At 73.3% G+C, this 54,315-nt stretch carries 50 protein-coding genes, 1 pseudogene and 1 riboswitch (1 of these 52 cut by a window edge); of the genes and pseudogenes, 33 read left to right on the top strand and 18 right to left on the bottom strand.

Annotated features, from left to right (window positions below; translation table 11 throughout):
• Together AC1DWH_RS13640 and AC1DWH_RS13635 are read left to right on the top strand one after the other, a co-directional pair.
• The coding region (locus tag AC1DWH_RS13640) for an HNH endonuclease signature motif containing protein (RefSeq protein WP_477094125.1) at positions 1 to 936 on the top strand (936 nt) is incomplete at its 5' end.
• Positions 937 to 1,071: 135 nt separating this feature from the next.
• Complete coding sequence (locus tag AC1DWH_RS13635) at positions 1,072 to 1,533, top strand: HIT family protein (protein WP_477094124.1); 462 nt, start codon at positions 1,072 to 1,074, stop codon at positions 1,531 to 1,533.
• Here the strand turns inward: AC1DWH_RS13635 and AC1DWH_RS13630 are convergent.
• Complete coding sequence (locus AC1DWH_RS13630) at positions 1,530 to 3,053, bottom strand: helix-turn-helix domain-containing protein (protein WP_477094130.1); 1,524 nt, start codon at positions 3,051 to 3,053, stop codon at positions 1,530 to 1,532. The two genes, AC1DWH_RS13635 and AC1DWH_RS13630, sit on opposite strands and share 4 nt — an antisense overlap.
• 167 nt (positions 3,054 to 3,220) lie before the next feature.
• Entirely contained in the window at positions 3,221 to 3,940 is a 720-nt protein-coding gene (locus AC1DWH_RS13625; protein ID WP_477094123.1) for an exonuclease domain-containing protein, read from the bottom strand.
• A gap of 143 nt (positions 3,941 to 4,083) precedes the next feature.
• Here AC1DWH_RS13625 and AC1DWH_RS13620 point away from each other — a divergent pair, with 143 nt between their 5' ends.
• The 8 genes from AC1DWH_RS13620 to AC1DWH_RS13585 all read left to right on the top strand — a co-directional run bounded on the left by AC1DWH_RS13620 (position 4,084) and on the right by AC1DWH_RS13585 (position 12,841).
• Entirely contained in the window at positions 4,084 to 5,208 is a 1,125-nt protein-coding gene (locus AC1DWH_RS13620) for a GuaB3 family IMP dehydrogenase-related protein (RefSeq protein ID WP_477094122.1), read from the top strand.
• A 228-nt stretch (positions 5,209 to 5,436) separates the two neighbouring features.
• Positions 5,437 to 6,198 carry a DeoR/GlpR family DNA-binding transcription regulator gene (locus AC1DWH_RS13615; protein ID WP_456845684.1) on the top strand — a complete coding sequence of 254 codons (762 nt, stop codon included), beginning with the start codon at positions 5,437 to 5,439 and terminating at the stop codon, positions 6,196 to 6,198.
• Positions 6,195 to 7,142, top strand: coding sequence for a 1-phosphofructokinase (pfkB, locus tag AC1DWH_RS13610; protein ID WP_477094121.1), 948 nt, complete (start codon positions 6,195 to 6,197; stop codon positions 7,140 to 7,142). Before AC1DWH_RS13615 ends, pfkB begins: the two co-directional genes overlap by 4 nt.
• A 1-nt stretch (position 7,143) precedes the next feature.
• Entirely contained in the window at positions 7,144 to 7,599 is a 456-nt protein-coding gene (locus tag AC1DWH_RS13605) for a PTS sugar transporter subunit IIA (RefSeq protein ID WP_456845682.1), read from the top strand.
• Positions 7,596 to 9,107, top strand: a complete 1,512-nt coding sequence (locus AC1DWH_RS13600; RefSeq protein ID WP_477094120.1) for a PTS fructose transporter subunit IIC — start codon at positions 7,596 to 7,598, stop codon at positions 9,105 to 9,107. The genes AC1DWH_RS13605 and AC1DWH_RS13600 overlap by 4 nt, the downstream gene beginning before the upstream one ends.
• A 47-nt stretch (positions 9,108 to 9,154) precedes the next feature.
• Positions 9,155 to 9,433 carry an HPr family phosphocarrier protein gene (locus tag AC1DWH_RS13595; protein WP_477094119.1) on the top strand — a complete coding sequence of 93 codons (279 nt, stop codon included), beginning with the start codon at positions 9,155 to 9,157 and terminating at the stop codon, positions 9,431 to 9,433.
• Positions 9,430 to 11,145: a phosphoenolpyruvate--protein phosphotransferase gene (ptsP, locus tag AC1DWH_RS13590; protein WP_477094118.1), complete on the top strand. Its 1,716-nt coding sequence runs from the start codon at positions 9,430 to 9,432 to the stop codon at positions 11,143 to 11,145. The genes AC1DWH_RS13595 and ptsP overlap by 4 nt, the downstream gene beginning before the upstream one ends.
• 64 nt (positions 11,146 to 11,209) lie before the next feature.
• Positions 11,210 to 12,841, top strand: a complete 1,632-nt coding sequence (locus AC1DWH_RS13585; RefSeq protein WP_477094117.1) for a succinic semialdehyde dehydrogenase — start codon at positions 11,210 to 11,212, stop codon at positions 12,839 to 12,841.
• A 4-nt stretch (positions 12,842 to 12,845) separates the two neighbouring features.
• Here the strand turns inward: AC1DWH_RS13585 and AC1DWH_RS13580 are convergent, their stop codons facing one another.
• The 3 genes from AC1DWH_RS13580 to AC1DWH_RS13570 all read right to left on the bottom strand — a co-directional run bounded on the left by AC1DWH_RS13580 (position 12,846) and on the right by AC1DWH_RS13570 (position 18,760).
• Positions 12,846 to 14,141, bottom strand: a complete 1,296-nt coding sequence (locus AC1DWH_RS13580; protein WP_456845677.1) for an acetate/propionate family kinase — start codon at positions 14,139 to 14,141, stop codon at positions 12,846 to 12,848.
• Entirely contained in the window at positions 14,138 to 16,210 is a 2,073-nt protein-coding gene (gene pta / locus AC1DWH_RS13575) for a phosphate acetyltransferase (RefSeq protein ID WP_477094116.1), read from the bottom strand. Before pta ends, AC1DWH_RS13580 begins: the two co-directional genes overlap by 4 nt.
• Before the next feature lie 72 nt (positions 16,211 to 16,282).
• Positions 16,283 to 18,760 (bottom strand): phosphoketolase family protein, encoded by a 2,478-nt coding sequence (locus tag AC1DWH_RS13570; RefSeq protein WP_477094115.1) that lies wholly within the window; start codon positions 18,758 to 18,760, stop codon positions 16,283 to 16,285.
• A gap of 281 nt (positions 18,761 to 19,041) precedes the next feature.
• Here AC1DWH_RS13570 and AC1DWH_RS13565 point away from each other — a divergent pair, with 281 nt between their 5' ends.
• The gene (locus tag AC1DWH_RS13565; RefSeq protein ID WP_477094114.1) at positions 19,042 to 20,034 is read left to right on the top strand and encodes an SURF1 family protein; all 993 of its coding nucleotides are present in this window, start codon (positions 19,042 to 19,044) and stop codon (positions 20,032 to 20,034) included.
• Positions 20,035 to 20,103: 69 nt separating this feature from the next.
• Here the strand turns inward: AC1DWH_RS13565 and arfB are convergent, their stop codons facing one another.
• Genes arfB through AC1DWH_RS13550 form a run of 3 tightly spaced genes read right to left on the bottom strand, consistent with a single transcriptional unit; the run spans position 20,104 to position 24,099 of the window.
• Positions 20,104 to 20,532, bottom strand: a complete 429-nt coding sequence (arfB, locus tag AC1DWH_RS13560; protein WP_477094113.1) for an alternative ribosome rescue aminoacyl-tRNA hydrolase ArfB — start codon at positions 20,530 to 20,532, stop codon at positions 20,104 to 20,106.
• Between the two features lies 1 nt (position 20,533).
• On the bottom strand, positions 20,534 to 22,267 hold the full coding sequence (locus AC1DWH_RS13555) for an ABC transporter ATP-binding protein (RefSeq protein ID WP_477094112.1): 1,734 nt from the start codon (positions 22,265 to 22,267) through the stop codon (positions 20,534 to 20,536).
• Positions 22,264 to 24,099 carry an ABC transporter ATP-binding protein gene (locus tag AC1DWH_RS13550; RefSeq protein WP_477094111.1) on the bottom strand — a complete coding sequence of 612 codons (1,836 nt, stop codon included), beginning with the start codon at positions 24,097 to 24,099 and terminating at the stop codon, positions 22,264 to 22,266. The genes AC1DWH_RS13555 and AC1DWH_RS13550 overlap by 4 nt, the downstream gene beginning before the upstream one ends.
• A 134-nt stretch (positions 24,100 to 24,233) precedes the next feature.
• Here AC1DWH_RS13550 and guaA point away from each other — a divergent pair, with 134 nt between their 5' ends.
• From guaA to AC1DWH_RS13530, 4 genes are all read left to right on the top strand, one after another.
• Positions 24,234 to 25,814 (top strand): glutamine-hydrolyzing GMP synthase, encoded by a 1,581-nt coding sequence (guaA, locus tag AC1DWH_RS13545; RefSeq protein ID WP_477094110.1) that lies wholly within the window; start codon positions 24,234 to 24,236, stop codon positions 25,812 to 25,814.
• A 32-nt stretch (positions 25,815 to 25,846) separates the two neighbouring features.
• On the top strand, positions 25,847 to 26,239 hold the full coding sequence (locus AC1DWH_RS13540) for a DUF3817 domain-containing protein (RefSeq protein ID WP_456846638.1): 393 nt from the start codon (positions 25,847 to 25,849) through the stop codon (positions 26,237 to 26,239).
• A 51-nt stretch (positions 26,240 to 26,290) separates the two neighbouring features.
• On the top strand, positions 26,291 to 27,442 hold the full coding sequence (locus AC1DWH_RS13535; protein ID WP_477094109.1) for a glycosyltransferase family 4 protein: 1,152 nt from the start codon (positions 26,291 to 26,293) through the stop codon (positions 27,440 to 27,442).
• Between the two features lie 118 nt (positions 27,443 to 27,560).
• The gene (locus AC1DWH_RS13530) at positions 27,561 to 28,121 is read left to right on the top strand and encodes an aromatic ring-opening dioxygenase LigA (protein ID WP_477094108.1); all 561 of its coding nucleotides are present in this window, start codon (positions 27,561 to 27,563) and stop codon (positions 28,119 to 28,121) included.
• A 62-nt stretch (positions 28,122 to 28,183) separates the two neighbouring features.
• Here the strand turns inward: AC1DWH_RS13530 and AC1DWH_RS13525 are convergent, their stop codons facing one another.
• On the bottom strand, positions 28,184 to 28,855 hold the full coding sequence (locus AC1DWH_RS13525; RefSeq protein ID WP_477094107.1) for a hypothetical protein: 672 nt from the start codon (positions 28,853 to 28,855) through the stop codon (positions 28,184 to 28,186).
• A complete protein-coding gene (locus AC1DWH_RS13520) occupies positions 28,855 to 30,288 on the bottom strand; it encodes a PspC domain-containing protein (protein WP_477094106.1) in 1,434 nt (477 codons plus the stop codon). Before AC1DWH_RS13520 ends, AC1DWH_RS13525 begins: the two co-directional genes overlap by 1 nt.
• 136 nt (positions 30,289 to 30,424) lie before the next feature.
• On the opposite strand from AC1DWH_RS13520, the gene AC1DWH_RS13515 reads away from it, so the two are divergent.
• The 6 genes from AC1DWH_RS13515 (at position 30,425) to AC1DWH_RS13490 (ending at position 34,643) form a co-directional block, all read left to right on the top strand.
• Positions 30,425 to 31,729 carry a PspC domain-containing protein gene (locus AC1DWH_RS13515; RefSeq protein ID WP_477094105.1) on the top strand — a complete coding sequence of 435 codons (1,305 nt, stop codon included), beginning with the start codon at positions 30,425 to 30,427 and terminating at the stop codon, positions 31,727 to 31,729.
• Positions 31,726 to 32,382 carry a LuxR C-terminal-related transcriptional regulator gene (locus tag AC1DWH_RS13510; protein WP_477094104.1) on the top strand — a complete coding sequence of 219 codons (657 nt, stop codon included), beginning with the start codon at positions 31,726 to 31,728 and terminating at the stop codon, positions 32,380 to 32,382. The genes AC1DWH_RS13515 and AC1DWH_RS13510 overlap by 4 nt, the downstream gene beginning before the upstream one ends.
• The gene (locus AC1DWH_RS13505) at positions 32,379 to 32,801 is read left to right on the top strand and encodes an NUDIX hydrolase (protein ID WP_456846631.1); all 423 of its coding nucleotides are present in this window, start codon (positions 32,379 to 32,381) and stop codon (positions 32,799 to 32,801) included. The genes AC1DWH_RS13510 and AC1DWH_RS13505 overlap by 4 nt, the downstream gene beginning before the upstream one ends.
• Positions 32,802 to 32,825: 24 nt before the next feature.
• Positions 32,826 to 33,368 carry a DapH/DapD/GlmU-related protein gene (locus AC1DWH_RS13500; RefSeq protein WP_477094103.1) on the top strand — a complete coding sequence of 181 codons (543 nt, stop codon included), beginning with the start codon at positions 32,826 to 32,828 and terminating at the stop codon, positions 33,366 to 33,368.
• A 67-nt stretch (positions 33,369 to 33,435) separates the two neighbouring features.
• The gene (gene fabG / locus AC1DWH_RS13495; RefSeq protein ID WP_477094102.1) at positions 33,436 to 34,191 is read left to right on the top strand and encodes a 3-oxoacyl-ACP reductase FabG; all 756 of its coding nucleotides are present in this window, start codon (positions 33,436 to 33,438) and stop codon (positions 34,189 to 34,191) included.
• Positions 34,188 to 34,643: a MaoC family dehydratase gene (locus AC1DWH_RS13490; protein WP_477094101.1), complete on the top strand. Its 456-nt coding sequence runs from the start codon at positions 34,188 to 34,190 to the stop codon at positions 34,641 to 34,643. The genes fabG and AC1DWH_RS13490 overlap by 4 nt, the downstream gene beginning before the upstream one ends.
• A gap of 15 nt (positions 34,644 to 34,658) precedes the next feature.
• On the opposite strand, the gene AC1DWH_RS13485 is transcribed toward AC1DWH_RS13490, so the two are convergent.
• A complete protein-coding gene (locus tag AC1DWH_RS13485) occupies positions 34,659 to 35,876 on the bottom strand; it encodes an acyl-CoA dehydrogenase family protein (RefSeq protein WP_477094100.1) in 1,218 nt (405 codons plus the stop codon).
• A 101-nt stretch (positions 35,877 to 35,977) separates the two neighbouring features.
• Between AC1DWH_RS13485 and AC1DWH_RS13480 the strand changes: the two genes are divergently transcribed.
• The 4 genes and pseudogenes from AC1DWH_RS13480 to AC1DWH_RS13465 all read left to right on the top strand — a co-directional run bounded on the left by AC1DWH_RS13480 (position 35,978) and on the right by AC1DWH_RS13465 (position 40,552).
• Positions 35,978 to 36,628 (top strand): QsdR family transcriptional regulator, encoded by a 651-nt coding sequence (locus AC1DWH_RS13480; RefSeq protein ID WP_477094099.1) that lies wholly within the window; start codon positions 35,978 to 35,980, stop codon positions 36,626 to 36,628.
• Between the two features lie 92 nt (positions 36,629 to 36,720).
• Positions 36,721 to 37,761 (top strand): phosphotransferase family protein, encoded by a 1,041-nt coding sequence (locus AC1DWH_RS13475; RefSeq protein WP_477094098.1) that lies wholly within the window; start codon positions 36,721 to 36,723, stop codon positions 37,759 to 37,761.
• Complete coding sequence (locus tag AC1DWH_RS13470; RefSeq protein ID WP_477094097.1) at positions 37,761 to 38,963, top strand: acyl-CoA dehydrogenase family protein; 1,203 nt, start codon at positions 37,761 to 37,763, stop codon at positions 38,961 to 38,963. Before AC1DWH_RS13475 ends, AC1DWH_RS13470 begins: the two co-directional genes overlap by 1 nt.
• Positions 38,964 to 38,969: 6 nt before the next feature.
• A pseudogene (locus AC1DWH_RS13465) lies at positions 38,970 to 40,552 on the top strand (AMP-binding protein).
• 13 nt (positions 40,553 to 40,565) lie between these two features.
• Here the strand turns inward: AC1DWH_RS13465 and AC1DWH_RS13460 are convergent.
• The 3 genes from AC1DWH_RS13460 to AC1DWH_RS13450 are packed head-to-tail and all read right to left on the bottom strand — an operon-like array spanning position 40,566 to position 42,675.
• Positions 40,566 to 41,303 carry an SDR family NAD(P)-dependent oxidoreductase gene (locus tag AC1DWH_RS13460; protein WP_477094096.1) on the bottom strand — a complete coding sequence of 246 codons (738 nt, stop codon included), beginning with the start codon at positions 41,301 to 41,303 and terminating at the stop codon, positions 40,566 to 40,568.
• A 20-nt stretch (positions 41,304 to 41,323) separates the two neighbouring features.
• Positions 41,324 to 41,902, bottom strand: coding sequence for a TetR/AcrR family transcriptional regulator (locus AC1DWH_RS13455; RefSeq protein ID WP_456847357.1), 579 nt, complete (start codon positions 41,900 to 41,902; stop codon positions 41,324 to 41,326).
• Positions 41,903 to 41,916: 14 nt separating this feature from the next.
• Positions 41,917 to 42,675, bottom strand: coding sequence for an SDR family oxidoreductase (locus tag AC1DWH_RS13450; RefSeq protein WP_477094095.1), 759 nt, complete (start codon positions 42,673 to 42,675; stop codon positions 41,917 to 41,919).
• Between the two features lie 88 nt (positions 42,676 to 42,763).
• On the opposite strand from AC1DWH_RS13450, the gene AC1DWH_RS13445 reads away from it, so the two are divergent.
• From AC1DWH_RS13445 to pcrA, 3 genes are all read left to right on the top strand, one after another.
• Positions 42,764 to 43,111, top strand: a complete 348-nt coding sequence (locus AC1DWH_RS13445) for a hypothetical protein (protein WP_477094094.1) — start codon at positions 42,764 to 42,766, stop codon at positions 43,109 to 43,111.
• Positions 43,112 to 43,127: 16 nt separating this feature from the next.
• Positions 43,128 to 43,610, top strand: coding sequence for a DUF456 domain-containing protein (locus tag AC1DWH_RS13440; protein WP_456847354.1), 483 nt, complete (start codon positions 43,128 to 43,130; stop codon positions 43,608 to 43,610).
• A 71-nt stretch (positions 43,611 to 43,681) separates the two neighbouring features.
• Entirely contained in the window at positions 43,682 to 46,123 is a 2,442-nt protein-coding gene (pcrA, locus tag AC1DWH_RS13435; RefSeq protein ID WP_477094093.1) for a DNA helicase PcrA, read from the top strand.
• 121 nt (positions 46,124 to 46,244) lie between these two features.
• Here pcrA and AC1DWH_RS13430 read toward each other — a convergent pair whose 3' ends face one another.
• From AC1DWH_RS13430 to AC1DWH_RS13420, 3 genes are all read right to left on the bottom strand, one after another.
• Positions 46,245 to 46,796 carry a Clp protease N-terminal domain-containing protein gene (locus AC1DWH_RS13430; protein ID WP_477094092.1) on the bottom strand — a complete coding sequence of 184 codons (552 nt, stop codon included), beginning with the start codon at positions 46,794 to 46,796 and terminating at the stop codon, positions 46,245 to 46,247.
• A complete protein-coding gene (locus tag AC1DWH_RS13425; RefSeq protein WP_456847650.1) occupies positions 46,796 to 47,008 on the bottom strand; it encodes an RNA polymerase subunit sigma-70 in 213 nt (70 codons plus the stop codon). Before AC1DWH_RS13425 ends, AC1DWH_RS13430 begins: the two co-directional genes overlap by 1 nt.
• A gap of 201 nt (positions 47,009 to 47,209) precedes the next feature.
• On the bottom strand, positions 47,210 to 47,902 hold the full coding sequence (locus tag AC1DWH_RS13420) for an AAA family ATPase (RefSeq protein WP_477094091.1): 693 nt from the start codon (positions 47,900 to 47,902) through the stop codon (positions 47,210 to 47,212).
• A gap of 237 nt (positions 47,903 to 48,139) precedes the next feature.
• On the opposite strand from AC1DWH_RS13420, the gene sucC reads away from it, so the two are divergent.
• From sucC to AC1DWH_RS13405, 3 genes are all read left to right on the top strand, one after another.
• On the top strand, positions 48,140 to 49,321 hold the full coding sequence (sucC, locus tag AC1DWH_RS13415) for an ADP-forming succinate--CoA ligase subunit beta (RefSeq protein WP_456847543.1): 1,182 nt from the start codon (positions 48,140 to 48,142) through the stop codon (positions 49,319 to 49,321).
• 31 nt (positions 49,322 to 49,352) lie between these two features.
• A complete protein-coding gene (sucD, locus tag AC1DWH_RS13410; RefSeq protein ID WP_477094090.1) occupies positions 49,353 to 50,228 on the top strand; it encodes a succinate--CoA ligase subunit alpha in 876 nt (291 codons plus the stop codon).
• A 109-nt stretch (positions 50,229 to 50,337) separates the two neighbouring features.
• Positions 50,338 to 51,675: a cell division protein PerM gene (locus AC1DWH_RS13405; protein WP_477094089.1), complete on the top strand. Its 1,338-nt coding sequence runs from the start codon at positions 50,338 to 50,340 to the stop codon at positions 51,673 to 51,675.
• Here the strand turns inward: AC1DWH_RS13405 and AC1DWH_RS13400 are convergent.
• Entirely contained in the window at positions 51,672 to 52,214 is a 543-nt protein-coding gene (locus AC1DWH_RS13400; protein WP_477094088.1) for a hypothetical protein, read from the bottom strand. The two genes, AC1DWH_RS13405 and AC1DWH_RS13400, sit on opposite strands and share 4 nt — an antisense overlap.
• Before the next feature lie 69 nt (positions 52,215 to 52,283).
• On the opposite strand from AC1DWH_RS13400, the gene purN reads away from it, so the two are divergent.
• Both purN and purH read left to right on the top strand, forming a co-directional pair.
• Positions 52,284 to 52,931: a phosphoribosylglycinamide formyltransferase gene (gene purN / locus AC1DWH_RS13395; protein WP_456847154.1), complete on the top strand. Its 648-nt coding sequence runs from the start codon at positions 52,284 to 52,286 to the stop codon at positions 52,929 to 52,931.
• A gap of 14 nt (positions 52,932 to 52,945) precedes the next feature.
• Positions 52,946 to 53,033: riboswitch (ZMP/ZTP riboswitch) on the top strand.
• Positions 53,034 to 53,071: 38 nt separating this feature from the next.
• Positions 53,072 to 54,315 carry the 5' portion of a bifunctional phosphoribosylaminoimidazolecarboxamide formyltransferase/IMP cyclohydrolase gene (purH, locus tag AC1DWH_RS13390; protein WP_477094087.1) on the top strand. The gene runs 349 nt beyond the window's last position, so the window shows 1,244 of its 1,593 coding nt (coding positions 1-1,244); it begins with the start codon at positions 53,072 to 53,074; the stop codon falls past the right edge of the window.

The raw sequence follows: 54,315 nt of genomic DNA, 5'->3' as shown, positions 1-54,315 counted from the left end.
GAGCTGGCCCGGGTGCTGCCGGCCGCCCAGTTCCGGGTGCTGACCCGCCGCTGGGCCGCGCACGCCGACCCCGGCGCCGACGAACGCGGCTACGTCGAAGCCTCCGACCGGGAGTTCTTGACCCTGGCCCAGACGATGGACGGGTGCCACCTGCGCGGGTTCCTGACCGCCGAGCACGGGCACGCCCTGCAAGCCGCCCTGGACGCGATGACCACCAAGTCCGCCGACCAGGCCGGTCACCCCGCGAGCCGGCGCCGGGCGGGGGCGTTGCTGAACCTGACCCGCCTGGTTCTGGACCGCGACCTGACCGGCACGACCGGCACCCACCGCCCGCACATCACCGCCGTGGTCGACCTGGACACCCTGCACCGCGCCCTGAACCGCGCCCCCGGCACCCGGGCGGGCGACGACCAGTCGCCAACCGGATCGCCACCAGCCGGAGACATCGGGTCACCGCCACCACCAGCCCGCACCGCACCACCGCGCCCGATCGGACCGGGCGCGGACCTGGAGCGGTTCGCGGTCGCCGAGCTGGTCGGCACCGGACCCATCCCGGACACCGTGCTCGCCCGACTCGCGTGCGACTCCGCGATCACCCGGGTCGTGTTCGGACCGACCTCCCAGGTCCTGAACGTCGGACGCACCGAACGCACCTACACCGGGCCCAAACGCCGCGCCATCATCGCCCGCGACCACCACTGCCAATACCCCGGCTGCGACGCCCCACCCGCCATGTCCGAGATCCACCACACCCAGCACTGGCACCGCGACAACGGCACCACCGACGTCCGCACCGGCTGCCTGCTGTGCTGGCACCACCACGAGATCGTCCACGACCGCGGCATCGAGATCACCCACCACCCCACCGGCCCATGGCACTTCACCGACCGCCACGGCCAACCACTCCACCAAGCCACCCAAGACCGAGGCGGGTAGACAGGTCCGGCCCTACTCGGGCCCCCGTCCGTCGTGGATGCCGTGTGGGGGCTGGTCGCCGGCTGGGCAGGGCCGTCGGCGGTCTTCGCGCATTCGCTGCTGCGGCCGTCCCGCGTGTCTGCGAGCATCCGCAGGGTGAGCGAGTCGATCAGCTGCGTGTTCTGCCGGATCGTGAGCGGCGAGCTGGCAGCCAGCCGCGTGGCGGAGTCGCCGACCACGCTCGCCTTCATGGACGTCGACCCCGTGACGCCGGGTCATGTCCTGGTGATCCCGAAGGCGCACCTGCCCGCTCTGGCAGACCTGCCGGACGCGGTCGCCACAGAGATGCTCGCCGTGGCCAGGAGCGTCGCCGCGGCGCTACGGCACAGCCAGCTCCGCAGCGACGGGATCAACCTCTTCTACGCCGACGGCGAGGCGGCCTTCCAAGAGGTCTTCCACGCGCACCTGCACGTCTTTCCGCGCTGGCAAGGCGACGGGTTCACGATCGGCGCCCGGTGGGGATCGAACCCCGCGCGAGCAGAGCTCGACGTGAACGCGAACGTCATCAGGGCCGCGATGGCGGAGGTGCCCGGGGACCCGAACGGCGCGGCGCGCTAGTCGCGGAACGTCTCGATCTGGGCGCCCAGCTCCACGAGGCGGTCCTGCAGCTGCTCGTAGCCGCGGGCGATGATGTCGACGTCGCGCAGGACGGACGTGCCCTTGGCGGCCAGCATCGCGAGCAGGATGACGACCGCGGGGCGCAGGGCCGGCGGGCACGAGACCTCGGCCCCCGACCAGTGGGTGGGGCCGGTGACCTGCAGGCGGTGGGCGTCGAGAAGCCGGACGTCGGCGCCGAGGCGGGTGAGGTCGGTGAGGTGGATGGCCCGCCCCTCGTACACCCAGTCGTGGATCAGCGTGGTGCCCTCGGCGCAGGCCGCGATCGCCGCGAAGAACGGCAGGTTGTCGATGTTCAGCCCCGGGAACGGCATGGGGTGGATCTTGTCGATCGGCGCGCGCAGGTCGCTCGGGTGCACGGTGACGTCGACGAGCCGGGTGCGGCCGTTGGCGGCGGCGTACTCGTCGGAGAGCGTGTAGCGCAGCCCCATCTCGGCCAGCGTCGCCAGCTCGATCTCCATGAACTCGATCGGCACGCGGCCGACCGTGATCTCCGAGCCGGTCACGATCCCCGCGGTGAGCAGGCTCATCGCCTCGACCGGGTCCTCGGAGACGGCGTACTCGACGTCGGCGTCGATCTCGGCGACGCCGTGGACCCGCAGGGTCGTGGTGCCGATGCCGTCGATCCGGACGCCGAGCAGCTCCAGGTAGAAGCACAGGTCCTGGACCATGTAGTTGGGGCTGGCGTTGCGGATGGTGGTGACGCCCTCGCGCCGGGCGGCCGCCATGATGACGTTCTCGGTGACGGTGTCGCCGCGCTCGGTGAGCACCACCGCGAGGTCCCTGGCGCCGCCGCGGCTGACCAGGCCGTGGTAGTCGCCGGCGGTCGCGGTGACCTCGAGCCCGAACGGGCGCAGGCCGATGAGGTGCGGCTCGACGGTCCGCGTCCCCAGGTCGCAGCCGCCCGCATACGGCAGCCGGAACTCGTCCTCGAGGCCCAGCAGCGGGCCGAGGAACATGATGATCGACCGCGTGCGGCGCGCCGCGTCGACGTCGATCGCGTCGAGCTGCAGGTGCTCGGGCACCACGATCTCCAGGTCGCGGCCGTCCGTGGACCAGACGGCGCGGACGCCGACCGAGCGCAGGACCTCGACGATCCGGTCGACCTCGACGATCCGGGCGACGTTGCGCAGCCGGGTGGTGCCGCGGTTGAGCAGGGACGCGCACAGCAGCGCGACAGCGCCGTTCTTGCTGGTGTTGACGTCGATCCGGCCGCTCAGGGTCTGGCCGCCCTGCACGCGCAGGTGGGTCCGCTGCGGTCCGCCGAGCGTCACGATGGGGGAGTCCAGCGCCGCGCCGATCCGGGTGAGCATCTCGAGGCTGACGTTCTGGGCGCCCTGCTCGATGCGGTGGATCGCCGACTGGCTGGTGGCCAAGCGCTCCGCCAGCTGGGCCTGCGTCAGCCCGCGGTGCTGCCGGGCTGAGCGGACGAGGGAGCCGACGTGCGCGAGCTGGTCCTCCATGACGATCGGGAGGGAACCAGTGCTGGTCGGGACCGGGGTGGTCGTCGTGGTCATGGGGATGACGCTAACTCATGGATGAGATATCGCCACTGTGATCCGCGCCATCGAATCGGTCAGACCCGGCGCGACGGCCTCTCGGCGAACTCAGCCGCGATATGACGAGGCTCTCACCAGAGCGTGCCGACGGGCTCCCGAGTGGGCCAGACGTCGGACGCGCCCGGGCCGTCGAAGCCCTGCTCAGCGCGCCAGGCGTTGAACCCCTCGGCCCACGCCTGGTACGCGGTCGACTGGTACTCGTGCAGCGTGTCCAGGTCGAGCGAGGCCAGGTGCGGGAAGCGCCCGACGATGCGCTCGAGCACGTCGAGGGTGGCGACGACGTCGACGTCGGCGGTGTGCAGGTTGCCCGACTCCACCACGTGGTAGTAGCCGCACAGGTCGACGAGCTTGCGCTTGCCGCGGCGGAACTGGTCCTCGGCGCGGTCGAGCACGAGCGGGTCGATCACCGGACGGGCGTCGCTGCACAGGCGGTCGGGCAGGGTCTTGAGGCGGTGGCGCCGCAGCTCCGCGTCGAGCAGGCAGAGGTCGAACGCCGCGTTGTAGGCGACGACGGGCACACCGCCGCGGAAGGCCTCCGCCAGCTCGGTCGCGATCTCCTCGAGCGCCTCGCGCGGCGGGCGGCCGTGCTCCCGGGCGTGGTCGGTGCTCACGCCGTGGATGGCGGCGGCGGCCTCGGGGATCTCGACGCCGGGGTTGATGAGCCAGCTGCGGACGTGCGTGCCCGCCTCGTCGCGACGCACGAGCGCGGCGGTGACGATGCGGTCGTTGTCGACGTCGACACCCGTGGTCTCGGTGTCGAAGCCGAGCAGTGGCCCGTCTGTCCAGCTCATCGTGTCCCGCTCTCGTCCTTCGGTCCTGTCGTGCGTGGCCAGGATGACATCGGGCACTGACACGGGCGGGGAGGGCAGCCCGCGTGCCGCAGATCGGACACCCGCTGCGTCGGCGCAGGACCTGGCCCCGGTAGCCTGGTCCGGTGAGCAACGAGATCGAGATCGGCCGCGGCAAGCGCGGACGTCGGGCCTACTCCTTCGACGACGTCGCGGTCGTCCCGTCGAGGCGGACCCGCGACCCCGAGGAGGTCTCGGTCGGCTGGCAGATCGACGCCTACCACTTCGACCTGCCGATCATCGCGGCGCCGATGGACTCGGTGATGAGCCCGGCCACCGCCGTCGCGCTCGGGCAGGCCGGCGGGCTCGGGGTGCTCGACCTCGAGGGGCTGTGGACGCGCTACGAGGACCCGGTGCCGCTGCTCGCGGAGATCGCGACCTTCGACAGCGCGCGCGCCACGGCCCGGATGCAGGAGATCTACGAGGCTCCCATCCAGCCCGAGCTGATCACGGCCCGCCTCAAGGAGATCCGCGCCGCCGGCGTCACGGTGGCCGGCGCGCTCTCGCCGCAGCGCACCAACGAGTTCTGGCGCACGGTCGTCGACGCCGGTGTCGACCTTTTCGTCATCCGCGGCACGACGGTGTCCGCCGAGCACGTCTCGGGACGCGCCGAGCCCCTCAACCTCAAGCGGTTCATCTACGAGCTGGACGTCCCCGTGATCGTCGGCGGGGCCTCGACCTACACCGCGGCACTGCACCTCATGCGCACGGGCGCGGCGGGCGTGCTCGTCGGGTTCGGCGGCGGCGCCGCGCACACCACGCGCCTCTCGCTCGGCATCCACGCGCCGATGGCCTCGGCCGTGGCCGACGTCGCGGCGGCACGGCGGGACTACCTCGACGAGTCCGGCGGGCGGTACGTGCACGTCATCGCCGACGGGGGTGTCGGGCGGTCCGGCGACCTGGTGAAGGCGGTCGCGTGCGGCGCGGACGCGGTCATGCTCGGCGCGGCGCTGGCGCGGGCCACCGAGGCCCCCGGCCGCGGCTGGCACTGGGGCCCCGAGGCGCACCACCCGCAGCTGCCCCGCGGGGAGCGCGTCGAGGTGGGCACCGCCGGCTCGCTCGAGCAGATCCTGTTCGGCCCGGGCCACACCGCCGACGGCACCCTCAACCTCATCGGCGCCCTCAAGCGCGCGATGGCCACCACGGGCTACTCGGACCTCAAGGAGTTCCAGCGCGTCGAGGTCGTCGTCAGCCCGTACCAGCCGCACTGACCCGCACCACCACCGATGCCCGGAGGCGCCCTCAAATGGGCGCACCCGGGCGTCTTTGCGTGTCCGTTTGTCGATGAATATCGCGGCCCCGACCAGCCGCGATGTCCATATCAACATCTGTTTGGCGCCGAATTTGTCCGAATGGCTTGACATCGCCGAGTGGCGAGGAGCACTCTGGAGCCACTGGACGCCGACGACAGGGTCGGCGCAGCGGACGACGGAGTCGATGTGTACGCACCGGAGCGGCACCAACAGATCCTCGCCACGGCACGCGCCGACGGCAGGGTCGACGTCAACCGGTTGGCCGAGGAGCTGGACGTCACTCCCGAGACCATCCGTCGGGACCTCACGGTCCTCGAGCGCCACGGCCTCGTGCGCCGGGTGCACGGGGGAGCCATCCCCGTCGAGCGGCTGGGCTTCGAGCCCGGCATCGCCGACCGCGAGGCGAAGTTCGCGGGGGAGAAGGAGCGGATCGCCAAGGCGGCGCTCGACGAGCTCCCCGACGGCGGCGCGGTCATCCTCGACGCCGGCACCACGACGGTCCGCCTCGCCGAGCTGATCCCGCTCGACCGTGAGCTCACCGTGGTCACCCACGCCCTGCCCGTCGCGATGGTGCTCGCCATGCGGCCCGGCATCACCCTGCACCTCGTCGGCGGCACCGTCCGCGGCCGGACGCTGGCGGCGGTGGGCACGTGGGCCGAGCGGGAGCTGGCCGACATCCACGCGGACGTCGCGTTCCTGGGCACCAACGGACTGAGCGTCGAGCACGGCCTGACCACCCCCGACCTGGCGGAGGCCGCGGTGAAGCGGGCGCTGGTCGCCAACGCCCGCCGGACGGTCGTCCTCACCGACCACTCGAAGATCGGCCGCGTCGAGTTCGCCCACGTGGTCCCGCTCAGCGCGATCGACACCGTGATCACGGACAGCGGCGCGGAGCCCGAGCTCGTCGACGAGCTCGAGACCGCCGGCCCCCGGGTGGTGACCGCATGATCGTCACCCTGACCCCCAACCCGAGCCTGGACCGGGCGCTCGAGCTCGACCGGCTCGAGCTGGGCGAGGTCAACCGCGCCGACCGCGCCCACGTCCACCCCGGCGGCAAGGGCATCAACGTCTCCCGCGTGCTGGTGCGTCACGGCATCGAGTCCGTCGCCGTGCTGCCCACGGGCGGCGCGGACGGCCGCCGGCTGGTCGAGCTGCTCGACGAGCACGACGTCCCCGCGGTGGCGGTGCCGGTCCACGGCGACACCCGCACCAACCTCACGCTGGTCGAGCGCGGCGGCGCCACCACCAAGGTCAACGCCCCCGGCCCGAAGCTGACGCCCGACGAGGTCGACGCGCTGCTGGCCGCCGTCGAGGTGCAGCTGGCGACGCGCCCGCGGGCCCTGGTCGGCGCCGGGAGCCTGCCGCTCGGCGCGGGCGAGACGTTCTTCGTCCAGCTGGCCGGCCTCGCCGCCCGGTACGCCGTGCCGTTCGCGCTCGACACCTCGGGCGTACCGCTGGCCCGGGCGGTCCGCTCCGGCGGGCTGACGCTGGTCAAGCCCAACGACGAGGAGCTCGCCGAGCTGGTCGGTCGGGAGCTGATCACCGTCGGCGACGTCGTCGACGCCTCGCACGAGGTCCTCGCCGCCGGCAACCGGGCCGTCCTGGTCAGCCTCGGGGCGCACGGGGCGATGCTCGTCGTCGCCGACGACGTCTGGTGGGCCGGCGGCATGCCCGTCGTCCCCCTGTCCACGGTCGGCGCCGGCGACTCGACGCTTGCCGGCTTCCTCGCCGCCGACGGATCCGGCGGCGACCGCCTCCGGACCGCGGTCGCCTTCGGTCGGGCGGCCGTGCTGCTCCCCGGCACCGCCGTGCCCGATCCCACCGACATCGACCTGGACGCCGTCCGGGTCGTGCACAAGCCCGATCCCCGACTCGCACTGAAGGAGCTGTGACGTGAGCACCCCTCTGATCACCCCGGACCTGGTCGCCGTCGACCTGGTCGCCACGGACCGCGACGACGCGACCCGCCAGCTGATCGACCTCCTGTTCGCGGCCGGCCGCGTGACCGACGCCGCCGGGTTCCACGCCGACGTGCGGGCCCGCGAGGCGCAGATGGCCACGGGCATGCCCGGAGGGATCGGCCTGCCGCACGCCCGGTCGAGCTTCGTCACCGCCCCCAGCCTGGCGGTCGGCAAGGTCGCCGCCGGGGTCGACTTCGGTGCCCCCGACGGTCCCGCGACCCTGATCTTCCTCATCGCCGCCCCCACCGAGGGGGACGGCGACCACCTCAAGATCCTCGCGGCGCTCGCCCGCCGCCTGGTCCACGAGTCCTTCCGCACCTCGCTCAAGGACGCAGGCGACGCAGCAACGGTCGCCGACATCGTCACCCGAGAGGTCGTCCCCTCATGAAGTTCGTCGCCGTCTCCAGCTGCCCGACGGGCATCGCGCACACGTACATGGCCGCCGAGGCCCTCGAGCAGTCCGGCAAGGCCGCCGGGCACGAGGTCCACGTCGAGACCCAGGGCGCCGCGGGCTCCACCCCGCTCGACCCGGCGATCATCGCCGCGGCCGACGGCGTCATCTACGCCGCCGACCTCGAGGTCAAGGACAAGCAGCGCTTCGCCGGCAAGCCGTTCGTCGACGTCGGCGTGAAGAAGGCGGTGCACGACGCCCCCGGCGTCATCGCCGCGGCGGTCGCCGCGGTCGAGGCGGGGGTCCCCGCGGGTGCCCCTGCCGCACCGACGGGCCTCGCGACGAAGGTCGACAGGAACGCGGGCGTCGGCACGAGGATCCGCCAGTGGTTGATGACGGGTGTCTCGTACATGATCCCGTTCGTCGCCGCCGGCGGGATCCTGATCGCGCTGGGCTTCATGGTCGCCCAGTTCGCGGGGGGCAGTGACGGCGTCGTCGCCGTGACAGCCGTCCCGCTGACGCACCTGCTGAACGACTTCTCCGTCACCAGCGGCATGGACTGGGCCGCGCTCCTGTTCCAGATCGGGGCGCTCGCGTTCGGCTTCCTCGTGCCGATCCTGTCCGGATTCATCGCGTACGCCATCGCCGACCGGCCCGGGCTCGTCCCCGGCATCGTCGGTGGTGCGGTGTCCGTGGCCGTCGGCGCCGGCTTCCTGGGTGGCCTGGTCACCGGCTTCCTGGCCGGGTTCCTGGCGCTGTGGATCAGCCGCTGGAAGGTGCCGAAGGGCGTGCGCGGCGTGATGCCGGTGGTGGTCATCCCGCTGCTGTCGACCTTCGTCGTCGGGCTCATCATGATCGTGCTCATCGGGCAGCCGATCGCGAGCCTGATGAACGGGCTGAGCAGCTGGCTGAACGGGCTGTCGGGCTCCAACCTCGTCCTGCTCGGCGCCCTGCTCGGCGCGATGATGGGCTTCGACCTCGGCGGTCCGATCAACAAGGTCGCCTACACGTTCGCGGTGACGGGACTGGCCACCCAGGGCCTGGCCACCGACGCGGTGCAGTACCGGATCATGGCCACGGTCATGGCGGCCGGCATGGTCGCACCCCTGGCCATGGCGCTGGCGACGTTCGTCCGCAAGCAGCTGTTCACGCACGCCGAGCGGGAGAACGGCAAGGCGGCCGTGCTCCTCGGCCTCTCCTTCATCTCGGAGGGCGCGATCCCGTTCGCCGCCGCCGACCCGTGGCGCGTGATCGTCTCCTCGCTCGTCGGCTCCAGCGTGACCGGTGCCCTCGTCATGTCGGTCGGCTCCGCCCAGCGTGCTCCCCACGGTGGCATCTGGGTGCTGCCGCTCATCTCGAGCCCCCTCGGGTTCCTCATGGCGGTCGCGGTCGGCACCGTCATCTCCGCGGGGCTGGTGATCGCCCTCAAGAGCGCCCGCACCAACGAGTTCGTCCAGGCCGAGCAGGAGGCGGACGCCCAGGCGCTCGTCGCCGCCGCAGCCTGACCCGTCCCTCGCCCGGCATCGTCGCCGGCCCCAGATCGGAGATCGTCATGCCTTCTCGCACCGTCGTCGTCGCCTCCCGCGTCGGCCTGCACGCCCGCCCCGCGATGCTCTTCACCCAGGCCGTCGCCGAGACCGGGCTGCCGGTCACCATCGCCCGCCCGGGCGGCGAGCCGGTCGACGCCGGCAGCATCCTGTTCGTCATGTCGCTCGGAGTCCCCAGCGGCGAGGAGGTCACGCTCTCCGCCGAGGGGGACGGCGCCGACGCGGCGCTCGACGGCCTGGTCGACCTGCTGGCCACCGACCTGGACGCGGAGGAGGCGTCATGACCGCCCCCGCAGTCGGCGCCCCGCACGTGCTCCAGGGCGTCGGCGTCGGGCGACGGGCGATCGTCGGACCCGTCGCGCAGGTGCGGCCCGCGCCCCACGTCGAGCCCGACGCGCCCCTGCTGGTCGACGGCGTCCCGGCCGACACCGCGACCGCGCACGCCGTGGTCGAGTCCGCCTTCACCGAGGTGGCCGTGGCGCTTCGGGAGCAGTCGGCGCGGTCCACGGGCACGGTGAAGGACGTCCTCGCGGCGACGGCGCAGATGGCCGACGACAAGGCGCTGCGCAGCGGCGTCCTCACGCGCATCGATGCGGGCGAGCCGGTGGTCAGCGCGATCGACGGCGTCGTCGAGATGTTCGCGACGATGTTCCAGCAGGCCGGCGGCTACCTCGCCGAGCGGGTCACCGACCTGCGCTCGGTGCGGGACCGCGTCGTGGCGAAGGCGATGGGGCTGCCGGCGCCCGGGGTGCCGTCCCTGGACCGGCCCTCGGTGGTCGTCGCGAAGGACCTGGCGCCGGCCGACACCGCCGCGCTGGACCTGGCCAACGTGCTCGCGATCGTCACGGAGCTGGGCGGCCCGACCGGCCACACCGCGATCATCGCCGGGCAGCTGGGACTGCCGTGCATCGTGCGCGTGGCCGGCGCGACCGGTCTGGCCGACGGGACCGTCGTGGCGGTCGACGCGGGGGACGGCACCCTGACCGTCGACCCGGACGACGAGCTGCGCGCCGAGCTCGACCGTCGGGCCGCCGTGGAGACGGCGCTGGAGTCGGACACCGACCCCGGCGGCACCGCGGACGGGCACGCGGTGGCGCTGCTGGCCAACATCGGGACGGCGGAGGATGCCGCGCGCGTCTCCGGCGGCGCGGTCGAGGGCGTCGGCCTGTTCCGCACCGAGGTGCTGTTCCTGGAGAGCACCACGGCCCCGACGCACGACGCGCAGGCGGCGGTCTACGCGAAGGTGCTGCGCTCGTTCGGCGACCGCAAGGTCGTGGTCCGCACGCTCGACGCAGGCGCCGACAAGCCCTTGGCCTTCGCCACCCAGCCGGACGAGGAGAACCCCGCCCTGGGCGTCCGTGGGTACCGGCTCGTGCGCACCCACCCCGAGCTGCTCGACACCCAGCTCGGCGCGCTGGCCACGGCGCAGGCCGAGACCGGGACGACGCCGTGGGTCATGGCGCCGATGATCGCGACCGCCGCGGAGGCCCGCGCGTTCGCGACCCGGGCGCGCGACGCCGGCGTCGCCACCGTGGGCGTGATGATCGAGGTGCCCGCGGCGGCCCTGCGCGCCGACGAGATCCTCGCCGAGGTCGACTTCGTCTCCCTGGGCACCAACGACCTGGCCCAGTACACGATGGCCACCGACCGCCTCCGTGGCGAGCTGGCGGACCTGCTGGACCCGTGGCAGCCCGCCGTGCTCGACCTGGTCGACGCCACGGCGCAGGCCGGCCGGCGGGCGCGCAAGCCCGTCGGGGTGTGCGGCGAGTCGGCGTCGGACCCCGTGCTCGCGCTGGTGCTCGTGGGGCTCGGGGTGACCAGCCTGTCGATGTCGGCGGGTGCCGTCCCCGCGGTCCGGTACGCGCTGCGGCACCACACGACCGCGGAGTGCGCGACCATGGCGGCCGCCGCGCTCGCGGCTCCGTCGGCGGCCGAGGGGCGGGCGGCGGTCATCGGCCTGCTGCACGCGGACGTGGCCCAGACCCTGGGCGTGTAGGCGCGACTCGCGCGGGGGCCGCGGCGGCCGGTTTTCCCCAGCCGCCGCGCGTACCCTCGCCTCTATGGCGCACGACCCGGGACACACAGAGCTGCACGACCCCGAGACCGACCCGCTCGCGACGTACGTGCTCGAGCCGGACGACGTCCGCCCGCTGCTGAGGCGCGTCGTCGCGTCGCCCGGCGCGGCCGTGTTCACGTCGCACGCGCCGTTCACGGGCGGGCCGATCGCCGCGATCCCGCTGTCCACGCCGGACGACGTCGCGCGCGCCGCCAAGGTGGCCCGGGCCGCCCAGCGGCTGTGGGCCGCGCGTCCTCTGCGGGACCGGACCGCCGTCCTGTCCCGCGTGCACGACCTCGTGCTCGAGCGCCAGAGCGACGTGCTCGACCTCATCCAGATCGAGGCCGGCAAGGCGCGGGTCTCGGCGTTCGAGGAGGTCTGCGACATCGCCAACGTGTCGCGGCACTACGCCGTGCGCGCCGGCCGCTACCTCGCCGCCCGCCGGGTCCCGAGCCTGATCCCCGGCCTGACGACCACGCGCGTGCTGCGGCACCCCGTCGGCGTCGTCGGGATCATCGCGCCCTGGAACTTCCCGCTGACCCTCACGATCGGCGACGTCCTGCCCGCGCTGGTCGCCGGCAACGCCGTCATCCTGCGGCCCGACCCGCAGACCGCGCTCACGTCGCTGTGGGCCGCGGAGCTGCTGGAGGAGGCCGGGCTCCCCGACGGGCTGCTCCAGGTCGTCGTGGGCGACGGTCCGACGGTCGGCGCCGCGGTCATCGAGCACGTCGACCACGTCAGCTTCACCGGGTCGACCCGCACGGGCCGGATCGTGGCCGCGCAGGCGGGGCAGCGGCTGGTGCCGGCCACCCTCGAGCTGGGCGGCAAGAACCCGATGTACGTGGCCGAGGACGTCGACGTCGAGGTCGCCGCCGAGGGCGCGGTGCGGGCGTGCTTCGTCGGCACCGGCCAGGTCTGCGTGAGCATCGAGCGGATCTACGTGCACGAGGACGTGGCCGAGGCATTCACCGCGGCCTTCGTCCGGCGCACGCGCGCACTGCGGCTCGGGTCCGGTCTCGACTACCGGTCCGACGTCGGCTCGCTGACGTCGGCGTCGCAGCTGGCCACCGTGGTCGAGCACGTCGAGGACGCCGTCGGGCACGGCGCGACCGTGCTGGCGGGCGGGGTGCACCGCAGCGACCTGGGCCCCTGGTTCTACGAGCCCACGATCCTGACGGACGTCCCGAACGAGGCGCGGCTGGCCCGCGAGGAGACGTTCGGCCCGGTGGTGGCCATCTACCGGGTGGCCTCCGACGACGAGGCGATCGCCGCCATGAACGACACCGAGTTCGGGCTCAACGCCAGCGTGTGGACCGCGGACACCCGCCGCGGCGCGGCGCTCGCGGCGCGTGTGCGGTCCGGGTCCGTGAACGTCAACGAGGGCTACGTCGCGACGTGGGGTGCCGTCGGCGCCCCGCAGGGCGGGGTCGGCGCGTCGGGCATCGGCAGCCGGCACGGGCGCGAGGGCCTGTGGGAGACCACCCGGTTGCAGACGGTGGCCGTCCAGCACGGCGTGCACGGCATCCTCGGCGGGCCGGGCGTCGGCCTGCACCGGCTCTTCGACCTGGGGACCGAGACGTGGCCGCGGGTCTACACCGGGGCGCTGCGGGCGATGAAGGCGTTCCGCCTGCCGTAGCCCGTCAGGCGTGGCCCGCCGCGGCCGGCGCCGGGTCCGACTCGTCGCTGGTGCCCTCGAACCCGGCTGCCTCGATCGTGGCGACCGCCTGGCGCGCGATCGCGAGCTCCTCGTTGGTCGGCACGACCATGACGAGGGTGCTGGTCCAGTCTGGGGAGATGATCGTCGGCTCCTTCTTGCGCCCCGCGTTGCGCTCCGGGTCGACCGCGATCCCCAGGGCCTCGAGCCCCTCGAGCGCGCGGGCGCGGACGATGTCGTCGTTCTCGCCGACGCCGGCGGTGAACGTGATGACGTCGACCCGGCCCAGGACCGCGTGGTACGCGCCGATGTACTTGCGCAGCCGGTGCAGGTACACGTCGAGCGCCAGCGTGGCGCCCTCGTCGCCGGCCTCGACGAGCTTGTGCAGCTCGCGGAAGTCGTTCTCGCCCGAGAGGCCCTTGAGCCCCGAGCGGCGGTTCAGCAGGTCGTCGACGTCGTCGACCGACAGCCCCGCGTTGCGCTGCAGGTGGATCAGCACGGCCGCGTCGATGTCGCCGGACCGGGTGCCCATGACCAGTCCCTCCAGCGGCGTCATGCCCATCGACGTCTCGACGGCGACGCCCCCGCGGACGGCCGACGCCGAGGCGCCGTTGCCCAGGTGCAGCACGATCTGGTTCAGCTCCTCGGGCCGCCGGCCCAGCACGCGCGCGACCTTGCCGGACACGTACTGGTGCGACGTCCCGTGGAACCCGTACCGCCGGACCCCGTACGCCTCGGCGACCTCCCGGTCGATCGCGTACGTCGCGGCGGCGTCGGGCAGGGTGCGGAAGAACGCGGTGTCGAAGACGACGACGTGCGGCACGTCGGGCAGGAGCTCGCGCGCCACCTGGATGCCCGTGAGGTTGGGCGGGTTGTGCAGCGGAGCCAGCGGCGACAGCGCGTCGATCTGCGCGATGACGGCGTCGTCCACGATCACGGGCGCGCCGAACACCGAGCCGCCGTGCACGACCCGGTGGCCGACGGCGACCACGTGCGCCTGCGTGAGGTCGGGCCCGACCTCGTCGAAGAGCGCCAGCACCGCCCGCAGGCCCGCGCCGTGGTCGGCGACCGGGTCGGAGCGCTCGGTCGTGCTGCCGCCGTAGGTGTGCCGGACCGAGCCCTCGTCCTCGCCGATCCGCTCGACGATGCCGGACGCGATCGCCTCGCCGGCGACCGGGTCGACCAGCTGGTACTTGATGGACGACGAGCCCGAGTTCACGACGAGCACGCTGCCGTGCGCGCCGAGCACGTCGGCCCCGGTGTGCGGGCTGGTGGGGTTCACGAGGGCTCCTCCGCTTGCGCCTGGATGGCCGTGATCGCGACCGTGTTGACGATGTCCTGCACCAGCGCGCCGCGCGACAGGTCGTTGACCGGCTTGCGCAGGCCCTGCAGGACGGGGCCGATGGCGACGGCGCCGGCGGAGCGCTGCACGGCCTTGTAGGTGTTGTTGCCGGTGTTGAGGTCGGGGAACACGAACACGGTCGCCCGCCCGGCCACCGCCGAGTCCGGCATCTTTGTCTTGGCCACGGAGGCGTCGACGGCGGCGTCGTACTGGATGGGGCCTTCCACGGACAGGTCGGGTCGGCGCTCGCGGACCAGCGCGGTCGCGGCCCGGACCTTCTCCACGTCGGCGCCCGAGCCGGACTCGCCCGTGGAGTAGGACAGCATCGCGATCCGCGGCTCGATGCCGAACTGCGCCGCGGTGCCGGCCGACGAGATCGCGATGTCCGCCAGCTGCTCGGCCGTCGGGTCCGGGATCACCGCACAGTCGGCGTAGACCAGCACCCGGTCCTCGAGGCACATGAGGAACGCGCTCGACACGCTGGAGACGCCGGGCGCCGTCTTGATGATCTCGAACGACGGCTTGATGGTGTGCGCGGTGGTGTGTGCCGCCCCGGAGACCATGCCGTCGGCCAGCCCGAGCTGGACCATCATCGTGCCGAAGTACGAGACCGACGTGACGATCTCCCGCGCCCGTTCGACGGTCATGCCCTTGTGCTTGCGCATCTCGGTGTACTCGACGGCGAAGCGCTCGAGCAGGTCGTTGGCGTGCGGGTCGATGATCGACGCGGCGTCCAGGTCCAGGCCCAGCTCGGTCGCACGGGCCCGGATGGCCGGCTCCTCGCCCAGGATCGTGATGTCGGCGACGCCGCGCTGCAGCAGGGTCGACGCCGCGCGCAGGATCCGGTCGTCGCCGCCCTCGGGCAGCACCACGTGCTTGCGGTCGGCGCGCGCCCGGTCCAGCAGCGCGAACTCGAACATGAGCGGCGTGACCACCTCGGGCCGCTCGACGTCCAGCGCGGCCAGCACCGCCGCGCCGTCGACGTGCTGCTCGAACAGCGACAGCGCGGTGTCGACCTTGCGCTGCGAGTCCGCGGTCAGGCTCCCGTGCGTGTCCGCCGCCGCGCTCGCGGACCGGAACGTGCCCAGCTCGGTGCTGATGATGGGCAGCCTGCTGCCCAGGCCCTCGACCAGCCGCGCGATCAGGGGAGCCGGCCGGAAGCCGCCGTTGAGGATGATCCCCGCGAGCGACGGGAAGCCCTCGGCCTGGTGCGCGACCAGCAGCCCGAGCAGCACGTCCGAGCGGTCGCCGGGGGTGATGACGACCGCGCCGTCGGCGAGCCGGCCCAGCAGGTGCTCCACGGACATCGCCCCGACCAGCACGTCGAGGACCTCGCGCGACAGCAACGACTCGTCGCCCGCGATGAGCGTGCCGTGCACGGCGTCGGTCAGCTGCCGGACCGTCGGCGCGGTGAGCAGCGGGTTCTCGGGGACGGCCCACGCGGGCAGCCCGGTCCCGGCCCGGAGGGCGTCCCGGACGCCGCTCACCGTGCCGGGCGCGCACCGGTTGGCGACGACCGCGATCACCTGGGCGTGGTTCGCCGTCATCTCGGTGACCACGACGTCCGCCACCTGCGCGACGACCGCGGGCTTGCGATGGCCCCCGTTGATCACCAGCACCACGGGTGCGCCCAGGTTGGCCGCGATCCGGGCGTTGTACGCCAGCTCCGTCGGGCCCGCCACGTCGGTGTAGTCGGTGCCGACGACCACGACCGCGTCGCAGCGCCGCTCGACGTGGTGGTACCGCGACACGATCTGCGCGAGCGCCTGCTCGGGGTCGTCGAGGACCTGCTGGTACGTCACCCCGACGCACTCGTCGTAGGTCAGGTCGACGCCGTCGTGCTGCAGCAGCAGCTCGAGGACGTAGTCGCGCACGTCCGTCGAGCGGGCGACCGGACGGAACACCCCCACCCGCTTGACGGTGCGAGCGAGGAGGTCGACCAGCCCGAGCGCGATCATGGACTTGCCGGAGTCCCCCTCGGGGGAGGTCACGTAGATGCTGCGGGCCACGGTGGGCTTCTCCTGAACGATGGACGGTCGAACGGTGCCGTGGGGCGACGTCGCCCCACGGCCTGCGTCCTGCTACTCGTTGTCGCCGCCCGTCGCGATCGTGGCGGCCACCTGCCCCTCGTCCGCAGCGTCCTGCGCGTCGGGCCACACCCAGTCGCGGACCTCGGGCAGGTCGTCGCCGTGCGCACGCGTGTACTCGCGGGCCCGCAGCCGCTCGTCGACCATCTTCTGCCGCAGGTTGGCCTGGGCCGTGCGCAGGTGCGGCACGTTGTCGATGACGTCGATGACGAGGTGGAAGCGGTCGAGGTCGTTGAGCATGACCATGTCGAACGGCGTCGTCGTCGTGCCCTCCTCCTTGTACCCGCGCACGTGGATGTTGTTGTGGCCGTGCCGGCGGTAGGTGAGCCGGTGGATCAGCCACGGGTACCCGTGGTAGGCGAAGATCACCGGCTTGTCCTCGGTGAAGAGCCCGTCGAACTGCGCGTCCGACAGCCCGTGCGGGTGCTCCCGCGCGTCCTGCAGCCGCATGAGGTCGACCACGTTGATCACGCGCACCTTGAGGTCCGGCAGCTCGCGCCGCAGGATGTCCGCCGCCGCCAGGACCTCGAGCGTGGGCACGTCTCCCGCGCAGCCCAGGACGACGTCGGGCTTGTCGCCCGGCACCTCCGTGCCCGCCCAGTCCCAGATGCCCAGGCCGCGCGTGCAGTGCGCGATCGCCTGGTCCATGGTCAGGAAGTTGGGCGCCGGCTGCTTGCCCGCGACGACGACGTTGACGTACTGCCGGCTGCGCAGGCAGTGGTCGTACGTCGACAGGAGCGTGTTGGCGTCCGGCGGCAGGTACACCCGGATGACGTCGGCCTTCTTGTTGACCACGTGGTCGATGAACCCGGGGTCCTGGTGGCTGAACCCGTTGTGGTCCTGGCGCCAGACGTGGCTGGACAGCAGGTAGTTCAGGCTCGCGATGGGCCGGCGCCACGGGATGTCGTTGGTGACCTTCAGCCACTTGGCGTGCTGGTTGAACATCGAGTCGATGATGTGGATGAACGCCTCGTAGCAGTTGAACAGCCCGTGGCGGCCGGTCAGCAGGTACCCCTCGAGCCAGCCCTGGCACTGGTGCTCGCTGAGCATCTCGAGCACCCGGCCCGCGCGGGCCAGGTGCTCGTCGACCTCGGGCCCGAAGAAGTCCGCGTTCCACTGCTTGTCCGTCACCGCGAACACCGACTGCAGCCGGTTCGACGCCGTCTCGTCCGGCCCGAAGATCCGGAAGTTGTCGGGGTTGAGCCGGATCACGTCGGTCAGCCAGTCGCCCAGCACGCGCGGGGCCTCGCTGATCGAGCCGGCTGGCACCGGGACGTCGACCGCGTACTTGCGGAAGTCCGGCAGGCGCAGGTCCTTGAGCAGCGCGCCGCCGTTCGCGTTCGGGTTGTCGCTCATCCGCAGGTGACCCGCGGGCGCGAGCTCCCGGATGTCGTCGTGCAGGCGGCCGCCGTCGTCGAACAGCTCGTTGACCCGGTACGACTCCAGCCACTGGCGCAGCACGTCGAGGTGCTCCGGGGTGTCCCGCGCGTTGGCCAGCGGCACCTGGTGGGCGCGCCACGAGCCCGTGGTCTTCTTGCCGTCGATGTAGTCGGGCCCGGTCCAGCCCTTGGGGGTGCGGAACACGATCATGGGCCACTGCGGTCGCTGCTCGTTGCCCGCGTGGGCGCTGCGCTTGATCTCCGCGATCTCGTCGAGCACCTCGTCCAGCAGCGTCGCGAAGCGGCGGTGGATGTCCTCGTGCGTCTCGTCGTCGAAGCCCGCGACGAACATGTGCGGCTTGTGCCCGTAGCCCACCATGAGCGACTCGAGCTCGTGGTCGCTGATGCGCGCCAGCACGGTGGGGTTCGCGATCTTGTAGCCGTTGAGGTGCAGGATCGGCAGGACGACCCCGTCATTCTCCGGGTTGACGAACTTGTTGGAGTGCCAGCTGGTGGCCAGCGGGCCGGTCTCGGCCTCGCCGTCGCCGACGACCGTCGCGACCAGCAGGTCCGGGTTGTCGAACGCCGCGCCGTACGCGTGGCTGAGGGCGTAGCCCAGCTCCCCGCCCTCGTGGATCGACCCCGGCGTCTCGGGGGCCACGTGGCTGGGGATGCCGCCGGGGAACGAGAACTGCCGGAAGAGCCGGTGGATGCCCTCGGCGTCCTCGGTGATGTCCGAGTAGTACTCGGAGTACGTGCCGTCGAGGTAGGCGCTGGCGACCAGTCCCGGACCGCCGTGGCCGGGGCCGGTCACGTAGATCGTCGACTGCTCGCGCTCCTTGATCGCGCGGTTGAGGTGCGCGTAGAGGAAGTTGAGGCCCGGCGTGGTGCCCCAGTGGCCGAGCAGGCGCGGCTTCACGTGGTCGCGGGTCAGCGGCTCACGCAGCAGCGGGTTGTCCAGCAGGTAGATCTGGCCGACGGAGAGGTAGTTCGCGGCCCGCCACCACTGGTCGATCCGGGCCAGGGTCTCGGAGTCGATCGCCTCCCCGCTCCCGGTCCGCCACGTGCTGCTTGCCGACGTCGTCGTGGTCATGCGCGCTCCCCAGTCGTCCTCCCGGCGGTCTCCGCCGGTCCGGTGCCAGCCTTGCGTCGGGCTCTCGTGCCGCCGGGGGACCTTGGTCCTCCGGCCCGTGCACGGGCCTGTTGTCATACAACCGCACTCCGACGTCGGGTGCAGCATTCTGTGGGAGAACGCACGCGGAACGTCCGATGACGCTGCCCGGGGACGGGTGTGCAGGTCAGCGGGGCTGTGCGCGGCTCCGCGGGCGGTTCTGCCCGTTCCGGCCGGGGGTGCGCTGCGGGGTACCGTGAGGCGTGACCGAGCAGAGCCCCGCAGCCGTCGCGCGCGAGCGCGCCGCGGGGTCCGGTGCCCGCCCGGAGCCGGGCGCGCCGGCCACCTCCGCTCCCGCCGGTTCTGCCGCCGGCCCGGCCCCCGCGTCGCCACCGGCTCCTGCCCCCGAGCCGGCCGCCGCTGCGCCGACCCGGCCGGCGCCCGCCTGGGAGCAGGCGACCCGTCGACCCCCGACGACGATGCTCCGAGCGGCCGTCCGACCGCGCATGGTCCTGCTCCTGGTCCTCCTGCTCGCCGCGGCGGCCCTCTGCGCCCGCCTGGGCGTGTGGCAGCTGGACCGCGCGCAGGTGCACGGCGCGGCCGCGGCGGCCCGGCACACCGCCGAGCTTGTCGCCGCACCCGCCGTCCCGCTCGCGGACACCCTGGCGCCGCAGACGTCGTTCACCGGCGACCTGGTCGGCCGCAAGGTCGCCGTGACCGGCGCCTACGACGCCGCCGGCCAGCTGCTGGTGACCGGGCGCGCGCACGACGGCGAGACCGGGTTCCTCGTCCTCACGCCGCTGCGGACCAACGACGGCGCCGTGCTGCCCGTGGTCCGTGGCTGGGTGGCGACGCCCGCCGACGCCGACCAGCCGCCCGCCGGGAGCGTCGACGTCACCGGCTACCTGCAGGCGTCCGAGGAGGCCGCGGACGGCATCGCCGACGGGCGCACCGACGGCATCAGCTCCGCCGAGCTGCTCAACTCCTGGGGCGGCCCGATCTACACCGGGTACCTCGTCGTCGCGTCGTCCGACCCCGCGCAGGCGTCGACCGTGCTGCTCCTCGACCCCCCGACCAAGCCCGGGTCCGGCCTGAACATCCAGAACCTCGCGTACGCCGCGCAGTGGTGGATCTTCGGCGCCTTCGCGGTGCTGCTGTGGCTGCGGCTGGTCCGCGACGAGGCCCGGGGCTCGGGAGCGGAGCCGGAACCGGAACCGGAACCGGAGCCCGGCGTGGGCGGCGCTGCGCCGGCCTGACGGCAGCGGTTGGGGGGAGCAACGCGCGCCCGGTGCTCCCGGCACGGCTCGCCCCGGGTGGGCGTCGGTTCAGCCCATCGGTGGTCGGCGGCGCAGCTCCTTGACCGCGCGGCGCTTCTGCTCGCCCTGCACCCGGCGCACCTGCGACCCGCGGCTCGGGCGCGTGGCTCGTCGGGTCGGGCCCGGGGGAGCGAGCGCGTCGTCGAGCAGGGCGTGCACCCGGGTCAGCGCGGCCTCGCGGTTGCGCAGCTGCGACCGGTACTCCTGGGCGCTCACGGTCAGCAGCTCACCGCGCAGCCGGGAGGCCAGCCGGGCGAGCACGCGGTCCTGCTGGGTCGGGCTGGTCCACGCGATCCGGGCCAGGTCGACGGTCAGCTCGACTCGCGAGTCGGTCGTGTTGACCGACTGGCCACCCGGGCCGCTCGATCTCGAGAAGCGCCACGCGAGGGCGTCGTCCGGGACGACGACGCCCCCGCGCAGCGTGAGTGGATCGCTCATGTCAGTCGTGCTGCCACGAGTGCCACAGGGCGGCGTAGTCGCCGCCTGCGGCCACCAGCTCGTCGTGCGGGCCGATCTCGGTGATGCGGCCGGCGTCGACCACCGCGACGCGATCCGCGTCGTGGGCCGTGTGCAGACGGTGCGCGATGGCGACCACCGTGCGGCCGGCGAGCACCGCCGACAGGGACTTCTCGAGGTGGCGGGCGGCCCGCGGGTCCATCAGCGAGGTGGCCTCGTCGAGCACCAGCGTGTGCGGGTCCAGCAGCACCAGACGGGCGAGCGCGATCTGCTGCGCCTGGGCAGGCGTCAGCGGTGCGCCGCCGGAGCCGACCTCGGTGGCCAGCCCGTCGGGCAGCGCCTGCACCCACTCCCACGCGTCGACCGCCCGCAGCGCCCGCTCGAGGGCCGCCGGGTCGGCGTCCTCCTGCGCGAGCCGCAGGTTGTCCGCGACCGTGCCGACGAACACGTGGTGCTCCTGGGTGACCAGGGCGACGTGCCCGCGCAGCTCCTCCAGCGGCAGGTCGACCAGCGACACGCCGCCGACGGTCACCGTGCCGCCCGAGGGCGGGTGGATGCCCGCGAGCATGCGCCCGAGCGTGGACTTGCCCGCCCCCGACGGACCGACGACTGCCAGCCGCTCGCCGGCGGCCAGGTCGAGGTCGATCCCGTGCAGCACGTTGTGGCCCTCGCGGTACGCGTACTGCAGGTCCCGGGCGGCGATGTCCTCGTCGACCGGGGTGCCCTCACGCGTGGTGCGGTCCGGCTCGACCAGCTGCACGCCGACGATCCGGGCGAGCGACGTGGCCGCCACCTGGATCTCGTCGATCCAGAAGATCAGCTCCCACACCGGCCCGGTGACCTGGTACGTGTACATCACGATCGTGGTGACCGCGCCGACCGTGACCTGCCCCTGCGAGGCCAGGTACCCGCCCCAGAACAGGACGGCGGCCGGCGCGAGCACGAACGCGCCGTCGATGCCCGGGAACAGGATCGTGCGCAGCCGCAGGGTCGCCTTCTCGGCGGCGAACGCCTCGCGCAGGTCGTCGTCCACCCGGGCCATCCGGCGCCGGCCGAGCCGCAGGGCGTCGACCGTGCGGGCGCCCTCGACGGACTCGGTGATCGTGCCGTTGAGGGTGGCGTACGCGGCCGACTCGCGCTGGTACGCCGGGGTCGCGCGCTTGAGGTACCAGCGGACGAGGATCACCAGGGTCGGGACGCCGATGAACATCGCGATCGAGACCAGCGGCGAGATGAACAGGCAGGCGGCGACCGTCAGCGTGATGGTGACGACCGCGACGATCACCCGCGGGACGCCGAAGCGCACCGCGTGCTGCAGCTTGTTCACGTCGTTGGTCGTGCGCGCGACCAGGTCACCGGTCCCGGCCCGCTCGACGGTGGACAGCGGCAGCGACGTGACCTTCTCGATGAACTCCTCGCGCAGCTCGGCGAACACCTCCTCGCCGAACACCATCGACGCGCGCTGCGCGAAGCGGATGAGCACCGTCTGCGCGAGCACGGCGACGGCACCGATCGCGATGAGCGTGTTGATGTAGCCGGCCGTGGTGCCGTCGTTCACGGCGTCGACCAGCAGGCCGAGGATCCACGGACCGGCCAGGCCCGCGGTCGCGGCGAGCGTGTGCAGCACCGCGATGACGGTCAGCGGACGGCGGTGCTTGCGCATCAGGAGGCCGGTGTAGGCCCGCACGGTCGCCGAGTCGGCGATGGGGAGCTTCATGACTGTCCTCCGTTCGTCTGCTGTGCCATCAGCTCGCGGTGGAGCTGCTCGTCGTCCGCCAGGTCCTCGACCGCGCGGTTCTCCAGCGACTCCTCGTCCATGTGCCGTCCGACCACCGCCCGGTAGGCGCGCGCGACCTCGAGGTCGTCGACGCCGTGCGCGAGCAGGTCGTCGTGCGTCCCGCGGGCGCGGATGACGCCGTCCTGCACGAACGCGACCTCGTCCACGTGGTCGAGGACCAGCGGGCTCGCGGTCACGACGAGCGTGGTGCGGCCCCGCCGGACCTCGGCGAGCCGCGCCGCGATCCGCGCCTCGGTGTGGGCGTCGACCGCGCTGGTCGGCTCCACGAGCACGAGGATCTCCGGGTCGATGAGCAGCGCCCGGGCGAGCGCCACGCGCTGGCGCTGGCCGCCCGACAGCGACCGGCCCTTCTCGGGCAGCTCGCCGGCCAGGCCGTCGGGGACCGAGTCGAGCACGTCGTGCGCGTCGGCCGTCGCGATCACCCGCAGCAGGTCGTCCTGCGTCGCGCCCCCGCGGACGTCGAGCTCGTGCTCGAGCGCGCCGGAGAACAGGTGCGGCGTCGCCTCGGCGACGACGATGCGCTGGCGCACCGCGTCCTTGTCCAGCTCCGAGAGCAGCACCCCGCCGAGCCGGACCGGGGTGTCCTTCTCCGCCTCGTCGTCGAACCGGCCCAACCGCGTCGCGATGCGCGCCGACTCGTCCGGGTCCGCGCTGACCAGCGCGACGACCCGGCCGGGCTCGAGCCGCAGCGCGCTGACCTCGTCGACGAGCGGCACGTGCGCGTCCGGCACGGTGGCCGTGCCGTCGGTCGCGCCCGTCGCCGGGACGACCCGCAGCACCTTGACCACCTTGGTCGCGCCGATGTGCGCGCGCGTCGCGGCCTGCAGCATCTGCGTGGCGTTCTGGACCGGCCACGACAGGAACGCCGCGAACCCGTACGTGGAGACCAGCTGCCCCGGTGTGATGGTGCCCGCCAGCGCCATGTGCGCACCGAGGTAGATGAGGACCACGACGAACGTGCCGGGCAGCAGCACCTGCAGGGCGTCCAGCACCGACTGCGTCTTGGCGACCTCGACCCCGCGGCGCCGCGTCTCCTGGGACTGCTCGCGGTAGCGGCCGGTGAACACGCCCTCGCCGCCGATGCCGCGCAGGATGCGCAGGCCCGAGACCGTGTCCGCCCCGAGCGTGGTCAGGCGGCCCGAGGCCTCGCGCTGCGCGGCCTGCCGCCGGGACAGCGGCTTGACCAGCAGACCGAGGATCGCGGCGACGGTGGGCAGGCCCAGGATCACCACGAGGCCGAGCGGCACGGACACGCGGAGCATGAGAACGGCGGCGACCCCGTAGGCGACCAGGCTGCCGAGGAAGTGGGCGGCGAGCGCGTAGACCTCCCCGATCCGCAGCGCGTCGTTGGCGACGGCCGACACGACCTCGCCCGTCGGCAGCTCCGAGGTGATCGCGTGGCCCGAGCGCGACACCGTCTTGCCGACCAGCTGCGAGGACGTGAACGCCGCACGCAGCCAGTTCGCGATGTCGTAGCGGTGCCCGATGGCCGACGTCGTGATGACCACCGCGCCCAGGGCGAGCAGCGTGCCGCACGCCCGCCAGAGCTCGGGCCCGAAGCCGTGCGCCAGACCGTCGTCGATCGCGTTGCCGACGACGTACGGGGTGAACGCCTGCGCGGCGAACATGACGATGCCCAGCCCGACCGCGGTCAGGAGGATCCCCCACTGCCGGCGGGCCAGCCACCAGAGCAGCGCCGTGGGCCCGCTCAGAGGCGGGGTGCCAGGGTCGTCGAGCGGGAGGGAACGCATGAGGAGCAACGTTACGGGGCGGTACCGACACTCCTCGAACCGTTTTCCACGGCCCCCGGGGGACGAGGCGGAGGAACGGACCGGACGGACGGACACAGGACGGACGAGGTCCCCGCGCCGACTACCCTGAGGGCGTGACGCAGACGCCTGACCCGGCCGCCACCACCCACCGCCCCGTGCTCGTCGTCGACTTCGGCGCCCAGTACGCCCAGCTGATCGCGCGACGCGTGCGCGAGGCCAGCGTGTACTCCGAGATCGTGCCGCACACGGCGTCGGTCGCGGACCTGCTGGCCAAGGACCCCGCGGCGATCATCCTGTCCGGCGGCCCGTCCTCGGTGTACGCCACGGGCGCCCCGTTCGTCGACCCGGCCCTGTTCGAGGCCGGCGTCCCGGTGCTCGGCATCTGCTACGGGTTCCAGGCGATGGCCGCCGCGCTCGGCGGGACCGTCGCGCAGACCGGCCAGCGAGAGTACGGAGGGACGGCCGTCGAGGTCACGTCCGCCGGGACCGTGCTGGCGGGCAGCCCGGACTCGCAGACCGTCTGGATGAGCCACGGCGACGCGGTGCACGCCGCGCCCGAGGGCTTCGAGGTGCTCGCGACGTCGTCGGGAAGCCCGGTCGCCGCGTTCGAGGACCGGGCCCGCCGCCTGTACGGCGTGCAGTGGCACCCCGAGGTCAAGCACTCGCCGCTGGGCCAGAAGGCGCTCGAGAACTTCCTGTACGAGGGCGCCGGGCTGACGCCCGACTGGAACGCGGGGAACGTCGTCGCGGAGCAGGTCGAGAAGATCCGCGCGCAGGTGGGCACCTCGCGCGTGATCTGCGGGCTCTCCGGGGGCGTCGACTCCTCCGTGGCGGCCGCCCTCGTGCAGAAGGCCGTCGGCAGCCAGCTGACCTGCGTGTTCGTCGACCACGGGCTGCTTCGGTCCGGCGAGGCCGAGCAGGTGGAGAAGGACTTCGTCGCCGCCACGGGCGTCCAGCTCAAGGTCGTCGACGCGCGCGAGCGGTTCCTGCACGCGCTCGCCGGGCACACCGACCCCGAGACCAAGCGCAAGATCATCGGCCGCGAGTTCATCCGGGTGTTCGAGGACGCGGCGCGGGAGATCGTGGCCGGGAGCGACGAGGAGGTCGAGTTCCTCGTGCAGGGCACTCTGTACCCCGACGTCGTCGAGTCCGGCGGCGGCGAGGGCGCGGCCAACATCAAGTCGCACCACAACGTCGGCGGGCTTCCCGACGACCTGCAGTTCGAGCTGGTCGAGCCGCTGCGCACCCTGTTCAAGGACGAGGTCCGCGCGGTCGGCCTGGAGCTCGGCGTGCCCGAGGGCATCGTCTGGCGCCAGCCGTTCCCGGGCCCCGGCCTGGGCATCCGGATCATCGGCGAGGTCACCGCCGAGCGCCTCGACATCCTGCGGGCCGCCGACGTGATCGCCCGCGAGGAGCTGACCCGCGCCGGTCTGGACCGCGACATCTGGCAGTGCCCCGTGGTGCTGCTGGCGGACGTGCGGTCGGTGGGCGTGCAGGGCGACGGGCGGACCTACGGGCACCCGGTCGTGCTGCGGCCGGTGTCGTCGGAGGACGCCATGACCGCCGACTGGACCCGCCTGCCGTACGACGTGCTGGCGACGATCTCGACCCGGATCACCAACGAGGTGCCCGAGGTCAACCGCGTGGTGCTCGACGTGACGAGCAAGCCGCCGGGCACGATCGAGTGGGAGTGACCTCGGTGACGAACGACGAAGGAGCAGCACGCGTGAGCGAGACGGTGACCGGCGTGGACCCCTGGGTGCGCAAGGCCGCGGGGGCCACCAAGCGCTACCGCGTGCTGGCGTGGATCACCGGCACGATGCTGCTGCTGCTCTGCCTCGAGCTGATCCTCAAGTACGTGTTCCACGCGGGCGGCGTCGATGCGTCGGGCCACCCGAACCCCGTGATCGGCGCGTGGGTCGCCTATGCGCACGGCTGGATCTACGTCGTGTACCTGGTCACCGTGTTCGACCTCTGGTCGAAGATGCGCTGGCGGCTGGGGCGCCTGGCGACGATGGCCGCCGCGGGCGTCGTGCCCGTCATGTCGTTCATCCTCGAGCGCAAGGTGCACGCTCAGGCGCTCGCGCGGATCGAGGCCGCGGGTGGCGCACGCGGGTGACGTGGCCCGGATCGTGAACGCTCGTCCAGTTCGCGTGATTAGGGTGTGCGCGTGCTGATCGTCCATGTGTCCGACTGTTACGCGCCGCGGACCGGCGGGATCGAGTCGCAGGTCGGTGACCTCGCGGCGCGCCAGGTCCTGGCCGGCCACGACGTGCACGTGCTCACCGCCACGCTCGGCGAGGGTGGCGAGCGCGGGGGCGTCGTCGACGTCGAGAACGGCGTGCAGGTGCACCGGCTCGGTGCGCGCCTCCCGTTCGACCTGCCCGTGAACCCCGTCGGCCCCCGGCTGATGCGCGAGGCGTTCGAGTCCCTGCGGCCGGACGTCGTCCACGTCCACGCCGGGGTGCTGTCGCCCTTCGCCTACGACGGCGCGCGGATCGCGCTCGACGCCGGCCTGCCGACCGCGATCACGTGGCACTGCATGCTCGACGGCGTCGTCGGCACCCTGCGGACCCTGGTCCGCCACACGCACTGGCAGCGCACGCCGGCCGCGCTCTCCGCCGTCAGCCACGCCGCCGCCGAACGGGTGGAGCAGGTGTTCGGCGCCGAGGTGACCGTCATGCCCAACGGTCTGGACCTGGACCTCTGGGCACCCAAGAGCTTCTCGGAAGGCCGCGGGCGTCCGGGGGAGCACGGACCCCTCCGGCTGGTCTCCACGATGCGTCTCGCTCCCCGCAAGCGGGCCGTCCCGCTGGTCGAGCTGGTGGGGAAGGCCGCTCGTCGGCTGCCGCCGGACCGTCTGCGCCTGTCGATCATCGGCGCCGGCCCGGCGCAGGGTCGGGTGGCGTCCGCGGTGGCGGGGCAGGGGCTGCAGCACCTGGTGGAGCTGCGCGGCCGGCTGACCCGGCCGCAGGTCAGGGCCGCGTACGCCGACGCCGACGTGTTCCTCGCCCCGGCCGAGCTCGAGGCCTTCGGGATCGCCGCCCTCGAGGCCCGCACCGCCGGGCTCGCGATCGTCGCGCGCCGGGGCACGGGGATCGCCGAGTTCGTCGAGGACGGCATCGACGGGCTGCTCGTCGCCGACGACGCCGAGATGACCGAGGCGATCGTGCACCTCGCCCGCGACGGGCGCCTGCTCGAGGGGATGCTCACGCACAACCGCGCGGTCCGCCCGGCGTTCGGCTGGGACGACGTGCTCGGAGCCGCGGAGGCCGAGTACGCCCGCGCACGGGCGGCGCGCGCACTCGCCCGAGAGTTCTGACAAATCACCCTCTTTCTCCCCTAGAGTCGCTGGTGTTGGGCGCTTTAGTCATGGGCCGCTCGCGGCCCGCCGGGTCCTGGGGTTCGGGCCCGTCCTGTGGGGGTTCGGAAGGGGAAACATGGCTACGACAACAGGCAGCCCGAAGACAGTCCGAGTGCTCGGGCTGATCACGATCATCTTCGGGATCATCTTCATCATCGCGGGCGGCGTGACGTGGGGGGCGGTCTCCAGCAACCTGGCGGCCGAGAAGATCACGGTGTCCGACGACGCCCAGGCCTTCGGCGGTCAGCTGGTCGACACGCCGTGGGAGGCCTGGTTCCAGGCGGACATCATCAACACGCACGCGCTCGAGGCGTCGGGCGGCAAGACGTACGCCGAGCTGCCCCAGGACGACCCGACCCGGCAGACCGTCATGACGGCATCGTTCCTGCGAGCCTCGCTGTTCACCTCGGTCGTCGCCTTCGGCGTCGCGCTGCTGGTGGTCGGCATCGGGGTCGTGCTGATCCTCATCGGCTGGGCCCTGCGGAAGGCTGCAGTCCTCAACGGAGGGGTGGTGACCGAGCCGGTCGCCCCGGCGAAGGCCTACCCCGACCCGATCCCGACCGCCACTCCGACGGCACCCGCGGCGCCGACGACGACGTCGACCCCGCTGCCGCCGCCCTCGGGACCCACGGCCTGACACGACCGGACGCGACGTCCGAGCCCTGGGCTCGGACGTCGCGTTCGTCGTCTGTGGTGCGTTCAGCGGCGAGCGGCCCGCGCCCCGCTGACGATCGAGCCGACGAGCAGCGCCGTGCCCGCGACCGCGAGCAGCAGGATCATCGCGAGCTGGAGGTCGATGGCGACCCCGGCGGCCCACGCGAGCAGCCCCACGCCGATCGCCGCGATGACGAGTCCCCAGACCACCGTGCCGACGCGGAGCCGACGGCGGGGCGGGTCGACCGGTGCCGGCTGGACGACCGGGGCGTCGTCGCTCGGCACGTACGCGTCGGTGGGGTTCGTCGGCGCGTACCCGGCCGTCGCCGGCGGCGCGTAGAGGGCGCCGATCGGGGACGTGTACGCGGCGGGCTGCGGTGAGCCGACCGGCTCCGTGGCCGCGACGCGCGGGTCCTCGGTGACCGGGAGAGCCGCAGTCTCGTCGGTCGGCGTGGCCTGGACGACCGGTGCCTCGTCTGCCGCGGCGACCTCGATCACAGCGGCGGCGTCGTCGGCCGGCGCCTCCGTGATGGGGAGGACCGTGGTGTCGTCGGCGGACTGCGTGTCCGTGACCGGGAGGACGGAGGTGTCGTCGGCGGCCGGCGCCTCCGTGACGGGGAGGACCACGGTCTCGTCGGCCGACGGCGTCTCCGTGACGGGCAGCGGCGTCGTCTCGTCGGTGCCGGAGCCGGCGCCCGACTTCTTCTCGGTGGCCATCAGTTCTCCTCGGTGATCGTGACGGTGCCGGCGCCGACCTGGACCTGCAGCGCGAGCTGCGGGCCGCCGTCGTCGAGCGCGCCGGTCGTGAAGGTACGGGGGTTGAGGCCGACGCCGTCGGCGCTCTTGTGCTCGCCGTCGACGTCCCAGGTGACGGTGCCGGCGCCGTTGTCGACGTCGGCCGAGACGCTGGCGTCGGACGGCACGAGGACGGTGAGGTCGCCGGCCGCGAGGGAGATCGGGACCGCGAGGGTGGTGGACGTCATGGGGACGTCGGACAGGTCGATCGTCACGTCGCCGAAGCCCATCGAGTAGCCGGCCGCGGCGTCGGTGCGGGAGGTCACGACGATGTCGCCGCTCGCGGCGAAGTCGTGCCGACCGTCCGAGGTCCAGATCCAGTGGTTGTTCTGCACCGCGCCGAGGGGCACGGCCACCAGGATGCCGATGACCGCGAGCCCGCCCAGGCCTCCGCTGGTCCGGCCGCGCAGGCCGGCCACGATGATGCCGAGGCCGCAGAGCACGATGCCGATGCCCAGCGCGGTCAGCCCGACCGGGCCGTCGAAGCTGCCGGAGCGCTCGGCGACCATGAGGACCGCGAGGCTGAGCAGGCTGAGCGCGACGACCACACCGACCGTGCCGGCGCCCGCGCCCGGGGTGCGGGGGCGCGGAGGACGCGGGTGGTTCTGCGGGCGCGGCGTGCGGACGGGAGGCGGGGGCGGGGTCGGCGACGACTGCCAGCCCTGGGCGGGCGGTGCTCCGTACGTGGTGGTGGTGGGAGTCGGCGGGTAGGTCGCGGCGGGCGAGGTCGGTGGGTACGTCGCGGCGGGCGGGTAGGTCGCTGCCGGCGGGTACGTCGCCGCGGGAGCCGGGGTCGCGGAGGTGGTCGCGGACGCCGGCGGCACGGGCGCGCCGTACGGGCCGGGGGCCACCGGCGGGCGCGGTCGGGACGGCTGCTGGTTGGCCACGACGATGATCAGCACGACGAGGCCGGCGACGAACGTGAGCCACAGGAGTCCCTGCACCCAGCCGGGAGGCCCCCAGAAGAAGAACCAGTTGTCCCCGCGGCCGAACCCGACGATGACGAACGCCAGGGCGCCGAGCAGCGCGATGTCGAACCGGCCGAGGATCATCTCCTCGACGTGGATGCGCCCGTCGCGGCGCTCGGGCAGCAGCGCCCAGGCGGCGCCGTAGGCGACCAGGCCGAGGCCGCCCAGCAGGAGCGTCGCGGCGAAGATCCCGCGGACCAGCAGGGGGTCGAGGCCGAACCGGTCGGCCAGCCCGGCGCTGACTCCGCCGACCCAGCGGTCGTCGGAACGCGTGATGCCGAGGCGTCGGATGCCGGCGAAGAAGCTGTTCGACGTGTACGTCGGGCTCTGCGGCGGGGCCGTGGGGTCGGGTGCCGGCTCGGTGCCGGCGGGAGTGCTCGTGTCCATGCCTCGATCCTGGTCGCCCGGGTGGCCGCGCGGCATCGGGTGGTCCCCTGAGCGCACCCTGAACCTGTCGGTGCGCACCCCTGAACGGACCCCGGACCGCACCCCGGAGAGCCTGCGGGCGTGTGACGATCGGACCGTGACCCCGACCGAACCCCTGCTCGCCCGCCGACGGCTGCCGCTGCGCCGTCCCGCGCGCGGGCGCTGGTTCGGTGGCGTCGCGCTCGGGCTGGCGGCCCACCTCGACCTGCCGGTCGGGCTGGTGCGGCTGGCGTTCGTCGTCCTGACGCCGATCGCGGGCGTCGGACCCCTGCTCTACGTGTTCTGGTGGCTGGCGGTGCCCGCGGGCGACCCCGCGGACGCGGCGCAGGAGGTGCGGCCGAGCACGCTGACCCGGCTGGCCCGCCGGCAGGCGCTCGTCGAGCCGGGACGCCGCATCCCCGTGACCGACATCGCGATCGGCGGCCTGCTGGTCGTCGCCGCGGCGCTGCTCATCGCGGTCCGCTCCGGGGCCGACGTGCAGGTGGACTGGCTGCTGCCGGCGGCGATCGTGCTCGCCGGCCTCTGGCTGGCGTGGAGCCAGCTGGACGCCGTGCAGCGCGGACGGCTGCGGGACCGCGCCGGGGGGCGGACACCCGTGAGCGTGCTGCGCGTGGCCGGCGGGATCCTGCTGGCCGGCGTGGGCGTGCTGCTGTTCGTCGGGCTGGCGTCGGGCGAGGGCGTCGACACGGCCACGCTCGCGCAGTCGATCGTCGCGGCGGTCATCATGCTCGGCGGCGTCGCGCTGGTGCTGACGCCCTGGTGGCTTCGGCTGGTCCGGGAGCTCGGCGACGAGCGCGCGGCCCGGGCGCGGGAGTCCGAGCGGGCCGACATCGCCGCCCACCTGCACGACTCGGTGCTGCAGACCCTGGCCCTCATCCGGTCGCGGTCCGACGACTCCGCCGAGGTGGCGCGCATGGCTCGTGCGCAGGAGCGCGAGCTGCGGGAGTGGCTCTACGACGACCGCCCCGCCCCGGGCACGTCGGTGGCGGCGGCCCTGCGCGGGATCGTCGCGGAGGTCGAGGACTCCCGGTCCGGGCCGTCCGGCGACCCGGTGGCGGTCGAGTCGGTGGTCGTCGGAGACCGCGTGCCCGACGCCGACACCGAGGCGCTGCTGCAGGCCACGCGCGAGGCGCTGGTCAACGCGGTCGTGCACGGGCGCCCGCCGGTGTCGCTGTACCTCGAGGTGGGGTCGAGCGAGGTCGAGGTGTTCGTGCGCGATCATGGCGACGGGTTCGACCTCGACGAGGTGGGCACCGACCGGTTCGGGGTGCGCGAGTCGATCATCGGGCGGGTGCGTCGTCGTGGCGGCACCGCGTCCGTGACCAGCAGCCCCGAGCGTGGGACCGAGGTGCACCTGGTGGTGCCGATCCGGACGCCGGACGAACAAGGAGCGCAGTCATGAGCGAGACGGTCGACGTGGTGCTCGTGGACGACCACCACATGTTCCGCACGGGCGTGAAGGCGTCGCTCGACGCGGGCGTCCGCGTGGTGGGCGAGGCGGACACGGTCGACGACGCGATCCGGCTGGTCCACGAGCTGAAGCCCCCGGTGGTGCTGCTCGACGTGCACCTGCCCGGCGGCGACGGCGGGGGCGGCGCGGAGGTGATCAAGGCCTGCACCGACCTCCTGGGCGAGACCCGGTTCCTCGCGCTCTCGGTGTCCGACGCCTCCGAGGACGTGGTCGCCGTGATCCGCGCCGGCGCCCGCGGGTACGTGACCAAGGCCATCGACGGCACGGACCTGTCCGACGCCGTCCGCCGGGTGGCCGGTGGCGACGCGGTGTTCTCGCCGCGGCTGGCCGGCTTCGTGCTCGACGCGTTCGGTGCGGCGGCGGGCGACGTGGCCATCGGCGACGACGAGCTCGACCGGCTGTCCGCGCGCGAGCGCGAGGTCATGCGGCTCATCGCGCGCGGGTACTCGTACCGCGAGGTGGCCACCGAGCTGTTCATCTCGATCAAGACCGTCGAGACCCACGTCTCCGCGGTGCTGCGCAAGCTCCAGCTGTCGAGCCGGCACGAGCTGACCCGCTGGGCGGCGGCCCGGCGCCTGCTGTGACGGCGCAGCTGCGCGTCGCCGCGTACGCCGTGATCGTCGACGACGGTCGCGTCCTGCTCGCGCACTGGGTCGAGGGCGGGCAGTCCGGGTGGACGTTGCCGGGCGGCGGCATCGACCCCGGCGAGGACCCGGCCGACGCGGCCGTGCGCGAGGTGCTGGAGGAGACCGGCTACGACGCGGTCCTCGACGACCTGCTGGGCATCGACTCGCTGGTCATCCCCGCGAGCGACCGTCTGGACCCGTCCGCGGGGGACCTGCACGCGCTGCGGATCGTCTACCGCGCGCACGTCGTCGGCGGGGAGCTGCGCGACGAGGTCGACGGCTCGACGGACACCGCGGACTGGATCGACCTCGCCGACGTGGCCGCGCTCGACCGGGTGTCGCTGGTCGACGCCGGGCTCCGGCTGGCGGGGCACTAGCGGCCCATGGGGGAGGATCGGGGGGTGCCCGGCGACCGACTCATGCGCATCCACGGCCCGGAGTTCGAGGCCATGGCCGCCCGGGTCCTGCAGGTCACGGAGCTCACCTCGCGCCTGAACGTCCTGCCGTTCGACGACGAGGCGGGCAAGGCCGCGCTGCTCGAGCAGATCCTGGGCCGGCCGCTGCCCGCGCGGCTCACGATCTACCCGCCGTTCTACACGGACCACGGGCTGCACCTCGACCTGGCCGAGCGCGTGTTCATCAACCAGGGCTGCACGTTCCTGGACTATGCCGGGATCCGGATCGCCGAGCGCGTGATGATCGGTCCGAAGGTCACGTTCATCACCGGCGGCCACCCGGTCGACCCCGCCGAGCGCAGGCTGTACCTGACGGGCGCCCCGATCGACGTGGCGGAGAACGTGTGGATCGGGGCGGGGGCGACGATCCTGCCCGGGGTCAGCATCGGGCGTGACGCCGTGATCGCCGCCGGGGCGGTCGTGGCCGACGACGTGCCGGCGGCCAGCCTGGTGGCCGGCCCGAAGGCCACCGTGCGTCGTCGCTGGTGAGGGTTGTACGGTAGCGACATACCGCGCGGTCGGTATGCAACGGCAGTTCTCGACGAAGGGATCTCCTGTGACCGACCCCCGCACCGCCCTGGTGACCGGCGGCGCCCGCGGCATCGGCGCCGCGACCGCGCAACGGCTCGCCTCCGACGGGTTCCGCGTGGCCGTCCTCGACCTGCGCGAGCAGGACTGCGCCGCGACCGTCGACGCCATCCGCGCGGCGGGCGGTGACGCGTTGGCGGTCGGTGCCGACGTCGGCGACACCGACGCCGCCGCGGCCGCCGTCGCGCGTGTCGTCGACGAGCTCGGCGCCCCCACCGTGCTGGTGAACAACGCCGGGATCCTGCGCGACAACCTGCTGTTCAAGATGACCGAGGACGACTGGGACTCGGTGGTCTCCGTACACCTGCGCGGCGCGTTCCTCATGAGCCGCGAGGTGCAGAAGCACCAGGTCGCGGCGGGGTGGGGGCGGATCGTCAACCTGTCGAGCACGTCGGCGCTGGGCAACCGCGGGCAGGCCAACTACGCGGCCGCCAAGGCCGGGCTGCAGGGGTTCACCAAGGCGCTGGCCATCGAGCTGGGTCGCTTCGGGATCACGACGAACGCCGTGGCGCCGGGCTTCATCGCGACCGACATGATCCGGCAGACCGCCGAGCGCATGCACCTGACGTACGAGCAGTTCGTCGAGGCGGTGGCCAAGGACATCCCGGTGGGGCGGGTGGGCCGGCCGGAGGACATCGCGAACGCCGTCTCGTTCTTCTGCTCCGAGGCCGCGAGCTTCGTCAACGGCCAGGTCCTGTACGTGGCGGGCGGCCCGAAGGCGTGATCGCCGTCGCGTCGCCGGGCGCCCTGGTCGACGTCGTCGGGCGGTCGGTCACCGCCGAGCGCTGGTTCGCGATCGACCAGGCCCGGATCGACGCCTTCGCCGCCGCCAGCGACGACCACCAGTGGATCCACGTCGACCCGGACCGGGCCGCGCAGGGGCCGTTCGGCGCGACCATCGCCCACGGGTACCTCACGCTGGCCCTGATCCCGTCGCTGACCGACGGGCTGGTCGAGGTCGGCGGGACCGGGCTGGTGGTGAACTACGGGCTGGACCGGGTCCGGTTCCTGCAGCCGGTCACGGTCGGGTCGCGCGTCCGGGCGTCGATGGAGGTCCGGTCGGCCGAACCGACGCCGCAGGGCGTCCGGGCGGGCTACACGGTCACGGTCGAGATCGAGGGCGCGGCCAGGCCGGCGCTGATCGCGGAGACGGTGGTCCTGTACGTCGCGGCCTGACCGTACTCCGGACGGTCAGACGAACGCCGCGATGCCCGTGATGGCGCGCCCCACGATGAGGTGGTTCATGTCCTTGGTGCCCTCGAACGAGTAGACGGCCTCGGCGTCGGCCATGTACCGCGCGACGCCGTGGTCGAGCTGGATGCCGTTGCCGCCGAGCGTCTCCCGGCACAGGGCGACGGTCTCCCGCATCGCGGTCGTCGTGTACGCCTTGGCCAGCGCGGAGTGCTCGTCGCCCTGCCGGCCCTGGTCGCCCAGCTGGGACGCCCGGACGCACAGCGCGATGCTCGCGGTGATGTTGCCCAGGCAGCGGGCGAGCCTGTCCTGCACCAGCTGGAACGACGCGATCGGCTTGCCGAACTGCTCGCGCGCGAGCGCGTACGCCACGGTGGCCTCGTACGCGCCGATGGCCACGCCGACCGCCTGCCAGGCCACCTCGGCCCGGGTCAGCCGGAGCACGGTCGCGACGTCGCGGAACGAGTGGATGTTCGGCAGCCGGTCCGCCTCGGACACCTCGACCCCGTCGAGCAGGATGTCGGCGTTCTGCACGGACCGCAGCGCCTGCTTGCGCTCGATCTTCGTCGCGCTGAACCCGGGGGTGCCGCTGCGGACGAGGAAGCCCTTGACCTGGTCGTCGGCGGTGTCGCGCGCCCAGATGACGGTGAAGTCCGCGAACGTGGCGTTGCCGATCCAGCGCTTGGCGCCGTTGATCACCCATGTGTCGCCGGTGCGGTGCGCGGTGGTGCGCAGGCCGCGGGCGGTGTCGGAACCGGACAAGGGCTCGGTGAGGCCGAAGGCGCCCACCAGCTCGCCGCGGCTCATCGGCGGGAGCAGCTCGGCGCGCTGCTCGAGCGAGCCGCCGACGCCGATCGCGCCCATGGTCAGCCCGTTCTGCACGCCGATGAACGTCGAGAAGCCGGCGTCCACCCGTGAGAGCTCGAGGGCGACCCAGCCGCGGTAGACGGCGCTGTTCTCGAACCGGACCGTCTCCGGCCACATCGGCCCGAGCAGGCCGAGCTCCCCGACCCGCGGGATCAGGTGCACGGGGAACTCGGCGCGCTCCCAGCAGTCGTCGGCGATCGGCCGGACCTCGGTCTCCAGGAACTCCCGGATCGCCATGACGTGCTCGTTCTCGACCGGCGTCAGGACGTCCTGGAACGAGTAGAAGTCGCTGGTCAGCAGCGCGCGGGGGAGGGCGGTCTTCGGCGCGTCAGCGCTTCGGGCAACAGTCATGCGAGGAGCTCCGCTCGTCGATCGGCACCGATGACGTTCCGAGTCTGCATCATTCTGCGAGATGTTGCATGCCCCTCGGCGGCGAGGAGTAGGTTGCCGCCATGTCGAACCCCGGCGTCGCTGCGGACCGTTCGGTCGGGCTCGGCCGCGTCGGCACGCTGGTCGCGCCGTCCTGGCTCTCGCAACGTCTCGAGGACGGCGAGCACGCGGAGGCCGTGCGGGCGTTCCGGGCGGCCCGCGAGACGTTCATCGAGGGCGCGCGGATCGACATGGGCCGCCTCGCGACGAGCCTCGGCGTGGACCGGACCTCGCTGTTCCGCTGGGTGGGCAACCGCGACGTGCTGCTGTCCGAGGTCCTCTGGTCGCTCGCCGTCCCCACGCTCGAGCAGGCGGAGGCGGCGACGCGCGGGTCGCACGGGGCCGAGCGGGTGGCCGGGGTGCTCACGCACTTCGCCCAGGACCTCATCACCGCCGGCTACTTCCGTGGCTTCCTGCAGCGCGAGCCGGCGCGAGCGCTGCGGTTGCTCACGACGAAGGACAGTGAGATCCAGCGCCGCTACGTGGCCGTGGTCGAGGCTCTGGTCCGCGAGGAGCTGGGCGAGCAGCCGTTCGGCCGCCCGGTGAGCCCGCACGACCTGGCGTACCTGCTCGTCCGCGTCTCGGAGTCGTTCACCTACGCCGACCTGATCAACGGCGACCGGCCCAGCGCGGAACGGGCGCGGGCGGCGTTCGAGCTCGTGCTGCGCCCCTGACCTCCCCGCGCCGGGGGACCGCCGAGAAGCGCGCGAGCGGATCCGGTAGCGTACCGACCGGGCGGTATGCCGCCCGCGGAAGGTGGTCGACGATGACCGAACGGATGCCGGACCCGCCGGGGCTCGACGTCGCGCGGCTCGAGGCCTGGCTGCGCCGCGAGCACCCCGACCTGCTGGGCGAGGGGACGTTGTCCGCGCGGGTCATCGCCGGCGGCCGCAGCAACCTCACCTACCGGGTCGACGGCGGGGTCCGGCCGCTGGTGGTCCGCCGCCCGCCGCTGGGCCACGTGCAGACCACGGCGCACGACATGGCCCGGGAGCACCGCGTCCTCTCCGCGCTGGCGGGCTCGCGGGTGCCCGTACCCCGAACCGTCGCGCTGGTCGACGACCCGAGCGCGGGGACCGGCACCGTCTTCTCCGTGATGGACCTGGTGGACGGGATCGTGCTGGCGGACCCCGCCCAGAACGCCGCCTTCACCCCCGAGCAGCTGCGCGCGGTGAGCCTCGAGCTGGCGACGCTGCTGGCCGAGCTGCACGCGATCGACCCGTCGCAGGTCGCGCTCGCGGACTTGGGCCGGGCGGACGGGTTTCTCGACCGGCAGCTCCGGCGATGGCGGACGCAGCTGGACGGCTCGCGCTCGCGGCCGGCCCAGAGCCTCGACCACCTGCAGGAACGCCTGGCCGAGCGGGTGCCGACGACGCAGCGCAGCAGCATCGTGCACGGCGACTACCGGCTGGACAACGCGCTGGTGGGAGGCCCGGGGCCGCACGTCACGGCGATCCTCGACTGGGAGATGGCGACCCTCGGCGACTCCGCGGTGGACCTCGGCATGCTCGGGCTCTACTGGACCATCCGCCGGCTCAGCGACGCGGTCCCCAGCGCGGTCGACCCCGCCGCCGGCTACCCGGAGTTCGAGGAGCTGGTCGACGCCTACAGCGCCCGGCTCGGCACCAGCGTCCCGGAGCTCGGCTGGTACCGGGCCTTCGCCGCCTACAAGCTCGCGGTCATCCTCGAGGGCATCCACGTCCGGTTCCTCGCGGGCGAGACGGTCGGGGACGGCTTCGAGCAGATCGGCGCCCTGGTGGCCCCGCTCGCTGACGAGGGCCTCGCCAGGCTGGCGGGGGCGCGCTGATGGACTTCGCCCCCGACGCCGTCACGGTCGACCACGTCGCGCGCACCCGACGGTTCCTCGACGAGCTCGTCCATCCCGCCGAGCCGGTGCTCGAGGACCAGCTGGCCGCGACGCCCGACGAGTGGGGGACCCGGCCGATCGTGCGCGACCTGCAGGCCGCGGCGAGGGAGCGCGGGCTCTGGAACCTCTTCCGGCCGGGCGTCCTGACCACGCTGCAGTACGCCCCCGTGGCCGAGCTGACCGGCCGCAGCCCCCGTCTCGCGCCGGTCGCCCTCAACTGCGCCGCGCCCGACACCGGCAACATGGAGCTCCTGCACGAGTTCGGCACGCCCGCGCAGAAGGAGCAGTGGCTGGAGCCGCTGCTCGACGCCGAGATCCGGTCCGCGTTCTGCATGACCGAGCCGGACGTGGCGTCGTCGGACGCCTCGCAGATCGCCACCCGGATCGTGCGGGACGGCGACGAGTACGTCATCACGGGCCGCAAGTGGTGGTCGACCGGCGCGATGAACCCGGAGTGCGCGCTGCTGGTGGTCATGGGCGCGACGGACCCCTCGGCGGAGCGTCGTCGTCGGCAGAGCATGGTGCTGGTGCCGCGGGACGCCCCGGGCGTGACGATCGTGCGTCCGCTGACGGTGTTCGGGTACGACGACCGCGACCACGGCGGTCACGCGGAGATCCTGTTCGAGGACGTGCGCGTGCCGGTGACCAGCATCGTCGCGGGGGAGGGCGAGGGGTTCGCCGTGGCGCAGGCGCGGCTGGGGCCGGGCCGGGTCCATCACTGCATGCGGGCGCTCGGCATGGCGGAGCGGGCGATGGACCTGGTGGTCGAGCGCGCGACGTCCCGCACCGCCTTCGGGAAGCGGCTGGCCGACCAGGGCGTCGTGCGCGAGTGGGTGGCGGAGTCCCGGGTCCAGATCGAGGCCCTGCGCCTGCTGGTGCTCAAGACCGCGTGGCTCATGGACACGGTCGGCAACCGCGCCGCGACGACCGAGATCCAGGCGATCAAGATCGCGGTACCGCGGGCCGTGCAGCAGATCCTCGACCGCGCGATCCAGCTGTTCGGCGCCGCCGGCCTGTCCGGCGACCAGCCGTTGGCGGAGATGTTCGCCGCCGCCCGGGCCCTCCGCCTGGCGGACGGACCGGACGAGGTCCACCTCGCCTCCCTCGGGCGAGCGCAGCTCGACACGACGAAGGGAAAGTGAACCGACATGACGTACGACGAAGCCCTCGACGGAGCGGGCTACGGGAGCATGTCCGTCGCGGCGATCCTCGCCGAGACCGCCCACAGCCGGCCCGAGCGCACGGCGTTCCTCATGGGGGACCAGGTGGTGCGGTACGGCGAGCTCTGGGAGCAGACCCGCGCCTACGCCGGGGCCCTGCGCGCCCGGGGCATCGTGCCCGGCGACCGCGTCGCGATGATCGTCCCCAACGTGCCCGACTTCGCGCGCGTCTACTACGGCGTCCTCGCGCTCGGTGCGGTCGTCGTGCCGGTGCACCTGCTGTTCAAGGCCGAGGAGATCGCTTTCGTCCTGCGCGACTCGGGCGCGAGGCTGCTGGTGGCCGCGGCCCCGATGCTCGCCGAGGCCGGCCCGGCGGCCGCGTCGGTGGGGATCCCGCTGCTCACGGTCCTCGTCCCGGACGGGATGGAGGTGCCGTTCCCGCGGCTCGAGGACGAGGCCGCCGCGACGGAGCCCATCGACTGGTACGCGTCCGTGCACCCGATCAGCGCGGCGACGATTCTGTACACCAGCGGCACCACGGCCCGGCCCAAGGGCGCGGTCGGCTCGCACATGGCGATCATCGAGCAGGTCAACGTGGCCCTGATCGACACGTTCGACATGAAGCGGGACGACATCGTGTTCGGCGGGCTGCCGCTGTTCCACACGTTCGGCCAGGTCTGCGTGATGAACACGGCGTTCCGCGTGGGGGCCGCTGTCGTGCTGCTGCCCAAGTTCGACCCGGACCAGGCGCTCGCGCAGATGGTGACGCACCGGGCGACGGTCTTCACGGCGGTGCCGACGATGTACATCGGCCTCCTGCAGGCGGCGGCGCGCAGCACTGCGCGGCCCCCGCTGCGCTACGCGGTGTCGGGCGGCGCGGCCCTGCCGGTCGCGGTGCTCGAGGCGTTCTCGCGCGAGTTCTCCGCCGAGGTGCACGAGGGGTACGGGCTGACGGAGACGTCGCCGGCGGTGTCGTTCAACTACGTCGGCGAGCCCATCCGGCCCGGCACCGTCGGCCGTCCGCTCTGGGGTGTCGACATCGAGATCGCCGACGCCGACGTCGACGACCGCATCGTGCCGCTGCCGCTGGGCGAGCTGGGCGAGATCTGGTGCGCGGTCATGCCCTGTTCAAGGGCTACCTCAACAACCCCGAGGCGTCGGCGGCTGCGGTGGTCGACGGGTGGTTCCGCACCGGTGACCTGGGCACCAAGGACGCCGACGACGTCATCACGATCGTCGACCGCAAGAAGGACATGATCGTCCGCAACGGCTACAACGTGTACCCGAGCGAGGTCGAGGACGTGATGATGCGGCACCCCGCGATCGCGTTCGCGGCGGTGTTCGGGATCGCCGACGAGGCTCGCGGCCAGGAGGTCCACGCGGCCGTGGTGCTGCTCGACGGGCACACCGCGACCCCCGACGAGATCGTGGCGTTCGTGCGCGAGCGGGTCGCCGCGTACAAGTTCCCGCGCGTGGTGCACCTGGTCGACGCCCTGCCCCTGGGCGGCAGCGGGAAGGTGCTCAAGCGCGAGCTCGTGGCCCAGTTCTCGACGGCGCCCGCGCAGGCCTGAGGGAACCGGTCGTTCAGGAGTGCGGGATGCCCGCGATCATGCCGCCGTCGACCACCAGCTCGGTGCCCGTCGTGTAGGCGGAGTCGTCGCTCGCCAGGAACACCACGGTGCCCGCGACGTCCTGCGGCAGCGCGGGCCGGCCCAGCGGGATCGGCACGGCGGTGGGGTCGAGCCGCGCCGTCATCGGCGTCTGCACGAAGCCCGGGTGCACCGAGTTGACGCGGATCCCGTCGGGTCCCAGCTCGACCGCGAGCGACTTGGTCAGGCCCCGCACGCCGAACTTCGACGCGACGTAGCCGTGCAGGTGCGCACCGCCGCGCATGCCCTCGACCGACGAGATGTTGATGATCGAGCCCCGACCCGCTGCCTTCATCGTCGGCACCACGGCCTGCGCGCCCAGGAACACGCCGGTGAGGTTCACGGCGATGACCGCGTCCCACTTGGCCTTCGGGTAGTGGTCGATCGGCCCCGCGTTCGCGATGCCCGCGTTGTTGACCAGCACGTCGACCGCGCCGAAGGCGGCGAGCGTCCCCGCGACGACGGACGCCCAGCTCTCCTCGGAGGTCACGTCGAGGTGGGCCGCGAGGGCGCGGTCGCCCAGCTCGGCGGCCAGCGCCGCGGCGTCGTCGTCGCGCAGGTCGGCGAGCACGACGCTCGCGCCGGCGGCGTGCAGGGCCCGCGCGAACGCGGACCCGAGCCCGCCCGCGGCACCGGTGACGATCGAGACGCGACCGTCGAGCCTGCTGTCCATGCGACTCCCTCCCGGGGGGCTCAGGTGGCCGTGATGCCGTCGAGGAACAGGTCCGTCAGCTGCTCGGCGAGGACCGTCTTGTCCTCGGCGCCGTCGGGGGAGTACCAGGTCGACAGGTAGTGCACGTCGGCGAAGAAGTGCGCGACGAGCACCGCGCGCGGGATGTCCGTGCGGTACAGGCCCTCGTGCTGCCCGCGCTCGAGAAGGCCGGCGAACACGTCGTGGTACTGGCGGCGGCGGCGCGTGACCTCCTTCTGGCGGGGCTCGGAGAGCATGTGCACGCTGCGGAAGAACACGGTGCCCTCGGGCAGGAAGTCGATCGAGGTCTCGACGACGTCGACGCACACGTCGTGCAGCGTCTGAGCCGTCGGGGCGCCGCGGGCGATGATCTCGTCGAGGTGGTCGGTCTGCAGCGAGAGCATCCGCTCGTACACCGAGAAGAGCAGCTCGTCCTTCGAGTCGAAGTAGTGGTACATCGCGCCCTTGGTGACGCCGGCGGCCTCGACGATCTGCTGCACCGAGGTGTTCGCGTACCCCTGGGCGGCGAACAGCTCGACCGCGGCGCGCGTGATGTCGTCGACGACGCTGGACGTGGCCATGGGTGCTCCTTCGGTCAGCCGACCGCGACGACGCTCGCGCCGCCGTCGATGGTGAGGGTGTGGCCCGTGATCCAGGCGGCGTCGTCGGACAGCAGGAACGCGACCGGGCCGGCGACGTCCTCCGGCTCCCCGATCCGGCCCAGCGGGTAGGCCGCCGCGAGGGCCGCCTCGCGCTCGCCCGCGTACAGCGCCTGCGCCAGCCGCGTGCGAACCACGGCGGGGGCGACCGCGTTGACGCGGACGGCCGGCGCGAGCTCGACGGCCAGCTGCTGCGTGAGGTTGATGAGCGCGGCCTTGGAGACCCCGTAGACCGCCACGCCTGGGCTGGCCGACAGGCCGGCGACCGAGGCGGTGTTGACGATCGAGCGGCTCAGGCCGGCCGCGACGGCCGCCCGGGTCCAGTCGAGGGCGGCGACCACGTTGACCTCGAGGATCTTGCGGACCACGGAGCTCTCGATCGCGAGCGCCGGACCGAACGCCGGGTTGATGCCCGCGTTGTTGACCAGGTGGTCCAGGCGCCCGAACCGGCTCTGGACCAGGGCGAGCACCTCGGCCCGGTGGAGCTCGTCGTCGGCCTTGCCCGCGACGCCCACCGCGCGGCCCGGCTCGATCGCGTCCAGCCGCTCGACGGCATCCTGCAGCGACTCCGGCTTGCGCCCCGTGATCACGACGATGCCGCCCTCGGCGACCAGCCGTTCCGCGACCGCCAGGCCGATCCCGCGGCTGGCACCGGTGATCAGGGCGACCCTGCCCTCGAACCTGCGCACGTCCACCCCCGATACCGACTGTTCGGTATGTCGCCAGACAGTACCGCAAGCCCTCCGCGGATTTATCTGACTGGGCGTCATCTAGGGTGGCCGCATGGACCTCGTCTACAACCTCCTCGTCGTGCTCCACCTGATCGGCTGGGCCATCGTGCTCGGCGGCACCCTGGTCAACCTGCGGACCCCGAAGATCGCGACCGGCGTCCTGCACGGGATCCTCACCGCGCTCGTGACGGGCATCCTGCTGGCCGGCATCGCGTCGGCCGGGCTCGCCGGGCACGACCCGGACCCCGCGAAGCTCGCCGTCAAGCTCGTCGTCGCCCTCGTCGTCACCGCCCTGGTGATCGTGGGGGTGCGCAAGCCCGCGCGCGTGACCAGCGGGTACCTCGGGGCGATCGCCGGGCTCGTCGTGGTCAACGTCGCCGTCGCGGTGCTCTGGCACTGAGGCTACTGTCCAGCGCGTGGACCACATCGGCGACCTCCTGACCGGTCTCGTCGTGCTCGTCGGGCTGGTCGGGGTCGTCGTCCAGGTGCTGCCGGGCGGGCTGCTGGTCGCCGGTGCCGTGATCGTGTGGGGCGTCCTGACCGGCGGGGTCGCCGGGTGGACGGTCGTCGCGATCGCCGTGGTGGTCACCGCCATCGCGTTCGTCGCCAAGTACCTGCTGGCGGGCCGTCACCTCAAGCGGGCGGGGGTGCCGTCCTCGACGCTGGTCTGGGGCGGGGTCGCGGGCGTGGTCGGGTTCTTCGTGATCCCCGTCGTCGGCCTGTTCGTGGGCTTCGTGCTCGGCATCTTCCTGGTCGAGTGGCTGCGGTCGCGGGCCGCCCAGCCGGCGTGGCGGGCCACGGTCGCCGCCCTGCAGGCCACCGGGCTGACCATCCTGGTCGAGCTCGCCGCGGCCCTCGTCAGCACGGGCGCCTGGCTGACCGCGCTGGCTGCCACCTGAGCCCGGCGCGTCCACAGCGAGGTCAGCCACGCGCCCGTGATGTCGGCGGCGGCGCCTATCCTGGGGGAGCCATGACGTCGCTCTTCGAGAACCTCTCCCTGCCCCTGCCCGGCGTCCCCGCGGACGCCGCCTCGACCGAGAACCGCGCCCGCCGGCAGGCGCAGGCCGATGCCCTGGTCGTCGGCCTGAACCCCCAGCAGCGCGAGGCCGTGCTGCACCAGGGCGGCCCCCTGCTCATCGTCGCCGGCGCCGGCTCGGGAAAGACGCGGGTGCTCACGCACCGGATCGCGTACCTGCTGGCCACGGGTCGGGCGCGCGCGGGCGAGGTCATCGCCATCACGTTCACCAACAAGGCCGCAGCCGAGATGCGCGAGCGCGTCGAGCACCTGGTGGGCCCCGCGGCCGGGCGCATGTGGGTGTCCACGTTCCACTCGGCGTGCGTGCGGATCCTGCGGCGGGAGGCGGCGACCCTGGGACTGCGGTCCAGCTTCTCCATCTACGACTCGGCGGACTCGCAGCGGCTGCTCACGCTCGTCGCGCGCGAGCTCGACCTGGACCCCAAGCGCTATCCGGCCAAGGCGCTCGCGTCGAAGATCTCCTCGCTCAAGGACGAGCTGGTGGACCCGGAGACGTTCGCGGCGACCTCGGGCGGTGGCGCCGCCAACGACTTCGACTCGGTGCTGGCGCAGGTCTACACGCGCTACCAGGCCCGGCTCAAGCAGGCTCACGCCCTCGACTTCGACGACCTGATCATGACGACCGTGCACCTGCTGCAGGGGTTCCCTGCCGTGGCCGAGCACTACCGGCGCCGGTTCCGTCACGTGCTGGTCGACGAGTACCAGGACACGAACCACGCGCAGTACGTGCTGGTCCGGGAGCTGGTCGGGTCCTCGCGGGGGATCGTCGACGACTCGACGGACATGGAGCTGCCCCGCGGCGAGCTCACGGTGGTAGGCGACGCCGACCAGTCGATCTACGCGTTCCGCGGCGCCTCGATCCGCAACATCCTCGAGTTCGAGGTCGACTACCCGGACGCGCGGACCATCAAGCTCGAGCAGAACTACCGGTCGACGCAGAACATCCTCTCGGCCGCCAACGCGGTGATCAGCCGCAACCCGGGGCGGGAGGGCAAGCGCCTCTGGACCGACTCGGGCGCCGGCGCGCAGATCGTGGCCTATGTGGCGGACACCGAGCACGAGGAGGCGCGGTTCGTCGCCGGGGAGATCGACCGCCTGGGTGACTCCGACGGTGTGCGTCCCGGCGACGTCGCCATCTTCTACCGCGCGAACGCGCAGTCCCGGGCGCTGGAGGAGGTGCTCATCCGCGTCGGGCTGCCCTACAAGGTGGTCGGCGGCACGCGGTTCTACGAGCGCCGCGAGGTCAAGGACGCGGTCGCGTACCTGCGGGCCATCGACAACCCCGACGACGACGTCAGCGTGCGCCGCATCCTCAACGTCCCCAAGCGCGGCCTGGGCGACCGGTCCGAGTCGATGGTCGCGGCGTTCGCCGAGCGCGAGCGCATCTCGTTCGGCGCAGCCCTCGACCGGCTCGACGAGGTGCCGGGCCTCGGCACCCGCGCGATCACCGGGCTCTCCGCGTTCGCCCGGATGATGGCCGACCTGCGGGCGCTGTCCGACGGCGCGGCCGGCCCTGCCGAGGTGCTCGGCGCGGTGCTCGACCGGTCGGGCTACCTCGCGGAGCTGCGCGCGAGCGACGACCCGCAGGACGCCTCCCGGGTGGAGAACCTGGCCGAGCTGCACGCGGTGGCCTCCGAGTTCGAGCAGACCGACCCGGAGGGCGACCTCGCCGACTTCCTCGAGCGCGTGTCCCTGGTGGCGGACTCCGACCAGATCCCCGACGACGACGGCGGCGACGAGGACGGCGAGGCGAAGCCCGACCCCGGCGTGGTCACGCTGATGACGCTGCACACCGCCAAGGGCCTCGAGTTCCCGGTCGTGTTCCTCACCGGCATGGAGGACGGCACGTTCCCGCACCTGCGCTCGCTGTCCGACGCCGACCAGCTGGCCGAGGAGCGGCGGCTGGCGTACGTCGGCCTGACCCGGGCCCGCGAGCGGCTGTACATCTCGCGCGCGGCGGTCCGGACGGCGTGGGGGGTGCCCAACGAGTTCCCGGCCAGCCGGTTCCTCGACGACCTGCCGGACGAGCTCATCGACTGGCGGCGGCGCGAGTCGTCGACCCAGCAGCTGCGCAGCTCCTACGGCTCGGGCTACGGCTCGTCCGGAAGCAGCGGCGGTGGATACCGCTCGGCGCCACGGGTCGAGACCCGCAAGGCGCTGCCGTCGACGGGCGCGACGTTCGGGTCGGCCACGCCGCGGCCGGACTCCGCGATCCCGCAGCTGACGGTCGGCGACCGGGTCACGCACGACTCGTACGGGCTCGGCACGGTGGTCGCGCTCGAGGGCGCCGGCCCGAACGCCGTGGCCAAGGTCGACTTCGGCACCGACGGCACCAAGCGGCTGCTGCTGCGGTTCTCGCCGGTCACCAAGCTCTGAGGCGCGTCCCCCCGCGGGGCGGGGGCGTGCGTGCCGCCCGGGCGGGCGGCCGGGTGCCGGGTCTCGGCGGCCCACGCGCGCGTCCGCAGCGCGCGGGCCAGCGAGACGCCGCCGGTCACGATCAGCCGACCGGGACGTCGGCCCACGCGGCCGCGACGGCGTCGCGCACGGCGTCCGGCCCCACACCGACCGAGGCGAGCACCTGGAACGCGGTCGTGTCGTCCAGCCGCGCGGCCGAGAGCAGCAGGTGACCGGTGTCGAGCCGGCGGTGCTTGAACCGGACCGCCTCGCGCAGCGCGATCTCGAGCATCTTCTTCGCGGCGGCGTCGAAGGGTCGGTGGCCGGCCTTGCTGCTCGGTGCCTGCGCGACCTCGTCGAGCGCGCCCGGGCCGAACGAGGCCTCGACCTGAGCCCGGACGGCATCGAGGTCGATGCCGACGCCGGCCAGCGCGGCGGCGTCGATGGTGCCCGCGGGCAGGGCGCGGACCGTGGCGAGCAGCGCGGCGTGATCGACGCCGAGCCGCCGCAGTGCACGGGCCGCCACCGTGTCGGGGGTGTGGACGGCGCCGAGCAGCAGGTGCTCGGTGCCGATGCGGTCGGCGCCGAGGCTGCGCGCCTCGTCCTGGGCGTGGACGACCGCGTCGCGGGCGTCGCTGGCGAACCTCTCGAACATCAGTCGAACCTCTTTCCGTACTTCTTGTGGACCGCCTGGCGGGAGACCCCGAGCGCGGCGGCGACCTGCTGCCAGGACCACCCCAGCCCTCGGGCGCGCTCGACGTGCAGGGCCTCCAGCCGGTCGGCCAGCGCCCGCAGCGCGCGGACGGCCCGGAGGCCCTCGGCGGGCTCGGCGGCACTGGCGGCCGCGGTCATCAGCTCATCGGACATAGCCGTCAACCTACGTTGACAGATAGCCGCTTGTCAACCCAAGTTGACGCGCGAATCCACCGCCCAACGTCCGAGGAGGTATGGGTCAGGGGCCCTACCTGCGCGGACGTCCGGGCCTCAGGGCGCGGAACGTCCGAGGAAGTACGGGTCAGGGGCCGTACTTGCGCGGACGTCCCGGGTGGGGGCTGGCGCGCGGGTGGGTCAGTCCGTGGGGAGGGGGTGGGGGTGGTGGACGTCGCGGTTGTCGATGACGACCGACGCGCGGGACGCCGGGCGGCAGGAGGCGAGGTAGGTGCGCTGGCCCTCGACGTACCGGGCGTTGGCGGGGTGGTGCGGATCCGGCGGGCAGCCGTCCCGGACGGCCATGCGGGCGAAGGTCTCGGCGAAGTCGACGTCGAGGTACACCGAGAAGTCCCACCAGGCGGCGAGCTCGTCGCGGTGCAGGAAGATCCCGTCGACCACGAGCACGGTGCGGTCCGTGCCGGACTCGCGCGGCAGGTGCAGCGCCTGGTCGGTGGTGACGTCGCGGACGGCCCGGCGGAAGCGGCGGCTGCCGCCGGGCGCGAACGGCTCGAGGACGTCCCGGCGCAGGGCGTCGTAGTCGTACGAGTCCGCCCAGAAGCCCTCGGGGGAGTGCCGGCCCCGGCGGTAGCGCTCGTCGCGGGGCCGGTGGAAGCCGTCGACGCCCACCCGGACGACGTGCCTGCCGCCGCGGCGCAGCTCCGCGGCGAGCTCGTCGGCGAACGTGGTCTTGCCGGCCCCGTCCATGCCGTCGACGCCGACCAGCACCGGCCTGCCGAGCGCGCGCGGGTCGGGCACGCGGGCGGCCACCCCGCGCAGCACGGCGAGGCGCGCGACCGACGCCGTGGGCGCGGTGTCCGAGGGGGCGCTCACCGCGGCCGACGGGCGGGGCGGCGGGACTGGTCGACAGCTGCGGCGATGTGCGGCACCGGGTCCATGCGGGGAAGGTAGCGGACCGGAACGCTTCAGGGGGAGGGGTCGGGGCGAGGAAGGGTCGCGTACGCCACATCTCTCGATGTGAAGAGATCTCCGCCCGGCCGCTACCATCGACCGGGGCGTTTCGGCCGCACAGAGGCCGTCGAACGCCGGTGATGAGAGGACCCAGACCAGGTGGACCTGTTCGAGTACCAGGCGCGTGACATCTTCGAGAAGCACGGCGTGCCCGTCCTGGGCGGCGTCGTCGCCACGACTCCCGAGGAGGCCCGCGCCGGCGCGGAGCAGCTGCTCGGTGGCCAGGACGGCGTCGTCGTCGTGAAGGCCCAGGTCAAGGTCGGCGGCCGCGGCAAGGCGGGCGGCGTCAAGCTCGCCCGCAGCGCGGACGACGCGGCCGAGAAGGCCTCCGAGATCCTCGGCATGGACATCAAGGGCCACACGGTCCACCGCGTGATGATCGCGCAGGGCGCGAAGATCGCGACGGAGTTCTACTTCTCCCTCCTGCTCGACCGCGCGGAGCGTCGCTACCTGGCGATGTGCTCCGTCGAGGGCGGCATGGAGATCGAGCAGCTCGCGGTGGAGCGTCCCGACGCACTCGCGAAGGTCGCCGTCGACCCGCGCACCGGCATCGACCAGGAGAAGGCCGACGAGATCGTCGCCGCCGCCGGGTTCAGCGCCGAGCTGGCGCCCAAGGTCGCCGCGGTGCTGCAGACGCTGTGGGCGGTCTACCAGAACGAGGACGCCACGCTGGTCGAGGTCAACCCGCTGGTGCTGACCGAGGACGGCGACATCGTCGCGCTCGACGGCAAGGTCACGCTGGACGAGAACGCCGGCTTCCGGCACCCGGAGCACGCCGAGCTCGAGGACGCGGCCGCGGCCGACCCGCTCGAGGCGCGCGCCAAGGAGAAGGACCTCAACTACGTCAAGCTCGACGGCGAGGTCGGCATCATCGGCAACGGCGCGGGGCTCGTCATGAGCACGCTCGACGTCGTCGCGTACGCCGGTGAGGCGCACGGCGGCGTGAAGCCGGCCAACTTCCTCGACATCGGCGGCGGCGCGAGCGCCGAGGTCATGGCCGCCGGCCTGGACATCATCCTCACGGACCCGCAGGTCAAGTCGGTGTTCGTCAACGTGTTCGGCGGCATCACGGCGTGCGACGCCGTCGCCAACGGCATCGTCGCGGCCCTCGAGATCCTCGGCGACGAGGCCTCCAAGCCGCTGGTCGTGCGCCTGGACGGCAACAACGTGCTCGAGGGTCGCCGGATCCTCGCCGACGCCGGTCACCCGCTGGTCACGATCGCGGACACGATGGACGGCGGCGCCGACAAGGCGGCCGAGCTCGCCCACGCCGCCGCCTGAACCCCTGACGTAGAGAGAAGCAGACACCACCATGGCGATCTTCCTGACCGAGGCATCCAAGGTCATCGTCCAGGGCATGACGGGCTCCGAGGGCCAGAAGCACACGTCCCGCATGCTCGCGTCCGGCACGGCCGTCGTCGGCGGCGTGAACCCGCGCAAGGCGGGGACCACCGTCGCGTTCGGTGAGACCGAGGTCCCCGTCTTCGGCTCCGTCGCCGAGGCGATGGACGAGACCGGCGCCGACGTCTCCGTGATCTTCGTGCCGCCGGCCCACACCAAGGCCGCGGTCGTCGAGGCGATCGAGGCGGGCATCCCGCTGGTCGTCATCATCACCGAGGGCGTCCCGGTGGCCGACACCGCCGAGTTCTTCGCGCTCGCGCTGGACAAGGGCGTGCGGCTCATCGGCCCCAACTGCCCCGGCCTGATCAGCCCCGGGAAGTCGAACGTCGGCATCATCCCGGCGGACATCTCGGGCCCGGGCCGCGTCGGCCTGGTCTCGAAGTCCGGCACGCTGACCTACCAGATGATGTACGAGCTGCGGGACTTCGGGTTCTCGACGGCCATCGGCATCGGCGGCGACCCGATCATCGGCACCACGCACATCGACGCGCTCGCGGCGTTCGAGGCGGACCCGGAGACCGAGGTCATCGTGATGATCGGTGAGATCGGCGGCGACGCCGAGGAGCGCGCGGCGGCCTACATCGCCGAGCACGTCACCAAGCCCGTCGTCGGCTACGTCGCCGGCTTCACGGCCCCCGAGGGCAAGACCATGGGCCACGCCGGCGCCATCGTCTCCGGCTCCTCGGGCACCGCCCAGGCCAAGAAGGAGGCCCTCGAGGCCGCGGGCGTCAAGGTCGGCAAGACGCCGTCCGAGACGGCCGCGCTCGCGCGAGAGCTGCTCTCCTAGCCCGTCCGAGAGGCGCCGACCCCGCGGGGTCGGCGCCTCTCGCGTACCCGGCGCCGACGCGCCGGGCCGGGTACGCCGGACGGGTGGATGCGGCGGCGACCATGGCACGGTGAGCTCCACCGGTCCCCGCACAGGCGGCACGCCCGTCCTCGACCGCCGACGACGCCGTGCGCCGGCCGACGACGCGGCACCCGCGTTCTTCACGTCCGCGCTCGACGGCGCCCCCCGGTGGGTCGCCGGCGTGCTGTCCGCGCTGCAGGCCGCGGTGCTCTCGATCCTGGTCCTCGCGCTGCCCGCCGTCGCCGCGTACGTCGCGACCTCCGCGGACCCGTCGAACAGCGGCGTCGGCTGGTTCCGGTCGGTCGGCGTGGGGTCGTCGCTGTGGCTGCTCGGGCACGGCGTCCCGGCTCAGGTCGGCGCGGTCACCGTGTCGCTGGTGCCGCTGGGCGTGACGATCCTCGCGGTCTTCGTCTGCTACGCGTCCGCGCGCCGCTCGGGCCTGGTCACCTGGTCGGCCTACGGCGCCGGGGTGGGCACGTACACGCTGGTCACGGTGCTGGTGGCCTTGCTGGACGGGGTGTCCGACGCCGGCCTGGCCCGCGCGGCCGTGGGCGGTGCGCTCGTCTCCGCGGTCGGGCTCGGCGCCGGCCTGCTGGCCCGGCCCGAGGCGCCCACGCTGCGCGCCCTGACCCGGCCGGGCTGGACGCGGTGCCCGGCGCCGCTGCGAACCGGGGCCGCGGGCGGAGTTCTCGCCACGGCCGCCCTGGTGGCGCTCGCCGCGGCGGTCGCCACGCTCTGGGTCGTCGCGGGACGGGCCACGATCGGGGACGTCGTGCGGGGCCTCGGCCTGGACGCCGTCGGCGGCGTGGTGATGGCGATCGCCGAGCTGGCGTACCTGCCCAACCTGGTCGTGTGGGCGCTCGCCTGGCTGAGCGGTGCCGGGTTCGCCGTCGGGTCCGGTACGCACTTCGCGCCCGACGGGGTGATCGGAGGGCCGCTGCCCGCGGTGCCGATGCTCGGCGCCCTCCCGGCGCCGGACGTCGTCGGACCAGCCACGAGCGTGGTGCCGCTGGTGCTGGTCCTGGTGGGCGCGCTGGTCGGCTGGTACGTGCATCGCCGACTGGTCACGCAGCGGTGGTGGGAGGCGATGTCGGCGTGCGCCACCGCCGCGGTGACCACGGGGGTCGTCGTCGCGCTGCTGGTCACCGTCGCGAGCGGGGGCGTCGGGCCGGACCGGCTCGCCGACGTCGGCGCGCAGGGTGGGATCGTCGGGCTCCTGGCAGCGGCCGGGGTGCTCGTCGGGTCGCTGCTCGTAGCGCTGCCCGGGGACCGGCCGCTGCGGGCGCAGGTGCGCCACGCGTTCCGCGTCGCACTCCGTCGTGACGAGTCGGCGCTGGGTCCCGACGACGTCGCGCTCCGTCCGGACGAGGCCGACGTCCCGGACTAGGAGCCGGTGCTCCGCTTCTGCAACGAGTCCCGCAGGTCGTCGAGGTCCTTGAGGTACTGCGCGTTGCAGGCGTTCTTCGCGGTGATCGTCAGGGCGCCCTGCAGGCACTCCTGCTTGGCCTGCGAGACGGGCCACACCGCCAGCTGCACCGCGAGGAGCAGCGACCACGAGAGCGCGATGACGACGCCGACCCCGATCATGGGCGTGACCCCGCGGGACCGCGCCCGGCTCGACACGACGAGCGCCCAGACGCCGACGACCAGCGCCGCGAGGGCGAACACCAGGGCGGACGCCTGCCACGGCAGCGGGAGCGTGGCGACCAGCACCGACGACAGCACGAGCACCCCGAACAGGCGCGTCAGGCGCAGGGCGCGCGCCGCCAGCTCGGGGTCGGGCGGGGCGCTGTCGGGAGCGGACGGGCGCACCGGACCGACGACGGGTGCGGGCGGCGGCCACGGGTGCTGAGCAGGCGGCGCGTCCACCCGGTCGCCGTCCGGCGTGCGCGGGCGGTCCTCGGGGGGCGCGTACGGGTTGCTCACCCGAGCATTCTCGCCCACGAACCTGGAGCCGCGGACGGAGCGTCCGTCGGGCGCGGATAGGGTCACTGCGTGACTCAGGAGACCCCCCGTCGCCCCGACCCGGCCACCCGCGGCTCCGGCCGGCTCGTCGTGCTCGTGTCCGGGACCGGCTCGAACCTCGCCGCGCTCCTCGAGGCCCACGGCGACGCCGCCTACGGTGCGCGCGTGGTGGCGGTGGTCGCGGACCGCGCCGGGATCCTGGCGCTCGACATCGCGCGCGAGGCCGGGATCCCGACCGCGGTCGTCTCGCTCAGGGACTTCGACGACCGTGCCGCCTGGGACGCCGCACTTGCCGAGACGGTCGCGGTGTTCTCCCCGGACCTCGTCGTCTGCGCGGGGTTCATGAAGCTGTTCGGTGCCACGTTCCTCGGCCGGTTCGGCGGTCGGATCGTCAACACGCACCCCGCGCTGCTGCCATCGTTCCCGGGCGCGCACGGCGTGCGGGACGCGCTCGCGTACGGCGTGAAGGTGACTGGCTGCACGGTGATGGTGGTCGACGAGGGCGTCGACACCGGACCGATCCTCGCGCAGGCCACGGTGGCCGTGGAGGTCGACGACGACGAGGCCACCCTGCACGAGCGCATCAAGGCGGTCGAGCGGACGCTCCTGGTCGACTGGGTCGGGCGCATCGCCCGCGACGGACTGCGGGTCGAGGGCAGGCGCGCGATCGTCGGCTGACGCCCGCTAGACTCGGCCCCGGTCGTGACTGGCGCAGGTGGGTTCAACCACCGGGAAGCGGCCGCAGTGCCCCGCCACGCACCGCCCGCCTGGGTGCTTGGGTCCGCCCTTAGCCGACCCTTGTACCCCCGGGAGCCGCCATGTCCTCCACCGAGAACCAGCGACCTGTCCGTCGCGCGCTCGTCAGCGTCTACGACAAGACCGGCCTGACGGAGCTCGCCGCCGCCCTGCACGCCGCCGGCGTCGAGCTGGTCTCCACCGGCTCGACGGCCTCGACGATCGCCGCCACGGGCGTCCCCGTCACGCGCGTCGAGGACCTCACCGGCTTCCCCGAGTGCCTGGACGGGCGCGTCAAGACGCTGCACCCGCGCGTCCACGCCGGCGTGCTGGCCGACACGCGCCGCCCCGAGCACCTCGCGCAGCTCGAGGAGCTCGGTATCGCGCCGTTCGAGCTGGTGGTCGTCAACCTCTACCCGTTCACGGCGACGGTCGCGTCCGGCGCCGGGCCCGACGAGTGCGTCGAGCAGATCGACATCGGCGGCCCGTCGATGGTGCGCGCGGCCGCGAAGAACCACCCCAGCGTCGCGGTCGTCGTCGACCCGGCCCGGTACGACGAGGTCGTCGCGGCGGTCGGTGCCGGCGGCTTCACGCTCGCCGCGCGGCGCCTGCTCGCCGCCGACGCCTTCGCGCACACGGCGTCCTACGACGCCGCCGTGGCCAGCTGGTTCGCGTCCGAGTACGCGCCCGACGACGAGGCGACCGACTCCGGCTTCCCGGCGTTCACGGGCTCCACCTGGGTGCGCGGCGAGGTGCTGCGCTACGGCGAGAACCCGCACCAGCAGGCGGCCCTGTACCTCACGCCCGACGGCGTCGCGGGGCGGGGGCTGGCCGGTGCCGAGCAGCTGCACGGCAAGGCGATGAGCTACAACAACTACGTGGACGCCGACGCCGCCTGGCGGGCCGCGCACGACCACACCGCCCCGGCGGTCGCCATCATCAAGCACGCCAACCCCTGCGGCATCGCGGTCGGGGCGGACGTCGCCGACGCCCACGCCAAGGCCCACGCGTGCGACCCGGTCTCGGCCTTCGGCGGGGTCATCGCGACCAACCGGACCCTCACGGCCGCCGCCGCCGAGCAGATCGCCCCGGTGTTCACCGAGGTGGTCGTCGCGCCCGACTTCGAGCCCGAGGCGCTCGAGATCCTCGCGCGCAAGAAGAACATCCGCCTGCTCAAGGTCACCCCGACCGAGGGCGTGCGCACCGAGCGCCGCGCGGTGAGCGGCGGGCTGCTGGTCCAGGAGCTCGACCAGGTCGACGCACCCGGCGACGACCCGGCCGCCTGGACCCTCGCGTCGGGCACGCCGGCCGACGAGGCCACCCTGGC

The organism is Cellulomonas sp. P2_F12, from assembly GCF_056403775.1.
Note: the sequence above shows the minus strand (reverse complement) of the source record. Positions and strands in the feature narration are given on the sequence as shown.

Bases quoted from the DNA above. Each gene is read 5' to 3' on its own strand.
- AC1DWH_RS13445 (WP_477094094.1), top strand. From the start codon at position 42,764: ATGGACCTCGTCTACAACCTCCTCGTCGTGCTCCACCTGATCGGCTGG.
- AC1DWH_RS13425 (WP_456847650.1), bottom strand. From the start codon at position 47,008: ATGTCCGATGAGCTGATGACCGCGGCCGCCAGTGCCGCCGAGCCCGCC.
- arfB (WP_477094113.1), bottom strand. From the start codon at position 20,532: ATGAGCGATCCACTCACGCTGCGCGGGGGCGTCGTCGTCCCGGACGAC.
- AC1DWH_RS13600 (WP_477094120.1), top strand. From the start codon at position 7,596: ATGAAGTTCGTCGCCGTCTCCAGCTGCCCGACGGGCATCGCGCACACG.
- AC1DWH_RS13585 (WP_477094117.1), top strand. From the start codon at position 11,210: ATGGCGCACGACCCGGGACACACAGAGCTGCACGACCCCGAGACCGAC.
- AC1DWH_RS13625 (WP_477094123.1), bottom strand. From the start codon at position 3,940: ATGAGCTGGACAGACGGGCCACTGCTCGGCTTCGACACCGAGACCACG.
- AC1DWH_RS13595 (WP_477094119.1), top strand. From the start codon at position 9,155: ATGCCTTCTCGCACCGTCGTCGTCGCCTCCCGCGTCGGCCTGCACGCC.
- AC1DWH_RS13550 (WP_477094111.1), bottom strand. From the start codon at position 24,099: ATGCGTTCCCTCCCGCTCGACGACCCTGGCACCCCGCCTCTGAGCGGG.
- AC1DWH_RS13520 (WP_477094106.1), bottom strand. From the start codon at position 30,288: ATGGACACGAGCACTCCCGCCGGCACCGAGCCGGCACCCGACCCCACG.
- AC1DWH_RS13455 (WP_456847357.1), bottom strand. From the start codon at position 41,902: ATGGCCACGTCCAGCGTCGTCGACGACATCACGCGCGCCGCGGTCGAG.
- pcrA (WP_477094093.1), top strand. From the start codon at position 43,682: ATGACGTCGCTCTTCGAGAACCTCTCCCTGCCCCTGCCCGGCGTCCCC.
- AC1DWH_RS13630 (WP_477094130.1), bottom strand. From the start codon at position 3,053: ATGGAGGACCAGCTCGCGCACGTCGGCTCCCTCGTCCGCTCAGCCCGG.
- AC1DWH_RS13555 (WP_477094112.1), bottom strand. From the start codon at position 22,267: ATGAAGCTCCCCATCGCCGACTCGGCGACCGTGCGGGCCTACACCGGC.
- AC1DWH_RS13470 (WP_477094097.1), top strand. From the start codon at position 37,761: ATGGACTTCGCCCCCGACGCCGTCACGGTCGACCACGTCGCGCGCACC.
- AC1DWH_RS13485 (WP_477094100.1), bottom strand. From the start codon at position 35,876: ATGACTGTTGCCCGAAGCGCTGACGCGCCGAAGACCGCCCTCCCCCGC.
- AC1DWH_RS13430 (WP_477094092.1), bottom strand. From the start codon at position 46,796: ATGTTCGAGAGGTTCGCCAGCGACGCCCGCGACGCGGTCGTCCACGCC.
- AC1DWH_RS13460 (WP_477094096.1), bottom strand. From the start codon at position 41,303: ATGGACAGCAGGCTCGACGGTCGCGTCTCGATCGTCACCGGTGCCGCG.
- AC1DWH_RS13480 (WP_477094099.1), top strand. From the start codon at position 35,978: ATGTCGAACCCCGGCGTCGCTGCGGACCGTTCGGTCGGGCTCGGCCGC.
- sucD (WP_477094090.1), top strand. From the start codon at position 49,353: ATGGCGATCTTCCTGACCGAGGCATCCAAGGTCATCGTCCAGGGCATG.
- pfkB (WP_477094121.1), top strand. From the start codon at position 6,195: ATGATCGTCACCCTGACCCCCAACCCGAGCCTGGACCGGGCGCTCGAG.
- AC1DWH_RS13525 (WP_477094107.1), bottom strand. From the start codon at position 28,855: ATGGCCACCGAGAAGAAGTCGGGCGCCGGCTCCGGCACCGACGAGACG.
- AC1DWH_RS13475 (WP_477094098.1), top strand. From the start codon at position 36,721: ATGACCGAACGGATGCCGGACCCGCCGGGGCTCGACGTCGCGCGGCTC.
- AC1DWH_RS13570 (WP_477094115.1), bottom strand. From the start codon at position 18,760: ATGACCACGACGACGTCGGCAAGCAGCACGTGGCGGACCGGGAGCGGG.
- AC1DWH_RS13530 (WP_477094108.1), top strand. From the start codon at position 27,561: ATGGCTACGACAACAGGCAGCCCGAAGACAGTCCGAGTGCTCGGGCTG.
- ptsP (WP_477094118.1), top strand. From the start codon at position 9,430: ATGACCGCCCCCGCAGTCGGCGCCCCGCACGTGCTCCAGGGCGTCGGC.
- AC1DWH_RS13510 (WP_477094104.1), top strand. From the start codon at position 31,726: ATGAGCGAGACGGTCGACGTGGTGCTCGTGGACGACCACCACATGTTC.